Raw genomic sequence first — 57671 nt, forward strand, 5'->3', positions numbered from 1 at the left:
CGCGGTCAGGCCACCCCCATCGGGATACCGCATCACACAGAGATACACCCACCCACGAGATCACCGTCACCCTAGGCCGAAAACCTCAGTAGCTGGCGCTCGCGGCCGGTGAGCAGGTCCAGGGACCGCGGCGCCCGAGAATCCTCAGCCAACTCCGCGCGCACGTGAACGGCTTCCTGCTCAAGCCGCAGCGCCCCGCACGTACGGGCCACCGCCTCGGCCGCGTCCAGCCGGGCGACCGCGGTGTCCCAGCCGCGGGCCGCGTGGGCTGAGCGGCCCCGGTCACCAGACCAACACCTCCGCGCGCCGAAAGCCGTTCGCCGGACGTATGCGTCCTGGACGAGCAGTGCGAGCCGCTCGGCGTAGGTCTCTGCCCTCGGACATGACACCGCGAGCCGCGACGGCAACAGCACCGGCGGTGCCGGCGGCAGTCCGTCGCCGCCCGAGCCAATTGCCCCGGAACGCGCAGGGCTGACCTGTCGCGGGCGTCGGCGGGCTCGTCCTCGTCCTGGCGCCGGGTTTCTCGGCTGCCTTCCTGATCGGCATCGTCACCGCCGCACTGTGACAGAGGCGTCCGAAATGCCTGGTAAATGATAGTTGTGCAAAACGTTTTGCATGCCTAGTTTGTGCTCCATGAGCGCGAGAGCAGCCGCCCTGCCGGGTGGCCTTGTGGTGTCCGGGTGCGATGTGCTGCGCATTCCGGCGGAGGGCGAGTGCGAGATCCTCCGGTCGCACGACATCGTCGTGGCGGACGGCCGTATCCAGGAGGTACGGCCGACCGGCAGCCTGCATCCGAGCGACGCCGCCGAGGTGATCGACGGGCGCGGCCTGCTCGCGGTACCGGGCCTGGTCAACGCCCACACGCACAGCCCGATGGTGCTGATGCGGGGCGCCGCCGAGGACGTGACGGTGGAGGGCTGGTTCAACGACCGCGTCTGGCCGATGGAGAGCAACCTCACCCCCGACGACGTACACGCCGGCGCGCTGCTGGCCTGTGCCGAGATGATCCGCTCCGGTGTCACCACCTTCGCCGACCACTACTTCTTCCCCGAGCGGATCGCGGAGGCGGTCGCCGAGACCGGCCTGCGGGCCGACATCGCGCCCACCTACTTCAGCAGCCGCGGCCAGGCGGCCCTGGACGCCACCGTGCGGTTCGCGGAGACCTGGCACGGAGCTGCCGAGGGCCGGGTCACCGTCTCGCTCGGGCCGCACGCCCCGTACACCGTCGACGACACGGACCTGAAGGCCCTCGCCGGACACGCCCGCCGACTCGGACTACGTCTGCACATCCACGCCGCCGAACACCTGGAGCAGACCGAGTCCAGCCTCGCGCGGCGCGGCGCCACACCGATCCGGGTGCTGCACGAGACCGGGGTCCTGGAGGCGGGCGCCCTCATCGCCCACGGCTGCGGCATCGTCGAACAGGACCTGCCGCTGCTGGCCGAGCATGCCGATCGGACCGCCGTGGCCTGCTGTCCCAAGGTGTATCTCAAGCACGCGCTGTCCCCGCTCACCCCGGTCCGCGACCTGCTCGACGCCGGCGTCACGGTCGCGGTCGGCACCGACGGGGCCGCCGGACACAACACGCTGGACGTGTGGGAGGCGCTGCGGCTGCTGGCCCTGACCCAGAAGCAGGCGGTGCGGGACGCGACCTGGATGACGGTCTCCGACACCCTGCGCCTGGCGACACGCGGCGGGGCCCGTGCCCTCGGTCTGCAGGACCGGATCGGGGCGCTGGAGCCGGGCATGCGCGCCGACATCGTGCTCACAGATCTGTCGGGCTCGCACTGCCGTCCCCTGCACGACCCACGCGCCGCCCTCGTCTACAGCGCCCGCGCCAGCGACGTACGCACGGTCGTGGTCGACGGCCGGGTGCTGATGCGTGACGGACGCCTGCTGACCGTGGACGAGCCCGCACTGCTGGCGGAGGCCGATTCCCGGGTGGCGCGGATCCTCGACACCTCCCACGGAAGGGCGGTGCAGCACTATGACCCATGAGTCGTACGGGCAGCACAGATCCGACGACCGCCCGGCGGTGCGCAGGCCCGCCTCCATCAAGGACGTGGCCGCCGCCGCGGGGGTCAGCCCCACCACCGTCTCCCATGTCCTCAGCGGCAACCGGCCGGTCAACGAACAGACCGCCGCCCGCGTCCGCAGCGTCGTCAACCGGCTCGGCTACGTCCCGGCCTCGCTGGCCCGCAGCCTTCAGGCCGGCTCCACCTCCGTCATCGGCCTGCTGATCCCCGACATCAGCAACGCCTTCTTCGCCGAGCTGGCCAAGGGCGCCGAGGACGCCGCCCACGACCTGGGGTACGGGCTGATCCTGTGCAACACCGAGTTCGACGCGGAGCGCGAGGACCGCTACCTCGGCATGATCCGCAGCCGGTTCGTCGACGGCATGGTGTACGCCTCGGGATCCGCGCCCTCGCGCCGGCGGCTGGAGTCCCTGATGGGGAAGTTCCCCATCGCGCTCGCCGACGAGGAGGTCGACGGCCTCGAGCGTGCCCTCATCGCCACCGCCGACCATGAGGGGGGCGGGCGGCTGGTCGGTGAGCATCTGCGGGAGCTCGGTCACCGCCGGGTGCTGATGCTGACCGGTCCGCGCGGGCTGCGCAGCGGCGTCGCACGCGCCGCCGGCTTCGTGCGGGCCTTTGGTGGTCATGTCGTCGAACGCGTCGGCGACTTCAAGGAGGCTTCCGGCTACCGCCTGGTGGCCAAACTGCTCGAGGAGGGCGGCCTGGACTGCACGGCCGTCTTCGCGGCCAACGACCTCATGGCCTTCGGCGCTCTCACCGCCCTCACCGAGGCCGGACTTTCGGTCCCCGGGGACATCTCCGTGGTCGGCTTCGACGACATCCGGGCCGCCTCCCAGATCAGCCCGCCCCTGACCACCGTCCATCAGCCGGCCTACGACGTGGGCCGCACCGCCACCGCGCAGCTCCTCCAGTACGTCTCCCGGGGCGAGGTCCCGCCCGCCTCCCGTCACACCCTCCCCGTCACCCTCAAGGTGCGCGGCAGCACGGCGCCCGCCGCCCGCTGATCCCTCCCGCCCGTCCCGCAGGACGCGGTGTCGTACCACCCCTGTGCCCAAATCCCCCTTCTGAAAGGCGGTTTCACCATGCCCAGAGTCCTCGTCGTCGGCGAGTCCTGGTTCACGTACACGGTCCATCAGAAAGGCTTCGACGCCTTCCACACCGCGGAGTACACCGAGGGCGGCGGCGTCTTCCTCGAGGCGCTGCGCTCGCGCGGGCACGAGGTGACGTATGTCCCCGCGCACGAGATAGCCACCCGGGTCCCGGACTCCGCGGACGGCTTCGACGCGTACGACGTCGTGGTCATCAGCGACGTCGGCGCCAACAGCTTCCAGTTGCCGCCGCAGACCTTCGGACACTCCATCCCCTGCCCCGACCGTTCCGAGCTGGTCCGGGCCTTCGTGGAGCGGGGCGGCGGGGTGCTGATGATCGGCGGCTATCTGACCTTCAGCGGCATCGACGCCCGCGCACGCTGGGGGCGTACACCACTGGCCGACGCGCTGCCGGTGGTGATGGTCGACCGGGACGACCGGGTGGAGCTCCCGGCCGGGGCTGTGGCCGAAGTGGTGGCCGATCACGCTGTCGTACGAGGGCTGGAGCGGCTCTGGCCGGCGCTGCTCGGACTCAACGAGGTCACCGTACGGCCGGAGGCATCCTTGCTGGCCGAGTGCGCCGGACATCCGCTGCTCGTCGTCGGCGGGCACGGCGCAGGCCGTTCGGCGGCGTTCACCTCCGATGTCGCACCGCACTGGGCCCCGCCGCCGTTCCTTCAATGGGAGGGCTATGCCGAGCTGTGGGACCGGCTGGTGCGCTGGCTGGCCGGGGCGGAGCTGTGATGCCCGCGCACGGCACACCGCACATCGCCGCCGCGCCCGGCGACTTCGCCCCCTCGTGCTGATGCCGGGCGACCCGCGCCGAGCGCGCCGGATCGCCGAGACGTTCCTGGAGGGCGCCCGGCTCGTCACCGAGGTGCGCGGGATCCTCGGCTACACCGGCACCCACCGGGGCGAGCCCATGTCGGTCCTCGCCTCCGGCATGGGCATCCCGTCGGTGTCGATCTACGCGACCGAACTGCTGCGGCACTACGGGGTACGCAGGATCGTCCGGGTCGGTACGGCGGGAGCGATCCCGGCGTCGGTGGCGCTGCGGGACGTGGTGATCGCCTCCGCCGCGCACACCGACTCGCAGGTCGGCCGGCTGCCGGACAGCGGCGTCACCCTCTCCCTGACCCCGTCCCATCGGCTGCTGGGCGCTGCCGTCCGGGCCGCGGAACAGCAGCAGCCGGGCGGCGGGGGAGCGGTGCGCATCGGACCGGTGTTCAGCACCGACCACTTCTACCTGGACAGGCCCGCCGTCTTCGACACGCTGGAGCGCAGGGGCACCCTCGCTGTGGAGATGGAGGCCGCGGGGCTCTATGCCGTCGCCGCCGCCGAGGGCGGGGAGGCACTCGCCGTGCTGACCGCGAGCGACCACCTGCGCACCGGCGAGCAGCTCACCGCCGCCGAACGGGAGACGTGCTTCGCACGCGCCGTGCGCATCGCGGCCGACGCCCTGCTCGCCGACTGAATTTCGCGGTTCAGAAATCAAACCGAAACCGGGCACCGTAGCCAAAACGTTTTGCACTTCTTAGTGTTCAACGCAATCACTCCCCCCGAACCGGCTCACACATGATCAGGAGAAAGCAGATGAGGAATAGAAAGAGCGCCGCCGCGGCGCTGGTGGCGGGAATGCTCGTACTCGTCGCATGCGGTGGGGCGGACGGGGATTCCGGCTCGACGGGAGCCTCCGGCAAGCCCCGCGTCAAGCTGGTGATCAACGGCGGGCTGGGCGACAAGTCGTTCTTCGACTCCGCCCACGAGGGCCTGGAGCGCGCCGCGAAGGACCTCGGCTACGAGCTCAAGGTCGTGGAACTGGGCTCGGACCGCACCAAGTGGGAGCCGGGTTTCGAGGACGCGGCCGCGGCCGACGACTACGACATCCTCGCAGCCGGCACGTTCGACGTCACCGACTACATCGGCGATCTCGCCCCGCAGTATCCGGACAAGAAGTTCTGGGTCTTCGATGCGCCTGTCGACTACAGCGGCAAGAACGGCACCTGTTCCAACAAGTGCGAGAACGTGTACTCCGTGACCTTCAAGCAGAACGAGGGTGGATATCTCGCCGGATTCCTCGCCGAGAAGCTCATCGCCGCGAAATCCCTGAAGGGAGCCGAATCCCTGACGAAGGCCGGCGTCATGGGCGGTGTGAAGATCCCCCTCATCGAGGACTTCGTCGTCGGATTCAAGGCCGGATTCACGGCGGCCGGAGGCAAGGACTCAAACGTCCTCACGCAGTACGTCGGCGGCGACAAGCCCTTCGGCGACCCGGCCAAGGGCAAGGAGATCTCCAACGCCATGTACGGCCAGGGCGCCGCGCTGGTGTGGCCGGTCGCCGGGCTCTCCGGGCTCGGCACCTTCGAGTCCGCGGTCTCGGCGAAGCGCTACGCCTTCGGAGTCGATTCCGACCAGTACCAGACCCTCACCGACCCGGCGCAGAAGAACTCCGTCGTCACTTCCATCCTCAAGAACGTCGGCAACGCCCTGTACAAGGCGGCGCAGGACGACCAGAAGGGTTCCCTGAAGTACGGCGCCGTCGAGACCGTCGGCCTCGCCGAGGACGCCGTCGGTTACGTGAACGACGACCACTTCAAGGAGCTGGTGCCGGAGAAGATCCGTACCGAGCTGGAGGCGGCCGCCGACCAGGTGAAGTCCGGCTCCGTCAAGGTCCCCAGCGCCCTCTAGCCGCCCGAATTCGAAACGGTCCCGACGATGAACGAGTCATGGCACGCCGCAGGTCCGGCCGTCGCCGCCCGAGCGGTGACGAAGACCTACGGCAACGGGGTGCGCGCGGTCCGCGGCGTGGACCTGACGGTCCCACCCGGTGAGATCCGGGCGGTGGTCGGTGAGAACGGCGCGGGCAAGTCCACGCTGATGAAGATGTTCTACGGCCTGGAGCAGCCCTCGTCCGGCGAGATCCTGATCGGCGGACGGCCGCGCACCCTGCGCGGCCCGGCCGCCGCGATCGCGCTCGGCGTGGGCATGGTGCACCAGAACCTCATGCTGGTGCCCTCCTTCACCGTCGCCCAGAACGTCGTCCTCGGCGTCGAGCCCGGCCGCCGCGGCCTGGTGGACGCGAGGGCGGCGGTCGAGATCACCGCCCAACTCGCCGAGGAGGCCGGACTCGCCGTCGACCCCAAGGCGCGCATCGACGAGGTGTCCGTCGGAATGCGCCAGCGCACCGAGATCCTCAAGGCCCTGCACCGCCGGGCGAAGGTGCTGATCCTGGACGAGCCGACCGCCGTCCTGACCCCGCAGGAGACCGAGGACCTGTTCGCCGCCGTACGACGGCTGCGCGACGGCGGGATGACGGTGCTGTTCATCTCGCACAAGCTGCGCGAGGTACGGGAGATCAGCGACCAGGTGAGCGTGATGCGCGCCGGCTCCCTGGTGGGCACCGTCCCCACCGCCGACGCCACCGAGCGCTCCCTGGCCGCGATGATGGTCGGCCGCGACCTGTCCCTGGACGTCGACCGGGTCCCGGCCCGCCGGGGCGAAGTCACCCTGCGCGTACGGAGATTGGGATACGAGGCGCCCACGGGCCAGTCGCTGCACCGCCTCTCCTTCGACGTCGCGGCCGGGGAGATCGTCGGCGTGGCCGGCATCGAGGGCAACGGGCAGAGTGAACTCGCCGAGATCCTGGCCGGGTTGCGCAGCCCCACCTCCGGCACGATCCACGTCGGCGGAACCGACACCGCCGGACTCGGCGTCGCGGGCCACCGCAGGGCGGGCGTCGGCTACGTCCCGGAGGACCGGTTGCACAACGGCGCCGCTCTGGACGAGTCGATCGCCGACAACCTCGTCGTCGACCGCCACGACCGTCCACCCCTCGCCCGCCGCGGCGTCCTGCGTCCCAAGGCCGTGCGCGCCCACGCCGAGCGGCTCATCAGCCAGTACGCGATCCGCACCCCCGACCCGTCCGTGCCCCTGCGCGCACTGTCCGGCGGCAACATGCAGAAGGTCATCGTCGCCCGCGAACTCTCCGCCGGACCCCGGCTGTTGATCGCCTCCCAGGTCACCCGCGGGGTCGATATCGGCGCCATGCGCTTCATGTACGAGCGTCTCGTCGCCGCGCGGGACGACGGCGCCGCCGTCCTGCTCATCTCCGCCGACCTGACCGAACTGCTCGCGCTCTCCGACCGGTTGCTGGTCCTCAAGGACGGTCTGCTCGTCGGCCGGTTCGACGACACACGCGGCCTGACCGAGAAGCATGTCGGCCTCTACATGCTCGGCGTCGAACACCACGACGACAAGCACCTGACGGCAGGCCTCGCCGCCGGTGAGGAGCCCACCCCATGACCAGCACCCTCGTCGAGAGCGAGGACCGCCGGGAGTACCGGGCCACCCGGCGCCGCGGCCTGGCCGTCGACCTCAGCATGACCCTGGCCACCGTCCTGGCCGCCCTCGCCGTCGGCTTCCTCGTCATCCTCGCCACCGGCAAGGATCCGATCGCGGCGTACGAGGCCCTGCTCACCGGGCCCCTGGAACGCTCCTTCCGGGTCGGCCGCTGGCTGGAGGACGCCACCACCCTCACCCTGCTCGGCCTGTCCGTCGCCATCCCCTTCCGCGCCCGGCAGATCAGCCTGGGCGCCGAAAGCCAGCTGTACGCCGGTGCCTTGGCGGCCGCCGTCGTCGCGATCTTCCTCCCGCTGCCGCCGGTCGCCGCCGTGATCGTCCCGCTCGTCGCCGCGGCCGCGGCAGGTGCGGGCATGGGCTTCGTACCCGGATCCATGAAGGCGCGCCTGGGCGCCAACGAGATTGTGGCGACACTCATGCTCAACGCCATCGTCGTCCGCGTCTACGACTACCTGGTCAACGGCCCGCTGAAGGAGCCAGGCAGCAGCGCCGTGCACTCCGAGCGCCTCCAGCAGGACTCCGTACTCACCCCGCTGACCGACTGGTTCGGCATACCGCTCGGCCGGTCCAACGTCGGCCTCGTCCTGATGCTGTTCACCGCCGCCGCGCTGTGGCTGCTCATCACCCGCACCCCGCTCGGCTATCGCATCCGGATGACCGGCGCCAACTCCGACTTCGCCGAGTACGGCGGCATCCGGGTGCCCCGCGCCATCGAGTGGAGCTTCGTCATCGGCGGCGCCGTCGCGGGCCTCGCCGGAGCCCATCTCGTCCAGGGCGTCTACGGCCGCCTCGAACCCGGCATGGCCGGAAGCCTCGCCTTCGAGGGGATCGTGGTGGCCCTGCTGGCCAGGAACAACCCGCTGGTCGTCGTGATCGCCGGACTCTTCTACTCCTACCTGCGCGCCGGGGGAGACATTATGGAACAGCAGACCGACGTCGGCACCGAGATCGTCGTCGTCATCCAGGCGGTCATCGTGCTCCTGGTCACCGCACAGGCCCTGCCGGACCTGCTCAAGCGGCGGATCGCCCGTAAGCAGGCGGCACACAAGCAGGTGGACGCCCGATGAGTTCCGTACTCGACGTCGTCCTGAGCAGTGCCTTCCTGGCGGCCGCGCTGCGGGTCGCCACACCGTATCTGCTCGCCGCCTTCGGCGGACTGGTCGCCGAACGCGCCGGCATCAGCAACATCGCCCTGGAGGGCCAGATGCTGGCCGCCGCCTGCACGGGCGCGCTGGTCGCCGGCTACAGCCACTCCGTGGCCCTGGGAGCCCTCAGCGGGATCGCCGTGGCCACACTCCTCGGCCTGCTGCTCGCCGCGCTGCGCCTGGAACTCGGAGCCGACGCGATCATCGCGGGCATCGGCCTCAACCTCCTCGCCTCCGGTGCCAGCGCGTACGCCGTCTACACCCTCCTGGACGACAAGGGCGGCACCTCCGGCCTCGACAGCGGCACCCTGCCGACCGTCCCCCTGCCCGGCATCGAGAGCATCCCGGTACTCGGGGACGTGCTCAGCGGGCAGAACCTGATCACCTGGCTGGCCTTCCTGGCCGCCCCGTTCGTCGCCTGGCTGTTCTACCGCACGCACTTCGGCTTCCACCTGCGCGCGGTCGGGGAGATGCCGGACGCCGCAGCGTCGGTCGGCATCCCGGTGCGACGCGTCCAGTACGCCGGACTCGCCCTCAGCGGCGCGCTCGCCGGACTCGCCGGGGTCTTCCTCAGCATGGGCTATGTCTCCTTCTTCGTACGGGACATGACGGCCGGCCGCGGCTTCATCGCCCTGGCGGCGGTCTTTCTCGGCGGCCTGCGCCCCTGGGGCGTCTTCCTCGCCGCCCTCGGTTTCGGCGCGGCGGAGGCCCTGGCCGTACAGCTCGGCACGCTCGACGTGCCGCCCCAGCTGGTATCGACGATCCCGTACGCCATGACGCTCGTCGCCCTCGCGCTGTACGCATGGCGCCGCAAACGCCGGGGCGTGGGGCAGGCGGCTCCGGCCTCGCTCTGACACGCCTCCCGGCACACGTCGTAGGAGACCGGTGATCTGGTGGCTCGGGTGAGGACATCGTCGCCGAGGGGACCGTGAGGTGCTGGCCGCGACCATCTTCGTGGCCGCCTCGGGCTGCACCTGGAACCAACTGCCACCGGGCTTTGGACTGTCGGGAGTGACCGCCTTCCGCCGGTTCACCGAGTGGAGTAAGGCCTCCGGGTCCTCAAAGGGGACAGTTGACGGGACCGAATCGGACCGACCGTGGCAAGAAGGGTTCGAAAATCCACCTCATCGTGGACCGCAGTGGGCTGCCTCTGCCGGTCGGCATCTCGGCGGCGAACCTCCATGACAGCCAGGCCCTGATCCCGCTGGTCCGCGGTATCCCGCCCATCCGCTCACGCCGCGGCCCCCGGCGTCGGAAGCTCGGCAAACTGCACGGGGACAGGGGCTACGACTACCGACACCTGCGGCGTCGGCTGTCCTCCCGCGGCATCGACCCTCATATGCCACTGCCGACGCGCCAACTGACATGGCGTCTTACGCGGCGGGGGCGACGAAGCGGTAGCCGACGCCGCGTACGGTCTCGATCAGGGCCGGGTTGCGCAGTGTGGCGCGCAGGAACGCGATGTGCACTTCCAGGGTGCGTCCGGTCCCCTCCCAACTCGTGGGCCAGATCTCGCTGATGATCTGCTCCCGGGGGATGACCACGCCGGGACGCTGGGCCAGCAGGGCGAGCAGATCGAACTGCCTGCGGGTGAGCTCGATGTCCGAACCGTCCACGCTGACCTGCTGGGTGAGCAGGTCGATGTGCACGGGGCCCAGGCGCAGAACCGTCTCTTTGCTGGCGCTGTCCGGGGTGTGCGATTCCAGGATGCCGAGCACATTGCCCGCGTGCCCGTAGCCTGACCGGGACGAGGGAGAGTCGGGCGTGGCAGGGCTGCCCGCGGTTGATGGACCTGGTGTTCGGTAGAGGTAGCCGATGCCTCGGGCCGATACGATTGATGTGCTGCCGAGGGCGGTTGAGTCCAGTTTCCCGCGCAGGCGCGAGATGGTGAACTTGACCTTGTCGGTGTCCCGCCCGTTGGGGTCGTCCCAGGCTCGTGCGAGCAGTTTGCGAAAGGGCTGGACGACTCCCGTGTTGCGCACGAGCAGGTCGAGGACGCGGAACTCCGTGGGTGTCAGCTTCAGCGGCACGTCGGCCACGCTGGCCTCAAGGCTTTGGGAGTCGAGCCGTAGCAGGCCGTCGTCGTAGATGTTCTCCGCCCAATGCTCCGGTGATCTGCGGCGGTGCAGCACTCGCGCCATGCGGGCGAGGAGTTCCGCGGTCTCGTAGGGTTTGACGACGTAGTCGTCCGCCCCCAGGTTGAGTCCGTGCAGACGGGAGCGGCCATCGCTGCGTGCCGTCACGACGATGACGGGTACGTCACTGACGGCCCGAAGCCGGGTCAGGATCTCGTAGCCGTCTATGTCTGGGAGTCCGAGGTCCAGCAGTACCAGGTCGGGCCGTTGGGCATAGGCCGCGTGCAGGCCGGCAGATCCAGATCTCTCCTGGATGACGGCGTAGCGGTGCTGGACCAGGACCGCGGTCAGCGCCGCGGCGACGTGCGGATCATCTTCGATGAGGAGAATGCACGCCCGGCGGCCGACACCGGCTGGCGCCGGAGCGACCGCCATTGCCTCGTCGTCGGCCTTGCGCTCGTCCGCTTCGTGGGGCAGCGGGCGAACCTCAACTGAGGAGGCGGGCACCCCGCTGTTGATCAGGAACGACATGGTCATGTCGTAGCACTCGGCGCAGACTTGGCTTTCGGTGTCCTTCACCCTCACGGCATGCCGCGCGGTCCGGTCGCATCGGCGGCCGGCGATGTTCGTCGCGCACTGGCGCGAAGCGGCAGTATCAGCAGATTCCTTCTGTCGGTTACGGGACCGCCGAGCCGCCGATCTGCAGACGTCCGAGCAGTACTGGCGTGGCCGACCGGTGTCCGAAGCGGGTGGCAGCGGCTCACTGCACTCCCGGCACGCGCGGTCTGCCATCCCCATGACACGGCCTCCTCCTCGGATGGACCGCGAGCATGACACGAAACCCGTTTTCGTGACGCGCCATTAGGTGCAATTGGGAGAGCACCCCTTGGCTGGGGTCGGCGGTCCATGTTCTCCTGGATGTAGAGGGCCTGACCGCCTCTCGACGATCAGGCCCCTGGTTTCATGACCGCTCGTGCTTGCCGGCGTCGACGATCATGTCACCGACCGCGATGAGAGCCCTTGCCCATTGGGCAAGGGCCTCGTGCTGTTTCAGGGTCGCCACCGTGTCCACGACGAGCAGCACGGCTCGCAACCCCATCCACCACGAGCTCACATCCCGCGGATACCACCTCATGGGCGTTCCGGGACCGGCTGAGGGGGGTTCGTCGCCCTCCGCGGCCGTGCCAGGATCGTCCGGCTCTGAGGTTCGGCACATCGGTCACCTCCTCTCGACAGCGACCGCGACCATCGCGAGCTGTCGCGACGCGCACGCGGTGGATCCGCGAGTCGCCGGTTGATCGTGCGAGAGGAGCTGGAAGGTGTGTGGGCCCCCATTGCCTGAAGTGGTTCACTTACCGTCCCCCAGAACACGCCCACCGGCAATAACGCGCAATCAACGTAGCGCCAGGGCCAGTTGGAGAGAGCCGCAGTGCTCGCTCAACTGGAGGGCAGGAGCCGTGTCGGCTGGTTCGGGACGAGTAGGGGGCTCAACCCGCGGGCCCAGACGGCGAAGGCACAGACCGCATGGTAAGTGCGGGGGCTCTGAGTGAGGAGCCCGCCGAGACCTCCTGTGCCTCACCTGCCTCAAGATCACCAACGCGCCAAAGCCGGCATGCACCAAGCTGTACACGTGACCACGCTCGCGATTAGGCCGCGCCTGTCCGCTGCTGCGCCCTGCGCTCCTCCTCACCGCGTGGAACACGGTCTGAGACGGCTGCGGGGGAGCGGTGGGCATACCGAGTGGGTGGCTTGCGCCGCTAGCACAGTGTTCTGTTCTTTCATCGTGCGCAGCCGGTCAGCGCACGCAGCAATCCTGCGTCCGCGTGCGGTCGTCCCGGACTCGTAGAACGTCTCACAGCCACCGAATCATTGGCCGGGAACTAGGATCCTGGGTGATCTGTTGTGGGGTATGTCGAAGGGGCGCCCGTGGCCAAGCTCGTCCGGCAACAGCAGGTGGATGTCTTGGTGGGCTTCTACGCTTTCGGGCTGCAGGAGAGCGACGACGTCGATCTGCCGGTTCCCTTCCCTGACGATTTCGACTTCGATGCCTTTCTCAGCACGCATCCCGGGCGGCTGGACATCACCAGCGGCGGTCACACCCACACCGCCACGGTCAGTGTCGAAGTATGGGACGGGCCCCCGCCCGGGCAGGATCCGGCGGGCTGGGACGAGCAGGCCGAGGCCGACTTCGTTTCCACCAGCGGCGATGTCGCGGTGTGGTCGATGCATGTGGGCCGCAGCGACGATCTCATCACGCTGGCTGATGCGGGAGGATCCTGGCGGGTGCGGGTCAGCTGCGCGGGCCGTGCCGCTGCCGCGGCCCTGTCTGAGGGGGAGGGCACCGGACACGGCGTCGAGCGCTATCTGATCCAGTTCTGGCCGGCGCATTCGTGAGCGAACCGTGGTGGCGGGCCGAACCCTCGGTCCGCCACCACCGTGTGTGGGCGACCGGCCTTAGCCGACGATCTTCACGATGAAGCCGTCGTTGTATCCGTCGATCAAGCGGTTCTTGGCGTAGAAGCTTTTCAGATGAGGCCGCCGTTCCTGTTGTCGTCCTTCGGGATTGGTTTCGCGGAGAAGTTGAACTTCTTTGCTTCGTTGTCGTAGTCGTGCTCTGCGGCCCCTTCATAGGTGCTCGCGAAGGGTATTCGTCGCACTCCTTCGGCCCGTTGGCGGTGTAGTTGGCTCCCAAGTAGCGCTTGCACTGCTTGACCGCTGCTGCCCGGTTCTTCTCGTTACGGGCCGCGCTCACTGTCCGATGCAGCAGCGCTTCGGCCTCTTGGCCTGGCACGTTCTTCGCCGACATGTACGGCTTGGTGTCTTGCGGGACGAGGAACGCCTGCCTGATGTGTTGCGCTTCGGCACGTTCGTCGGCGCCCTCCTCGGCGTTCAAGGTGAGCGTGGGCACGTAGCTGAACGTGGCCGCGCCCTTGTTGTCCGGGTTGCCCGCGCTGGTGGAGTTGGCCAGGTACGTTGCGGTCTCCCAGCGCGGCGCGAGCATGAACAGCTTGCCGCCCTGGGCACCGCTCAGCGCCCACCCCGCGGGCGGGCCGTAGCTGATGCCGGCTCGTAGACCGCGGAAGAGCAGGTCTGTGGCACCCGCGCTGCCCTGCCCTGGGTTGGCGTGCATGGTCTCGTGGAAGGTGCGCAGCGCCTTCAGTTCCGTGAAGGTCTTCGTGCCCGGCTTGTTGCCGCCCCGGGTGCAGCGCGCTCCGGCCGGCCAGCTCTGCGGGATGTTGCCCTTGGTCGTGATGGGCATCGAGACCGCGCCGGTCGTGCCGGTGGTGACGAAGTCGGTAAGCAGTACTGGAAGTCGATCGTGCGGCTGTTCTCGGCGATCGTGTCGACCACCCGGACGTTGAACCCGCTCTCGCCGACCGGCTGATTGTTGCGCACCCAGGTCCGCAGGAACGGCGCCGCAACACCGCAAGCACGGAATGAACGTACAGGTCAGCGCGGCCCCGGACGGCACACCACTGTGGTTCTCACGCGCGGCACCGGGGCTTCCCATGACCTCACCGCGGCCCGCGCTCACGGCATCATCCAAGCTTGCCTCTCCGGCTCTGGTGGAAGGAGCTGTACGGGGGCTTCAAGGCCTTGAGCCATGGTCCGTCCGCTCCAAACGCCCGGCGGCGGACGTTGGACATGAACCGGCTGGCCGGGCCCCCGGGCGCACGTCCCTGATCCCTTGGCAGCGCCTGTGTCGGACGCGGAGGTACTTCTGCCGGTGCCAACTGCGGGCCGCAGCTGCAGCCTGGCATCGTAGGGCAGCCAGGCCTGCGCGCCGCGACTTGCTTCGGCGGGGACCGGCCCGTGCGATGGCCGCGTTGATTGGAAGGCCGCCCCTGCGACCATCGCCCAGGTGGTCGCAGCACCAGGCCGAGCGCCGACAGCGCGGGCAGGGGAAGCCCCATGGAAACCGCGAAAGAGCCTCCGGCGGAGAGGATGACCCCGGGCAGGGATGCTCCGGGGGTGTGGGTGAGGACGGCAGTGCCGGTGGCCACGATTGCTTCGGGCTCTGTCATGAGAGCCCGTCTGTCCTTCGTACCGGTCCGGCCGGCCCCCCGACTACCCCGGCAGCCTCGCATCACCGCACGTCACAGCACCCGTCGCCACGGCAGATGGGGCGCGGCCCGGACCAGGGCGGCCGCGATCAGCCCGATCAGTGCGCCTGCGGCCACGTCGGAGGGGTAATGCGCACCACTGTGTATCCGCTCCGCGGCCACCGCCGCGGCCGACACGCCGCAGGCGGCCCCGGCGGCCGGCCACACCGGCGCGACGGCGCCCGCGAAACCGAAGGCGGCGGCGGTGTGCCCGGAAGGGAAGGAGGAGCTGTCCGGGCGCTCATCGAGTTCCTCCTGGGGAACCCACTCCTCGGGCGGGCGGCGCCTGCGGTACAGGGGCTTGACGATCGCGTTCGACAGCACCTGCGCGGTCGTCATGGCGGCCACCCCCGCGGCGGCGGCCGTGCGGCCGCGCCAGCCGCCGAAGGCGGCCATTGCCGCGGCTGCGGCCCACCAGAGCTTGGTGCGCTCGGCCGCCTCCTGCACGGCGGGCGCTGCCCGTCTCACCCAGGGCGGCCCTGAGGCGATCGCCCGCCTGGCCAGCCGATGATCTCCTTCGTGCAGATCCGCCGTCGTCCCCATGATCAGCCGACTTCCCTTCCAGAGCCCTCGCACACCGGTGGTATGGATCGTCTTCGCCGTCACCGGGACCGGCGCGGCTCCCGGGGCGAAGCCCTGGACGGGCTCGCGCAGGTCCCGGCGCCTCAGTCGAGGCGGCGGTGGTCCTCCTCGTCCCATTTACGGGTGTCGCGCGGTTGCACGTACGGCTCCTGTGCGGCCGGGTGACCGCCGGCAACGGCGCGCTGGCGGTGCAGCTCGGCGTCGAATTCCAGACCGAGCAGGATCGCCAGGTTGGTGATCCACAGCCACACCAGAAAAATGATCACGCTGGCGAAGGTGCCGTAGGTCTTGTTGTAGGAGGCGAAGTTGGCCACGTACAGCGCGAACCCGGCCGAGGCGATCATCCAGATCAGCAGAGCCAGGAAGCTGCCCGGGGTGATCCAGCGAAAGCCACGCACCCGTACGTTCGGCGTTGCCCAGTACAGGATCGCGATCATGAATGTGACCAGGAGGATCAGCACCGGCCACTTCGCGATCGACCACACCGTCAGGAACGTGTCGCCGACTCCGAGCGCGGTGCCGACCTGGCGGGCCAGGCCGCCGGTGAACACCACGATCACCGCACTGATCACCGCCAGGACCATCAACACCACCGTCACGCCGACGCGCACGGGCAGCACCTTCCACACCGGGCGGCCCTCCGGGACGTCGTAGACGGCGTTCGCACTGCGGATGAACGCCGCCACATAGCCGGACGCCGACCACACCGCGAGCACCAGACCCACGATCGCCATGATCGAACCGATCCCGGCGTTGCCCTGCATCTGCTTGACCGCGCTGCTGAGGACGTCTCGCGCCGCGCCCGGGGCGAGCTTTTGGATGTTGTCCAGCACCTGCTGCGTCGCCGACTGCCCGACGATCCCCAGCAGCGAGACCAGCGCCAAAAGCGCCGGGAACAGCGCCAGGATCCCGTAGTAGGTCAGGGCCGCCGCCCGGTCGGTCAGCTCATCCTTCTTGAACTCCTTCACGGTGCCCTTCAGCACCGCCCTCCAGGAGTGCTTGGGCAGATCCGTCGGAGTGTCCGGCGCCCGCCGCTCCACCTGCTCATCCGGCCCGGCCTCAGGCTCACGCGCGGCCTCGGCCTCCTGGCCCGCCACCGTGTGCCCGCCGTGCCTTCCATGCCGCTTCACAGTCCGCACCATTGCGTACGGGTAGCCGGGTACGCATACCTCACACGCACACTCGTGACAAAACACAACATTCTAGGGTGTTGCACGACAAAGGCCGTGACGGAGAGCTGGCGCCGCCAGCAGCGATCCGGGCAAGCCGGGGCAGACCGGGGCGGGCTGGCGCCGCTGCCGCTCGCACCTTCTCCTGGCTGCGCAGGAGGAGGTCTCTGAGCCCGCTGGACACGATCACGCGGACGGGGGACAGCGGCAGGTGGCGGTGTGCAGCCGTGGCCGGTTTGTTGGTCGGGCCGGCCACGGCCGTGGTTGTACCCCGGACCACGGGCGCGACCACGGTCGTACGCACGTCGTCGGCTACCCCGACCACGCATCACCGTGATCATCAGGTTCGGCTTCCAGGTGCAGCTGGAAAGGCTCACCATCACCAACGGTGCTGGCGGCTTCGGCGGCGGCATCCTCAACCAAGGCGGCACAGTGACACTGACCCGCTCCCCAGTGCGCAACAACCGTCCGGACAACTGCGCTGGCACTCCTGTCCCCGGCTGCAGCTGATCCCCGCCCCAAAGCGGGGACCCCGTCCCCCCGCTGGTCTCCTAGTTCGGAGAAGAGACGAGCCCGAACGAGATCGCCCCGCTCCAGATGCTCGCGGGCACGGCGTACCTCCCTGCCCCGGGCACCTCCAGCCTAGGAGCGGGCACGCCGCTCGGCACGAGGGCGGGTGCCCCGCTGCGCGGCGGCTAGGGCGGGTGTCGAAAGTGCTTCCAGGTGTACGAGTTGGATGCGCAAGGACGAGCGCAACTCGGTGGCGTCTGGAGTGGAAGTCAGGAAGGCTCGCGCGCATGGTCTCGGTATTGCAGAACGTGGCGATTGACTGTGCGGATGCCTACGAGCTGGCCCGGTTCTGGAGCAGGGTGACCGGCCGTCCGCTGCATCCGGAGGACAAACCGGGTGATCCGGAGGCTCAGGTATTGCTGGCGGAGGGCCCGGTGCTGCACTTCAACCAGGTGCCCGAGTCCAAGACGATCAAGAACCGGCTCCATCTGTGTTTGCGCCCAGAGACCTCGCGTGAGCAGGAGGTGGAACGGCTGCTGAGCCTCGGCGCCACCTTCGTCACCGATCACCGGAATCCCGATGGCTCCGGCTGGGCGGTCCTCGCTGATCCCGAAGGCAACGAGTTCTGCGTTCTGCGCAGCGAGTCCGACCGAGCCGCCATGACTGCCTGACGCTTCTGCAGCCGTCCTGGCCGGTTTCGGATGAGTGCTGGGCACAGCCACTCGTTGTTGGCCGCGACGAGGACGGTCGCCACCCGACCGGGTGGCCGGGGCGTGTGGTCAGGCGCGGGTGCTGGGGTAGCGGACGCTCGGGCCCTACTTGTCCCGGACGGGTGCCATGCATCGCTGGCACAGGGGGGGAGCCGCCGCTGCCGTAGCGGTGGGTCTTGCGCTGGCAGCCGGCGAACTGGCCGACACGGTCGCCGGAGCAGAGCAGCGCGGACGGGTCCGGCTCGGAGACCGGCGGCGGGGGAGGGAGAGGCATGAGTGAGGGGGCCTGCTCCGGGTGATGGGGTGAATCACCGGGAACGCAGCATAACGAGCAGGTGGTACGGGTGTTCGATCAGCGCGCCGCGGGGAGGGGGGTGAAGCCGGGCGGGCGGATAAGTCGAGGATGTTCAGGCGGACATCGGGCTGGCAGTGGCTGCAGCCGGGCAGGCTGGCCGTGAGGAGGCTGCGGGCTTCGTCGCGGTCGACGGGACGGTGGCGCTCGCCGGTCATGTGGCAGTCGCCGGCGTGGACCTGGACGGGCGGGTGGCCGTCTCATGGGCAGCGTCAGCCGAACCCGATGAGCGAGGTGGCGACGCACACCGTCAGCCAGGTTCCGGCCGCTTGATCACCGACCGGCAAAGCCGGGAGCCCCTGCCTTCACAGCGCTTGTGACCTGCGGCTATCCTTTCGCCGCTGTCGTGCGGACGAACGTGAAGCCGTCCATTCGCCTTGGGGGAGGGGATCGGCAGCCATCCATTCGCCATGGGGGCACATTGAACCTGCGTACGCGCCGCAGATCCGCGGCGCTCACCACCGCCGCCGCACTCGCGGCGGGCCTCATCGCCGCGCTTCCCGGGCCGGCCGACGCCGTTCCCGGCAACTGGCCGGCCACCGACGGCAAGCTGCTCTACACGGACGTCGGCGATCAGATGGCGTTCGTCCGTCCCGACGGGTCATCGTGGTCCCAGTTCCACCCGACCGGACACCAGGGCGCCTGGTCCGCCGATGGCAGCCAGATCGCCTTCGTGAACCCTCACGACGACCATCTCCGCACGGCGTGGGCGGACTCCGAGGACACCGGTGTCGACATCGCCATGCCGTCGGGCAGCGGCTGGCATCCTGCCGATCCGACCTTCTGGTACGGCGGCGGCGACGTCGTCTTCACGGCCGGCGGCCGGCTGCGGTTGACCGCAGCCGACGGCACCCGCACACCGAAGGCCCTGTTCGGTACCGATGTCGACGGCTGCGACTCCGAGCCAAGCGGCGCGGTGAACGGCATGCTGGCCTTCGTGCGCACCGGCACGAGCTGCGGGACCGCGGGCGCCCCTGCCGTCTGGGTCTACAACGGCCGCTCCGGGGCGTTGACCAAGCTGGCCGACGACGCCAAGGACCCGAGTATCTCCCCGGATGGCCGGTCAGTGGCCTTCACCCGGTCGGTCGATGGGCACAGGCAACTGTTCAAGGTCAGCGCCGACGGCACCGGGCTCACCCAGCTCACCACGGACGCCGTTGACCATCATCGGCCCGCCTGGTCGCCGCAGGGCAACCGGATCGCGTACGACGTCTACATCTCGGGCGACCCCGACGTCGCTGACGGACCCCAGGTGCGCATCCACGACCTCGGCACGGGCACGCAGACGCGGGTACCCCAGGGCACCGGCACCGACGTGGCCTGGCAGCCGCTGAGGAACAACGCGATCTCCCGGGTCTACGGCTCCGACACCTACGACACCAACATCGCGTCGTCCAAGTGGACCTGGAACACGGTCGGCGCCGGCGCGGCCAGCCTGCCGAACGCGAACGCGGCCGTGCTCATCAGCAAGTCCGACGCGGCCTACGCCACCACCGCGACATCGCTGGCCGGCAAGAAGCGGGGGCCGGTGCTGATGACCTCCGGGACGGTCCTGGACTCCTCGGTGCAGACAGAGCTCAAGCGCATGCTGCCCAAGGGCAAGACGGTGTACCTGGTCGGCGGCACCAGGATCCTCAGCAGCGCGGTGGCGTCCAAGGTGACCTCGCTCGGGTACGTGGCCAAGCGGCTGTCCGACGTCTCGCGCTACTCGACCTCGGTGGCCGTGGCCAAGGCCATCACCAGCACACCGAAGTACGTCTTCCTGGCAACCGGCACCGAATACCACAACGCCCTCGCGGCGAGTTCCGCTGCCGGTTCGATGGGCTCAGCCGGTACCGCGACCGTCCTGCTGACCGAGGGTGGGACCATGACCGCGTCGGTCTACGGGTACCTCAACAAGTACAGTCCCGCCACGACGAAGATCATCACAGTGGGGACCGACACCGAGTCGGCGCTGACCAAGGCGTACAAGGCCGGGAAGATGCCGAACTGGCCCGGCTCGTTCAGCTACTACCGGGTCACCGGCGCCACGCCGCAGTCGAACGCCATGCTTCTCGCCGACATGTGGTGGTCGCTGCCGTCGAACGCCGCCGTCGCCTCCGCGGGGAGCTGGCGGGGCGGTGTCTCCGCGTCCTCGGCGATGACCACCCACGGTCCGCTGCTGTGGACCGACGTCACCGCACTGCCGTCCGACACCAAGCGGTACCTGATGCGCATGTCGTCGAGCATGTACCACGTGGCCGTCTTCGGCGGCTCGGGATCGGTCGACGGCTCCGTCATCCCCAAGATCGGCGCGGCCATCGGCGTGGGCACCCACTACGTGTACACGCCGTACTACAAGGGCGTGGCACCGCAGATCCCGACCACGCAACCACTGCCCGGCGCCATCGGGTCCACGCCGAGCCCGGACCTCGCGCCCCTGCGGGTGGCGACAACGCGGTAGCCCGCACGGCCGGCAGGGCCCCGACCGGTCAGCCGCTCGGGGCCTTCAGCGCAGCCGCATGTCCGATACTGACCGTTGACCGAAGGGTGCGGGCATGCCGGTGGTGAGGCGTCAAGAACTTGAGCCGTATGTCGAGTTCTACGCCCTGTGGGCCGAGGACGCCGATGAAGACGAGCCCGGAGAGAGCCCTGAGCCCGCTGAGGCTGAACTCCTCGAAGTGCGTGAGCGGCGTCTGTGCTTCAGGAGCGGCGGTCACACACATCATGCGTCCTTCACCGCGGAGGTGTGGGACCAGGAGCCGCCGGCGGACGAGCGGGAGATCTGGGAGTCGAGCGCGGATACCCAGTGGTATTGCCGCTCCGGGGAGATGGCGCTGTGGTCGTATGGCGGTCCGAGCGAGCCGGTCGTGGAACTGGGGAGGCCAGACACACTGTGGCGGGTGCGCGCTTACGTGAGCGGGCAGGAGCGAGTACGCGAGCTCGCCCAGCAGGAGGTGCCCGCCGGGGTGGAACGGGTCCTGGTCCAGTTCTGGCCGGTGTGCCGTGGTGGGGATCGTTGAGCGGCTGGTGCCAGACGAGTTGTGGGAGCTGTTCCAGCGAGTGGTAGCGGAGGCGCCGGTACGACCTCAGGGTGGTGGCCGTCGTCGGCATGGTGACCGGGAGGTGCTGGCCGCGATTGTGTTCGTGGCACGTCTGGTTGCACGTGGCAACAGTTGCCGTCGGCGTCGTTCGGGAACTCGCTCTCTCAACGCTGCATTTCGGCCTCTTGCTCATCCAGTTCGGCGTTGCGCGCCGCGGGCACGGGCACACCGGAGGTGACGCCGGCTTCGCCGAACGCGTCTACGGCAACCCAGTACTCCGCGCCCGAGTTCAGCGAGCGCAGGTCGAGTTGGGTGCGCTCGTACACCAGCCAGCTGTGGTACAGCTTCTGCGGGTCACGTCCGTAGCGGACGTTGTAGCCGATCGCTCCGGGGGCGGCGTCCCAGTCGATCCTGGCCGTGCGGTCGTCCACGCGGGCGGCCCGGGCACGCACGGAGGGCGGAGCCTCGCCCTCGCCTGTCCCGAAGACACGGATCCCGCTGACGGCGAAGGTGCCGTCGAACGGCATCCGGCCGCTGGTCACCCTGACGAATCGGGTCTCCTGTGGCGCGTCGAGGACGATGAAGGCGTGCGGAGCGTCGGTGTCCGTGTCGCGGGAGTCCCGGACGACGGTCCACTCCCTGCCGTCCTTCGACAACTCGACCAGGATCTCCGCCGGCTGATGGCCCGGAAAGACGCCCCGCCAGGAATGGCCCAGGTCCACTCCGTCCCGAGCGTGAGGGGCGGCGTCGGCCAGTTCATGGTCCGCCAGGTTGATCTGCACGGCGTGGACGGTCTTGTCCGTGCCGAGGTCGACGGTCAGGGATTCGCCCGGTTCGCGGCCTGCGGCCGCCCACCACGTGCGGACGTTCTCGTCAACGGCCGACGCGGGGTCGTGTCCGGTGGCCGAAGACGACGCGACTACGTTCGCCTTGTAGGAGAGCAGCATCCAGGCGGGGGGTGTCCACGGGTCGAACGGGCCGTCCGGGACCGTCATCGGGTAGTCGGCGAAGTTCTGGTTGCAGAACAGCACTCCGTCGTCGTCGAAGCCCGCGGGGAAGATTCCGACGCGGCGCTCGAACACGTCGTTCACCGAGATCCGCATCGTCGCCGCGTGCCACCAGTTTCCGTGCAGGTCCTGGAACGTGCTGCCGTGTCCCGCCCCGGTGATGAACCCGCCCGGCTTCGACGAGAACGGGCTGTCGAGGGAGTAGGTGAAGGGTCCCAGGGGCGCCGGGGCTGTGTAGTACCCGTCGGCGTAGGTGTTCAGCTGTGTGCCGGGTGCCGAGTACTGGAGGTAGTAGGTGCCGTCGCGCTCGGTCATCCAGGCGCCCTCGATGTAGGGGTCGGTGCCCATGGCCATCGCGGCGAGCCGCTCCCGCTCGGTCTTCGGCGGTACGACGACGTGGTCCTCGCCCAACTGCTCCCAGCCGTGGGCCAGGACGTCGGAGCTGATCAGCGGCGACGGCTCACCGACCGGACCGAACGTGTCCGAGAGACGGACTCCCTGGATCGGGGTCCTGCTGTCACAACCCCAGTAGAGGTACACGGAGTTGTCGGTGTCCTGGAACAGGTTCGGGTCCCAGAAGGGGAAGGTGCCCGGGGTGACCTCGACGAAGTCGTCGGACAGAGGGTCGACGCTCCGGAAGAAGGGGCAGTTGTCCTCCTTCCGGGACGCGCTGACATACAGGGCGCCGTTCACCTCGCGGACGTCCGGCGCGTAGTCGAGGGCCGGCAGCTTGGCCGTCGCGCGGTACTTCCACCGTACGAGGTCGGTCGAGTGCCAGAAGCCCGCCGACATCGAGACGAACATGTAGTAGCGGTCCCGGTACAGCACGATCGACGGATCGGCCGCCTCCCGGTGCACGCTCCGGTGCGGTTCAGCGATCTTCATGCCTCTGACCGTGCCGGTGAACCGGATGTCCTGGTAGCGGTAGGCAAGGTCGAGCGGGTTGCAGAAGATACGTTCGGTCGACGACAACGGACTTCCTTCCAAAGGGGGTTGTGCGTCTCAGCTATCGGCGGACGACGGCCTGCGGCCCACCAGTCCCAGCCGGCGGCTCCGCAGTCGCTGTGGAGCGGGGCTTCAGCATGAGGAGACCTTTCTGAACTCCTTGACTCGGCGGTGCGACGCGGTACGGCAAGCGGGTCACACGTGTTGCCGTGCCGCGCGCCGCCGGCGCTGTTCGGCCGGGTCCGCGACCGGTGCGGCGAGCAACAGCCGCTGTGTGTATGGGTGTTCGGGGGCCGTCGTGATGTCGCCCGCCGGTCCGGTCTCGACGATGTCGCCCCGGTGGATCACGCTCACCCGGTGGCTGATGTGCCGGATGACCGCGAGATCGTGCGAGATGAAGAGATAGGCGACACCGGTGCGCCGCTGGATGTCGACGAGCAGATCGAGAACGCGCGCCTGCGTGGTGAGGTCGAGCGCGGAGACCGGCTCGTCGCACACGATCAGCCGGGGAGCGGGCGCCAGCGCGCGGGCGATGGCGACACGCTGCCGCTGGCCGCCGCTGAACTCCCGGGGCAGCCGCTGCGCCGCGTCCTTCGGCAGCCCCACCTGGTCGAGGAGTTCCGCGACCCGCTGCCGGGCCTCACCCGGCGCGGTGCCCTGCACGACGAGCGGCTCGCTGAGGATGTCGCCGATGGTGAGAGCGGGGTTGAGAGAGGAGTACGGGTCCTGGAAGACGACCTGGATGTCCCGGGACAGCGCACGTCGTTCCTTCCGTCCGGCGTGGGTGATGTCGTGGCCCCCGAAGCGGACCGTGCCGGCGCTGGGCGCGGCCAGGCCGAGCACGGACCGGCCGATGGTCGTCTTGCCGGAGCCCGACTCGCCGACGACGCCCAGGGTCTCGCCCTGTCCCACGGTGAGCGACACACCGTGGAGTACCTCGTGCGGACGGGCTCTGAAGCCCCGCCCGGGGTAGGTGACGCGCAGCTCGCTCACCTCCAGCAGTGTGGTCATCGGGTCTCCTTCTCCAGGGCGCCCATGGAGGCGGCCGGTGGATCGGTGCGCAGGATGCTCTCGTCGAGGATCGAGTCCAGGAGGCCCCGCGTGTACGGGTGTTGGGGCGCGGCGAACAGCTCCTCCGTGCCGCCGGTCTCGACGACCGTGCCCTCGCGCATCACGGCCACGCGGCCACAGATGTCGGCGACCACACCGAAGTTGTGGGTCACCAGCAGTACGGCCATGTTCAGGTCCTTCTGCAGATCGCGCAGCAGGTCCAGGATCTCCGCCTGGACGGTGACGTCGAGGGCGGTGGTCGGCTCGTCGGCGATGAGCAGCAGGGGCCTGCTGGCGACGGCGCCGGCGATGAGGACGCGCTGTGCCATGCCGCCGGAGATCTGGTGCGGGTAGGAGCGGAAGGTGCGTTCGGGTTCGGGGATGCCGACCCTGGCGAGGAGCGCCAGGACCCGCTTTCGGGCCTCGTCCCTCGACATGGGCGTCGCGGCGCGCACTCCCTCCACGAGCTGGGCGCCCACCGTGACCGACGGGTCCAGGTTGGACATGGGTTCCTGGGGCACGTACGCGATGGACGTCCCCCGCACCGACCGCAGTTCGCGCTCGCTCAGGCCGAGCAGCTCACGCCCGTCGAGCCGGATCGAACCGCGCGTGACGACCGCCTCCGCGGGCAGTACCCCCAGCACGGCGAACGCGGTCTGCGTCTTGCCGGAGCCGGACTCGCCGACGAGGCCGAGGGTCTCCCCGGCCGCGACACTCAGGGTGATGCCGCTGACGACCTCCTTCAGCTCGCCGGTCGGCGTCGGATAGGCGATGGCCAGATCCTCCACCGTGAGCAGTCCGGAGACGGCGGCCGCCTGGGTGGCCGACGGCCGGTACCCGGTTGCGCTGACGATCCGGACCGGCTTGGGACGGCCGCCCTCCAGGGCGTCCCGCAGCGCGTTCCCGAGCAGCACCAGCGAGGCGGTGATGACGCCGAGCACGAGGCTGGGCCACAGGAACTGCAGTGGCTCCTCGTACAGGTTGGAGAACCCCTCGGAGATCATCGCGCCGAAGCTGGGCACCGTGTTCGAGCCCACGCCCAGGAAGGCCAGACCCGACTGGACGGCGATCGAGGAACCCGCGAGGAACGCCGTGGCGATGACCACCGGCCCGCGCACCACGGTGAACACATGCCGCCGCAGGATGCGCCTGTCGGGCAGCCCCGACACCCGGGCGGCATCTACGTACAGCTCGTTCTTCACACCGAGGACGAGGTTGCGTACGAGCCGGTAGACGCCCGGGGAGAGCAGCACCCCGAAGATCAGCATGGTGGCCTTGTAGTCGCCCTTGGTCACCGGCATCAGGACGATGAGCAGGAGCAGCCCGGGGAACGTCATGATCAGACTGAACACCCACTCGGTGACTCCGCGCACGCGCCGCCCGAAGTACCCCCCGATCAGCCCGGACGTGATCCCGATCGCCAGGGCGATGCTCGCGCCGATGAGCGCCGAGACCACGCTCGTGTTGATGGAGAACAGGAGCCTGGCGTAGATGTCGCGTCCGCTCTTGTCCCCGCCGAGCAGATAACCGTGGTCGCCGACTCCGGCGTTGACGGCGTCCAGGTTCGCCTCGTTGGCACCGTGGTCGGTGAGGATGGGGGCGAGCAGCCCGAGCAGGACGATGACGATCAGCAGGCTCGCGCTGGCGACGGCCTGGGGGTCGGAGAGCAGGCGCCGCAGGGTCGACCGGCGGCGTGCGTCAGCGTTCGGCGTTGTCAACTGGTCATCCTCGCCTTCGGGTTGAGCCAGCCGTTGAGGAGATCGACGACCAGGTTGACGGCCACGACGAGGAGTACACCGAAGAGGCTGATGCCCATGATGATCGGGACGTCGCCCTGGAGGGAGGCGTTGAACGCGTACTGGCCGAAGCCGGGCAGAGCGAAGATCTGTTCGATGATCAGTGCGCCGCCGAGCATCTGGATGAACTCGAGGGACAGCACCGTCAGGGCCGGTCCGGCGGCGTTGCGCAGGGCGTGCCGGAGCACGATGGAGCGGGTGGGGATGCCCCGGGTGCGCAGGGTGCGGACGTAGTCCTTGCGCAGTTCGCCGATCATGGCGCCGCGGATCTGCGAGGTCAGGCTGGCGACCCCGCCCATCATCAGGGCGACGACGGGGATGGCGATGCTGCTCGCCCAGCGGGCGGGGCTCTCGCTGAAGTCCGTGTATCCGGTGGCCGGGAACACATGCAGCTTGATGGCCAGTGCGTAGACCAGCGCGATGGCGACGAGGAGGCTCGGGACGAGGTAGCCGGTCATCGCGGTGGCCTGCGCGAACCGGTCGACGGCGCCACCGCGCGCGGCGGCGGCCACCCCGAGGGCGACGCTGATGACCGAGGTGGCCAGCAGTGCGACGACGACGATCGACAGGGTGACGCCGAGCCGGGCGGTGATCGCGGAGCGGACCGGTTCGCTGGTGTAGTAGGAGGTGCCGAGCTCACCGCGGACGGCGTGCGAGAGCCAGTCGACGTACTGGCCCGCCAGGGGCCGGTCCAGGCCCATCTGGGCCTTCTGGGCGACGACCTGCTGTGGCGTGGCGCCGTTGCCGAGGACGCTGCTCGCGACATCGTCGAAGGAGGTGCTGAGCAGCAGGAACGTGATCATGGTCACCAGGACCGCGAGCACCAGGCCCGCGGTCAGGCGACGCAGCACATAGAGCGTCATGGGTGGCGGCTCACCCTCCGGACTTGGACGAGCCGGCCACGCCGAACTGCCGGATCGTGGACATCGTGGAGGAGCCGTCGCCGAGGTAGGTGATGCCCTTCTTGGTGGCCCAGTCGCTGCCGAGGTAGAAGACGGGGGACAGCCAGGCGTTCTCGACGCCGAACTCGTTGATCTCCCGGTAGATTCCGGCGGCCTTCGCCGGGTCGAGCTCCTTGGATGCCTGGTCGAGCAGCTTGGTCAGCTTCGGGTCGGTGGAGTGGAAGACGTTGCGGAAGCCGGTCTCGGTGTAGAAGCTGCGGGTCATGATCGCGTCGGAGGCGAGGCCCTCCACGAGCAGGAACATCGGGTACTTGCCGGACGCGACGGCGGAGGTGGTCTGCTGGGCGGGCACCGGCTCCCAGGTCACCTTGATGCCGATGTCGCCGAGCGCCTGGGTGAAGAGCGGTTCGAAGCTCTTGGTGAAGACGAGGCTCGGCATGGTGACCGAGAAGCCCTTCGGGTAGCCGGCCTCGGCAAGCAGCTTCTTGGCTCCGGCGACGTCGTAGGGGTACTTGGCGTTGAGCGCCTCGTCGTAGGCCTTCCCCTTCGGGTTGAACACCTGGTCGGTGGCCTTGCCGGAGCCCTGCAGCACCTGGGTGACCATCTTCTGTCGGTCGAAGGCCATGTTGATGGCCTGGCGGACCCGCAGATCGCCCAGCGGCTTCAGCTTGGTTCCGGCGCGGTCGCCGAGGACGAGGTAGGCGCCCGCGGTCGCCTCCACATGGGTGATCTCGAAGCCGGCCGCCTTGAGCGCGGACAGCTGCGAGACATCGGCGGTGCCGGCGTTGGTCTGGCCCGCCTTGAGGGCGTTGGCCGACGCGGTCGGGTCGGTGATCACGCGGATCTTGACCGTCTTGAAGGGGTACGCCTTCTTGTTCCAGTAGTCGTCGCGCCGGTTGAGGACGTACACCGAGCCGTTGACGGTGGTCTTGGTGTCGAGGGTGTACGGACCCGAGCCGACCGGGTTCAGAGCGGTGCTCTTGTCGGCCATGGTCTTCGGGTCGCCGATGACCCCGGGTGCGGTCGACAGCGCGGCGAGCAGCGAGGCCTCGGGCCGGGAGAGCTTGAGGACGACCGTCGAGGCGTCGGGTGCCTCGACCGAGGAGACGGCGGCGAGTGACAGCTGGCTCTGCCCGGGCGTGGAGCGGATCCGGTCCAGGGTGGCCTTCACCGCGTTCGCGTCCACCGGGTCGCCCGAGCTGAACTTCATGCCCTGGCGGATCTTCAGGGTCAGGGTGCGGCCGTCCGCGGAGTACGACCAGCTCTGCGCGGCGCCGGGGTGCAGTTCGCCCTTGTTGTCCTGGAGGAGGAGCGTGTCGAAGATCGAGTCCCAGACGTAGGTCTGCTGGCCCTCGATGAGCTGGGCCGGGTCGAACGAGTTGGGCGTGCCGAGGATGGACAGCGCGAGCGTCGTGTCGGTGCCGGAGTTCGACGTGGCGGCCGGGGTGCTGTCGCACGCCGCCGTGGCCGTCGCCAGCAGGGCGATGGCCACGGCGGCGGCCAGGGTCTGCGAGCGTCGGCGCAGCCGCGGCCCGGGCCGGGAATGCGAAGAGTGGATGCGCATGGGTGGATTCCTTCGTCCTGGAACCTGAAGAGCCGAGACGTGTGTCGGTCTGTCGGTGCGGTCATGCACGGATGCATGCCTGGGCTGATGCACGCGTGGGGGTGTGCGGCGGAGCCGTGAGTGTGGCCGGAGGCGGCGAACAGGGCCGCTGCGGCGGTCGCGGATCCGCCGGCGCGTCCTGACGCGAACAGTTACCACGTGGTCGAATTTCATTCGGAAGGTAAGCCTCGGTGGCAGGCGCGGGAAGGGTGCGTACCGCGTTCGTAATCAGAGCGTTATCTGGCGGGAAATCGTCGGGCTCCGCCCCCTTGTGCTCGCGGCTGTCGCCGCCCACACTCCGAGCAGGTCATGAAAATCTAAGCCTTGGAAGGTTTTGGGGACGTGTCACGGGATTCAGGAAGAGGAAGCGCGCTGTGAGCCAGGCCAAGGCCCGCGGCCCGTACACCAAGACCCCGGCCAGGCGGGCGGAGATCGTCCGGGCGGCGCGCGAGAGCTTCGCGGAACACGGGTTCACGAAGGCCTCGCTGCGGGACATCGCCGAGCGGGCCGGCATCACCCACGCCGGGCTGCTGCACCACTTCCGCAACAAGGACGACCTGCTCGCCGCCGTGCTCGCCGAACGTGACACCGAGGAGCGGCGGTACGCCGAGTCGAAGGTCCCGGACATGGACCATCTGGCGCCGTACCTCGGCGACATGCTGCGCCACCACCAGAAGGCCCCCGAGCTGATGCGCCTGTGGATTGAGCTCGCGGTGGCCGCCTCACGTCCGGAGCATCCCGCGCACGGCTACTTCGTGCAGCGCTACGCCTGGGGAAGCGATCAGTTCGCGCGGGGCATGCGCGGCAAGGCCGACCGCGGAGAACTGCACGAGGCCCTTGCCCCCGAACACGCCGCCACCCTGCTTCAAGCCGTGCTGAACGGCCTGCAGTTGCAATGGCTGCTCGACCAGGATCTCGACATCGTCGGGCCGGTCCGGGCCTTCATGCGCATGACCTTCCCGCAGGCCGCAGAACGAGAGGACGAAGCATGAGACCCGGCACCCTCGCCGTCCAGCTGTACAGCGTGATCGATGCTCTGGCGGCCGATCGCCCCGGCACTCTCGCGCGTCTCGCCGCGCTCGGCTTCCGGTACGTCGAGCCGTTCGCGCTCGGCCTGTGGAACACGCCCCCGGACGAAGTGGCCGCCGCCGCACACGCGTTGCGCGCGGACCTGGACGAGGCCGGTCTCGCGGTCAGCTCCATGCACATCGCCGTCTCGGCCGACAGCCAGGCCTCCGCGATCGAGACCTGCCGCATCCTTGGTACCGACACCGCCTTCGTACCGATCCCCTGGCTTGTCGACGGTTTCGACGAGCGGTCCCTGGAGACCCACGACGGCGTACGCGCCTTCGCCGCCCGGCTCAACGAGGCGGCGCGCGAACTGGCCGGGGCGGGCATCCGGCTCGGCTACCACAACCACCACTTCGAGTGGGCCCGACTGCCCGGCGGAGCCCACGCCTTCGACGTCCTGTGGGACCTGCTCGACCCGGAGATCCTCGCCGAGGTCGACGTCTACTGGGCCGCCGTGGCCGGCCAGGACCCGGTCGACGTCATCAAACGCCTCGGGGAACGCGCCGTGACCGCCCACCTCAAAGACGGCCCCGCCGCACGCGACACCCCGCAGACACCCATCGGCACCGGGGACATCGACATCCCGGCGGCATTGCGCGCGGGCACCCATCTGCGCTGGCACATCACGGAGATCGACCAGACGGAGGCCGACCGCTTCGAACTCCTCGCGGCCAACCGACAGACCCTGCTGGAGGGCGGACTGACCCTGCCCTGACGAGGGGTGCGTCCGACCTCGCCCAAGATCACACCGATACCTCCGGGAGGGATCATGCGCGGTAGTACGCCGTTCCTTTGGGGAGCCTCCAGCTCCCCGCACCAGACCGAGGGCAACAACGTCAACAGCGACTGGTGGGTGATCGAAGGACGCACGCCGGGCCTGGAGAGGAGCGGCGACGCGCTCGACAGCTACCACCGCTTCGAGGAGGACATGCGCCCGCTCGCGGACGCCGGCCTCAACGCCTACCGCTTCGGCATCGAGTGGGCACGCGTCGAACCGGTGCCTGGACACTTCTCCCGGGCCGAACTCGCCCACTACCGGCGCATGATCGACACCGCCTTGTCGCTCGGCCTGACGCCCGTCATCACACTCCACCACTTCTCCAACCCGCGCTGGTTCGCCGAGGAGGGGGGTTGGCTCGGGGAAAAGGCGGTCCAGCGGTTCACGCGCTACGCCGAGGCCGTCACGGACATCCTGGGCGACGTCCCCTGGATCGCCACCATCAACGAACCCAACATGCTCGCGATGATGATCACCATCGAGCGCCAGGGCCCGGCCGGTCCGAGCAGCGGCCCCCAGGGTCTGGCCGCGGCCGACAACACCCGCCCGAAACTGCCCGCCCCCGACCCGGAGATCGGCGCCGCCCTGGTCGAGGCCCACCACGCTGCCCGGGAGGTCGTCCGCGCCAACACCGACGCCGCCGTGGGCTGGACCGTCGCGAACCGCGCATTCGCCGCACGGCCCGGCGGCGAGGACAAGCTCCGCGAGATCGAGTACGACTGGGAGAACCTGTACCTCGAAGCCTCGCGGGGTGACGGCTTCGTCGGAGTCCAGTCGTACTCCAGCGAGTGGGTCGGACCCGACGGCATCGAGCCGCATCCGCCGCACCCCGACAACACCATGGCGGGCAAGGCGTACCGGCCCGACGCTCTCGGCATGGCGGTCCGTCACACCTGGGACGTCACCGGCGGGGTACCGATGCCTCGTGACCGAGAACGGCATCGCCACCGCCGACGACAATCGACGGATCGCCTACACACAGGAGGCCCTCGACCACCTGTTCGCCGCGATCGACGACGGCATCGACGTGCGGGGCTACCTGCACTGGAGCGCCCTCGACAACTACCGCTGGGGCGACTGGAAGGCGACTCTCGGCCTGATCGCCGTAGACCGTGAGACCTTCGAGCGCCACCCGAAGCCGAGCCTCGCCTGGCTGGGCGCCACCGCCCGACGCGGGCGCCCCTGAGACCCGGCCCGTCGGACCGGGCCCCGGTTGGCCTCAACCCGCCTTCCCCACCCGCCGAGTGGCACTGAACCTGCCGCAGGGGAGCGGCTCTACGACGGTGCCGTCAGGGAAGACGACGCGTGCCGCGGTGGCCGGGGGGACGTCGACCGTGACGGTGAGTTCGGCGCCGGACATCCGCCACTCGACGACGATCGTGCCCTGCGGGGACTCGTGCGTGCCCCGGGCCCATGGCACGGACGGGTGCGGGACGGGCGCGACCTCGAAGGACTCCCAGGCGACCGACCCCGGCGTCTGCCGCAGCCCCAGGACGTGGGTGTGCAGGAAGCGGACCACCGCGCCCTTGCTGTAGTGGTTCAGGGAGTCGTGCGCGGCGCCGGACTCGTCGACGCCCTCCCAGTCCTCCCAGATGGTCGTCGCGCCGCGGTCGACCATGTACAGCCAGGACGGCGCGGTGCGCTGGAGGAGCAACTCGTAGGCGACGTCGGCGTGTCCGGTGTCGGCGAGGACGGGGAGCAGGTCGCCGGTCGCGAGAAAGCCGGTGCCCAGATGCGTGCCGGCCGCGCGGATCAGCTCGACCAGGCGCGCGGCGGCGGCCTCGCGCAGTGCACCAGGGACGAGGTCGAGCGACAGCGCGCGCACATAACCGGCCTGGGTGTCGCCTGCGGTGCGTCCGTCGGGGGACAGGAACTCGGTGCGCCACGCGTCACGGACCCGCTCGGCGATCTCGGCGTAGCGGTCCGTGTCCTCGATACGGTCCAGCACACGTGCCACGCGGGCCAGGGTCGCCGTCGAGCGGTACAGGAAGGCCGTACCGATCTCGCCCTTGTCAGCCATGAACCAGGCGACAGGATCGTCCTTGACCGGGTCGACACGGCTGCCGTCGGCCGCCCTCACCCGGGGCTCGGTCCACTCACCCCAGTGGAAGGAGCCGTCCCACAAGTACCGCTCGTGCGGCAGCGGTTCGGCCGAGCGCTCGGTCCGGGACGGGTGGCGGGTGGTGCGGGCGGTCATGAGCGCCCACTCCACCCAGCGGACCATCGCCTCCCAGTTCTCGGCCAGGACCTCCCGGTCGCCGTACGACTCGTACAGCTCCCACGGGACGGCGACGACGGCGTCTCCCCAGCCGGCCGAGCCGGTCATCATGGCGAACTGGTCGTCGAGGTGGTGTTTGATACGGCGTCCGTCGGGCGAGAAGTTGGCGATCCGGCCGTCGGGCAGCTGGTCGTCGCGGACGGAGCGCAGCCACTTGCGGCTGAACCCCAGGACGTCGTACAGGCGTGTCGCGGTGGGGGCGAAGACCTGGTAGTCGCCGGTCCAGGCGAGACGTTCGCGGGTCGGACAGTCGGTGGGCACGTCGACGGCGTTGCCCCGGAAGCTCCACTCGGCGATCTCGTGGAGGCGGTCGAGGTCACCGTGCCCGCAGGCGAACGTGCCGGTGCGGCGCAGGTCCGAGTGGATGACGCGCATGACGAGGCTCGCCGGGTCGAGGGGGGCGCCGTCGCGGTGGACGCGGACGTACCGGAAACCGTGCACGGTGTGGCGCGGCTCGAACGTCTCGCCACCGCCCGCGGACACGACCTCGTCGCGCTGGACGAACGGGATCGGGGCCTGGCCCGGGCGCGTGGCGTCGAGGTGGGCGGTCGTCAGGTCGCCGTCGGGGCCGAGGTGTTCGCCGTGGTCGACGACCGTGCGGGTGCCGGCCGGGCCGAGCTCGGCCAGCGCGATCCGGCCTGAGGCGTTCTGGCCGAAGTCGGCGATCCACACGCCGTCCTCGAGCTGTACGACGGCCTGTGCGGGGCGTGACTCGATCACGCGCACCGGCGGCGCGGGCGACCAGTCGATGGCGGGCGCCTCCACCTGGTCGACAAGGACCGGCCTGCCGGCCCCGGGCCGCAGACGGAAGTCGGTGGTCTGTCCGTCCATGAGGTCGGCCCGGGTGATGGCCGACTCCGCGCTCGTCCACGTCCCGTCGGTGCGGACGACCTGCCGTGCGCCGTCCTCGTAGACGATGTGCAGTTCGGCCCGTGCGCCGGGCACGGTGCCCCAGCCGGCCGGTTGGCGGAAGGCGCCGACCTGACCCCGGTACCAGCCGTCGGACAGCAGGATCTCGAACCGGTTGTCGCCCGCCTCGACGGCGGTCGTGACGTCGGACGCCTGGGCGTAGAGCGTGCGGTCGTAGGAGGTGGACCCCGGCGACAGTTCAGCGGTGCCGGCCCGCGAACCGTTGACATACGCCTCGTACACCCCGAGTGCCGTCGCGTACAGCCGTGCCGAGCGCACCCCGGCCCGCGCCTCGAACCGGGCCGACAGGACGTACGCGGGCCGTCTGCCGTAGCCGGCGTCGCCGGACTCGGCGGGGCTGATCCAGTGCGCCCGCCAGTCCGCGGCGAGGAGACCTGTCTCGAACGCGTGCCACTGTGACCACGGCGAGTCGCCGTCGCCGCCGAGCGCCCGGACCCGCCAGACCACCCGGCGACCGCTGTCCAGCGCCGCCCATGGCCACGGAACGAACCGGTGCCCGCCCACGGCGGTGGCCACAGCGGGTCGCCCCTCGCCGTCGACGGTGCACTCCACCTCGTACGCCACCGGGCGTGCCGCGTCCGACGGTGGCTTCCACGACAGCCGGGGCGTGGGGCCCGAGACGGGGAAGGTGTCACCGCCGCTGTCGATGCCCAGGTCGTACGGTGCGTTGTGCATGCTGTGCCTTCTTGGAACTCGGTGGAACGGGAAGCTTCTAGGGACGCCGGCCGGGAGGCGGCGCTACCGGACAGACCTGATCTTGAACTTGACGATGAGGCCACCGACCAGTGCCAGGACCGCGCCGATCAGGTAGAGCTGGGTGTAGTTCTTCTCGCCGCCGTCGCTGACGCCGAGGGTGATGACGAGCGGGGCGATCAGCGGGGCGACGGCGCTGGGGATCTTCTGTGCGAAGGCGACGACGGCGAGGTAGCGGCCGGCCTCGGCCCGGTCCGGGAGGACGGCGAACACGATCGCCTGGTCGACGGCGCTGAACACCGCGATGGCGAACTGCATCAGCACCGCGCCGACGACCAACTGGGGCAACGAGTGGGCGAACGCCTCGGTGACGGCCCCGGCGACGAACACCGCGGAGCCGATCAGGGCGAACAGCTTGCGCCGGCCGAGCTTGTCGGAGAGGAAGCCGCCACCGATGGCGCCGCCCGCCGCGGCCACCACGCCGACTGTCCCGATGACCGCCACGATCCCGGCGACCTCCTTGACCGGCAGGTCGAGCCGCTGCGCGTAGAAGAAGGTGCCGAAGGCCGTGTTGAAGTACAGGCCCATGAAGAAGACGAAGCGGCCGAGCCAGTTCCAGCCGAAGTCCGGGTACTTGCGCGGGTTGAAGCCGTAACTGGCGACCATGCTCCTCAGGGTCACGCCGCCGGTGCGCACCAGCGCGCGGGAGTCGCCCTCGGGCTTGAACACCGGGAACAGGATCACCAGAACGGCGCCCAGTACGCCCGGGACCAGGAACACCAGGAAGGTGCTGGAGGCCACGCCGTACGCGAGACCGATACCGATCACCGGGGCGATCTGGGTCATGACACTGGTCAGGGCGGAGACCCGGCCGCGCTGCTCCTCGGGCACCCGGTCCGCCTGGACGTTCTGTACGGCCTGTCCGGCGGTGGCCCAGCCGATCATGCCGACCGCCCACGCCACGCCCAGCAGCAGGACCGACGGCGCGAGGGCGACCCCGACGAGTGCGACGGTGCCGAGCAGGGCGCCGCCGACCATGAAGGGGGCGCGGCGGCCGAACCGGGAACGGGTCCGGTCGCTCCAGAGTCCGATGAGGGGGCTGAGGACCAGGTAGAGGAACTGGGCGGACCCGGTGACGTATCCGAGCCGCTCCTCGTGTCCCGGTGCCAGGTCGTCGATCCGCACCGCGAGCGAGTAGGAGAGGGGGACCATCAGGGCCAGGGAGCCGCCGAAGCTGGCGGTCATCAGCCAGAGGAGGTAGTCCCTGCCGACCTTCTGCAGCGGCGGTGCCTCGATCTCGGACGGGGCGGGCGGCTCGGTGGGGCGCCCGGCGGCGTTCTGAGGTGACGCCGGGGGAGGGGAAACCGCCACGCTGACGTCCCGGTCGTCGTGAGGCATGAGGACTCCTTTGTCACATGATCGCAAGGGGTGGCGGCAAGCCGGTGGGCGGCGGGACGGCCGTGGCCGGGCCGCTGGGCAGGGGAGGAGAAGCCGCGGCGAAGAACGGTTGTTCGGTCAGAGCCGGCAAGGCGCCGTGGGGTGGAGCGGTTCTGGCTGCCGGGATGTCGGCGGCACGGCATCGACCGTGCCGCCGACTGGACCCGCTGCGGTGCGGGTCCGGGGAATGCGGAGTGCGGTGGCGGCCAGTGCCGTCGGAGCCGGGATCCTGCGATGTGCGCCGCGGGCGACTCCGGGATGTCGGCTCAGGAGACGCCGGTGGGGCACGACCGGGGCTTCGCCTACGCACAGGAGGGGCCGTGGCATGGCGCCGCTGTGTGCGGTGCCTTGAGCGGACCGGTCGCCTGAGGGCGCCGGTGTGATTCGGCCCTGCGCTCTGTGGGGTGGCGGGCCGGGCCACGGGCCCGCCTTGTCGGTCGTTGCGGCAGGGCGGCATCGGGGTGTTGCGGAGGGTCGCCGTTCTCAGTCGGCCGCGGTCTGGCCGGGCTTGTGGCCGCCGAGGCCGTGCCAGCGCCGGCGCAGGGCGAACGCGGCGGACTTGGGTTTGCGGTCGCGGGTGAAGACGCCCTTCTTGTTGCCGTCGACGCGGTGGATGCCGGGCGAGGTCTGGAAGTCGGCGAAGTTCCACACGTGTTCGCCGACGAACTCGGGGATGCGGTCGAAGACCCGGTGGTACATGGCGAGGAAGTCGCTCTGGTACTCCTCGCTCCACGGGGTATCCCAGACGGAGTGCAGGCCGGGCTGGGTGTCGGCGCCGTACTCGGACATCATGACCGGCTTGCCGAAGCGCTGGACCCACCCCCGCAGGTCCTGCTCCAGGTACCCCTCGGCGGTCGCGAGGTCACCCGTGAACAGGTACCAGCCGTAGTAGCGGTTGATGCTGAGTACGTCGAACAGGTCGCCGATCTGGTCGTTCTGCGGCGTCGCGAACATGACGGCGGCGTAGGTGAGGGGCCGGGTCGGGTCGAGCTTGCGGGCCAGTTCGACCAGCGGTTCGAAGTATTCGCGCGCACCGTCCTCGTTGGAGGCCGGCTCGTTGGCGAGACACCACATCACCACGCTCGGGTGGTTCCTGTCCCGCTCGATCAACTCCCGCAGGTGCTGGGCGTGGACGTCCTGGGTCGTCCCGCCGAAGTTCTCCGGGGCGAAGGTGGGGGTCGGCGGAATGCCGGTGAGCCCGCCCTGGACGCCCAGGTTGAGGCCGACGGCGGCGGTCTCGTCGATGACGACGATGCCGTGCCGGTCGGCGAAGTCCAGGACCTCTTCGGCGTAGGGGTAGTGGGACGTGCGGAAGGAGTTGGCGCCGGTCCACTCCATCAGCTGGAAGTCGTGCACGAGGTAGGCGTCGTCGTGGCCCTTGCCGCGGACGGGGGTGTCCTCATGCTTGCCGAAGCCGGTGAAGTAGAACGGCTCGCCGTTGATGAGGAAGTCGGTGCCGCGCACCTCGACGGTACGGACGCCGAACGGTTGGGTGTAGCTGTCGACGGTCTCGCCGTCCACGGCCGGTTCCACGACGAGGTCGTAGAGGTAGGCCGCGCCCGGCTGCCAGAGCGTGACGTCCTCGATGCGCAGGACGCCCTCGGGGCCTTCGCCCTCCGCGACGGTCCGGCCCGCCTCGTCGGTCACGCGCACCCGCACGGTGGCCGTGTCGGCGTGTTCGCCGGCGGTCTCCACGCGGTAGCTGACGGTGCCGGCCGTGCCGTCCCGTCCGGTGACGACGGTGACGTCCTCGACGAAGGTCGTCGGCGTGCTGTACAGGCGGACCGGGCGTGCGATGCCGGCGTAGTTGTAGAAGTCGTGCAGGTACGACTGCCGTTCGCGGCCGTCGGGGCCGGTGGTGACGGTGCCCGGCGGGATGGTCACGTTGGTCAGGCGGTTGTCGACGCCGACCGTCAGCCTGAACTCGGTGCCGGGCTCGACGATGCCGGTCAGGTCCGCCTCGAACGGTGTGTAGCCGCCGGTGTGTTCGGCCACGAGCCGTTCGTCCACGTAGACCTGCGCGGTATGGGTGACGGACCCGAAGCGCAGGACCACGCGCTCGCCGGTCCAGCCGCGCGGCACGCGCACCTCGCGCTGGTACCAGACGACTCCGACATGGTCGCGGATCTCCGGGTCCACGAACAGGTCGTTGTAGCTGGCGGGTACCGGGACTTCGAGCGGCGGGGCGAGCCGTGACGTCCAGGGAGTGGAGCCGGCCCGGGTGTCGAGGGCGAACCGCCATAGGCCGTCGAGGCCGAAGACGTCTCGGGTGGGGGTGGTACGGGGCGAGAGCATGAGGTTCCTACCGGGTGCTGGGGCGGTCGGGGGTGGTGTGCGTCAGGCCGTTTCACCGGCGTCGGCGAGGAGTGTGCTGCCTGTCATGAACGCCGAGAGGTCGCTGGCGCAGAACAGCACCACCCTGGCCACGTCGTCGGGCACGCCGAGTCGGCCGAGCGGACCGGGCTGCATCACGGACATGATCGTCTCGGAGTCCACGCCGGCCGCCGCTGCCGCCGCCATGTTCCCCTCGGTCGGTACGAACGTCGGGGCGACGCCCAGTACGCGGATGCCGAACGGGGCGAACTCCAGGGCGAGTTGCCGGGTGAGGCCGCGTGCCGCGTGCTTGGAGCCGACGTACGCGGCGAGCCCGGGGGCCGTCCCGCGGAACCCGGCCGTGGAGACGACGTTGACGATGACGCCCCCGCTGCCGGCCTCGCTCATCCGGCGCGCGGCCTCCCGGGAGCCGAGGAAGACCCCGCGGGTGTTCACGGCGAACACCTCGTCGAAGGCCTTGTCGGACATCTCCAGCGCGGGAACGCTGGGGAATATCCCGGCGTTGTTCACCCAGATGTCGACCCCGCCGAGCTCCCGGACCGCGAGGTCGGCGGCGGCCACGACGCTGTCGGGGTCGGTGACGTCCAGATGGGTGGCCAGGGCGCGGCCCGGGCCTCGGGCGCCGAGAGCCTCGGCGGCGGCGGTGGCGAGCTCGTCCTCGATGTCCGCGACGAGCACGTCCGCTCCCGCCTCGGCCAGCCGCTCGGCGACGGCCCGGCCGAGCCCGCGGCCTGCGCCGGTCACGACGGCGCGCCGCCCGGACAGCGAGACGAGTTCGGTCAGGGACTTGGACGAGACGTCGGGTATGGATACCTGCACGGTGTGTCCTCCGTGTGAGGGTGCGGTCAGATCCGGCCGCGGCGGGCTGTCTCGCCCAGCCACGCGAGAGAGGGCTTGGGGCGGCGTTCGAACGTCTCGCGGTCGACCGCGACCAGGCCGAACGTCGGCGCCCAGTGGCCCCACTCGTAGTTGTCGAGCAGGCTCCAGTGCAGATAGCCGCGGGCGTCCACCCCGTCGGCGATCGCCTTGCCGAGGTGCTCCAGGGCTTCGCCCGTGTAGGCGATGCGGCGGGTGTCGTCGCCGGTGGCGATGCCGTTCTCGGTGATCAGGATCGGCAGGCCGCCGGTGAACTCGGCGGTGTGCCGTACCGCGATGCCCAGGGCGTCGGGCCGGTAGGCGGTGCCCACGAGCGTGTTGTCCGGGTGCGGCGGGTAGGGCTCGATGCCGTCCGGGCCGACCCACTGGCTGGAGTACGACTGCACGCCCACGAAGTCGTCGCCGCGCGACCCCTCCAGGTAGAGGTCCTCCCAGACGTGCTCCAGTTCCCGCTTCTTCTCCTCGGCCCCGGGACGGGCCACGAAGGCGCGGTTGGCGACCGTCCATCCGACCTTGGCGTTGGTGCGCTCGCGCAGCACCTCCCGCGCGGCGTGGTGCACCTCGACGAGCCGTTCGCCGATGGCGGTGTCGGGGGCCGGCAGCGGTGGACGCGGGCCTTCGTTGTCGAGGGTCGGGCTCTGCCACTCCCCGTCGGCCTGCGCGTTCTGCATCGCCCGCGCCATGCCGGCCATGATGGCCAGCATGTTCGGCTCGTTCATGGTGACGACCCACTCGACGCCGTCAAGGATCGGCGCGACCGTCTCGACGTAGGTCCGGAACCGGTCCACGGCGCGCTCCCCGAGCCAGCCGCCCTCCTGGGTGAACCAGAGCGGGCTGGTGAAGTGGTGCAGGGTCACGACCGGGGTCAGGCCGAGCTCGAAGGCCGTGTCGATCATGCGCCGGTAGTGGGCGAGTTCGGCGCGCGAGACCAGGCCGGGTACGGGCTCGATGCGGGCCCATTCGATGCCGAAGCGGTAGGCGTTGAGTCCGGCGTCCGCGAGCAGCCGCATGTCCTCGTGGTACCGGTGGTAGCTGTCGCATGCGTCGCCGCTGCGCTCCATGCCCGGGATGCGCCCCTCGTTGGCCCAGAAGTCGCTGTTGAGGTTGTTGCCCTCGATCTGGTGCGGTGCGGTGGAGGCTCCCCAGAGGAACCCGGGCGGGAATTCGGTCATCGTCGACTGCTTTCCTGAGTGTCGGTGGTGCGGGCCTCGTGGCACTTGCGCCGTTCACCAGGCCGTTCGGGCGCGGTGGGCGGTGGCCTCAGTGCGGGGGCGTCGAGGGTGGAAGCGAGCTCTCCGGCCGGGCCGGTCGCCCGGACGTGGCGGGGGGAGTGGACGCTCACGCAGTGGCTGAGTACGAGGAGTGCGACGACCACCAACGCTTACCGTGTGGTTAGTTTTCGTTGGGACGGTAGACCGGGATCGCAAGGGCGGGAAGGATGCCGCTCGGCTTCGTGATCAGAACGTTATATGGGGGCGTCTTGGTCGCGGGGAACGCGTGCGCACGGTGAACACGGCAGGCACCGGCAGCCCGTATCCCGAGCCCGAGGGGTGGATGCCGGGGGAGCGTGACCTGGCGTCGGCCGTCGGCCGTCGGCCGTCGGCCGTCGGCGTCGGCCGCGGCGCGCTCGGCGCTGGAGGATCTGGGGCGGCGGATCGCTGCCTGCGGGGAGGGGGACGGGCCGCTGGTTCGGAGGAGTTCGAGCGCTGTGGCGGCGCGCTGCATCACGGCTTCGCCGTCAGGCGCCGCCGCTTGATCCAAGTCCCACGACCCGAGCGGGGGCGGATCGCCGCCGCCCGTGGGCGAGATCCTCGGACTGTCCGCGAGGTCGGCGTGATCACCTCAGGGCGCGCGGCGATACGTTCATTCCGCGGCGCGGTCGTGGTCGAAGAGCAGGCGTACGAAGTCGGTGACGGGCCCGGCGATGTCGAGGTCCTGGTCCAGCACCCACTGCAACTGGAGCCCGTTGAGCACGGCATGGAAGAGGATCGCCGCGCTCTCCGGGCTGACGCCCTCGCGGAGCCTGCCGCGTGCGGCCTCGTTGTCGAGCCCCTCGGCGAACTGTGTGCGCCCGCGTTCGTAGCGTTCGGCGAAGTAGGCGTGGGCGGGGTGATCCGGCCGCGAGGCCGCGGCGGCGAGCTCGATCCACAGGCGCATCAGCTCGGGCGCCTTCTGGTGGTGGCGGATGAGCTCGCCGAGGTAAGGGGCGAGGTGGTCCAGGCTGTCCACTGCTTCCAGGCCCTGCTGCCATTCCTCCGCATCGCGTTCGGCGAGCACCTCGGCGAGGAGTTCGTCCTTGCTCCGGAAGTGGTGCAGGAGGCCGGCGTGGGTGATGCCGGCTCGTTCTGCGATGTCGCGCAGCGAGGCTTTGGCGTAGCCGTTCTCGGCGAAACTGTCGCGTGCCGCTCGTACGATCTCCGTCTTGCGGGCCGGCGTCTTGGCGTACGGTCCACGCGCTTTGGCCTGACCCACTGTGCGCTCACTCTCCTTGATCAAGCAGGTCCGGGACGGTCCTACGCCGCAGTTGAGCCATTAAAGCTTCCCATATGGTCGGGATTCACGTTCCGTTCTGCGGCGACTGTAGACCGCTGAAAGGTAACGCTCTGGTCACGAAGGTCGATCGCACCCTTCCTGTGCCTGTCGCGCGGGTCTAGCGTCCGACCGGAAATCAACCGCATGGTAAGGGTTCGCGTGATCGCTCCTCCCGGGCCGCCAGAGGAGACGAGCGCGCTCATGGGCAACGGTGCTGACGCGCCGCCGGATCGATAAGCACGCACCCCGACATCTGTACAGCGCACACCGCTTCAGCTCCATCGCGTGAGTCCACCCCCGAACACGCCTATGCACAGCGGCTGTCGCTTGCGGCACCGGTCGCGGACCCGGTCGAGCCGCGGAATCAGCGCGCGGAGCGGCGGTCCGGCGGTCGCCCCCTCCGGTCGCCGGTCTCCGTCTCGACCCACCCATCGAACAGGGGAGCTGACGATGGCTCAACCGCCCCCGGGATCCTCTGACCTGCGGTCACGGCGGCGCACGGGGTGCAGGCGCCGTCCGGTGGCGCCGACCGTGCCCTTCAGTTGTCGGCAGGGGCGCCCTCGTAGTGCTGGAGGAACTGCTCCACGAACTCGAGGGCCTCCGTGTGCCGGGTGGTCATGCCCATCGTGTTCTCCATCATGAGGATCCGGCCGAGGGCGTTGGTCAGCATGAGGAGCACGGCTGGGGACACCTCCGGCGGCAGTTCGACGCCCGTCTCTGCGAGACGGCGGGTGAGCACCTCCAGTTGCGCCTCGCGGTAGCGCTCGGCACGGTCGGCGAGTTCGGCGCGGATCGTCTTGCGGTGATTGGCCAGCGCGGTGAACTCCGTGGTCAGCGCGTTTCCCGGGTGGCTGGCGATCTGCCACAGAGCGTGTATCGGCTGAGGGCCTTCCAGTCGACGGGCCACCCGCTCCAACTCCTCGTCGCCACGCCGTCGCAGCACGGCGAGGAAGAGGTCGTCGAGGGTGCGGAAGTAGTACAGCACCAGCGCCGGGGCGACCTCGGCCTCGCGGGCCACCCGACGGACGCCCACGGCGGCGTATCCCTCCTTGAGCATCAGCCGCTCGGTGACATCGAGCAGGACCTGGCGCGTCTTGGAGTTCTCGGTGCCCATGCGGCGAGGTGCGGTCATGCCGCTCATTGTCCTTGACGGCACCGGAGAGCGCTGTTAAACAGTTGTTCAACGCTCGTGTTAAACAACTGTTCAGCATGGACGGAGGGCCAGGCACATGGCTCGCTATACGGGCACCCGCACCCCGCGCGTCGAGGACGCCCGGCTCCTCACCGGCACAGGGACCTACGTCGACGACGTCGTACGGCCGGGGATGCTCCACGCCTGCTTCGTGCGCAGCCCCGTCGCACGGGCTCGTATCACGGGCATCGACGTGTCGGACGCCCGCCGACTGGACGGCGTACAAGCCGTGTTCGTCGCCGCCGACCTCAACCCCGGTGTCCGCGAGCAGTGGTACACGCTGAACGGACGCGACGACCCGGACACCCCCCGCCCGCCGCTCGCGGAGGGCGAGGTGCGGTTCGTCGGGGATCCGGTGGCGATGGTCGTCGCCCGGGACCGCTACACGGCCGAGGACGCCGCGGAATCGGTGGTCGTCGACTACGAAGAGCTGCCCCCGGTCGTCGACTACGCCACCGCGCTGGAGTCCCCGGAGTCGGTCCACGCGACCCACCCGGGCAACCTGGTGGGCGAACTCGCCGGACGCCCGATGGAGGAGCTGGCGCCCGTCTTCGAGGGCGCCTCGCGGGTGGTGAGCGTGACGGTCCATCAGCAGGCCTACGGACCGGTGCCGTTGGAGACGCGCGGCATCGTCGCCGAGTGGTCCGCGCCGGCCGGGGAGATGACGATCTGGGCGGCGACCCAGTCCCCGCACGAGGTCCGCTCCTTCTGCGCACGCCTGCTCGGCGTCGACGAGCACCGGGTGCGGGTGGTGATGCGGGACACGGGCGGCGGGTTCGGACAGAAGGTGCTGCCGCAGCGCGAGGACATGTGCGTGATGCTCGCGGCGGCCAAGCTGCCCGCCGCGCTGAAGTGGATCGAGGACCGGCAGGAGCACCTGCTGGCGGCCGGCCAGGCACGCCACGAGCACGGCGAGGCGAGGCTTGCCCTCGACGACGACGGCCGGATCCTCGCCGCCACCCTCGACCACGTCCAGGACGCCGGCGCCTACCCGACCCCGTCCCCGGTGCAGAGCGGCATCGCCGTCGGCCTGCTCTTCCCCGGCCCGTACCGCATCCCTCAGGGCACCTTCCGCTCCCGGTTCGTGTTCTCCAACACCAGCGGACGGGTGGCGTATCGAGGCCCCTGGCAGTTCGAGTCGATGGCCCGCGAGGTCCTCCTCGACACCGCCGCCCGCCGCCTCGGCATGGACCCGGTCGAGCTGCGCCGCCGGAACATGCTGCGCCGCGGGGACCTGCCGACGGCGAACTTCAACGGCATGCCCTACGACCACATCACCCCGTACGAGACCTTCGAGCAGGCCCTGGGGATGCTGGACTACCCGGCCTTCCGGCGTGAGCAGAAGGACGCCCGCGCCCAGGGGCGCCACCTCGGAGTCGGCACCTGCACCTACGTCGAACCGACCGCGGGCGCCACACCGTTCCACGGCACCGAGGGCGCGACCATCCGCATCGAGCCCTCCGGAAAGGTCAACGTCTATATGGCCGGCGGCTCGTGCGGGAACAGCCTGGAGACGACCGTCGTGCAGCTCACCGCCGACGCGCTCGGCGTGGCCATCGAAGACGTCAGCACCATCCAGGGGGACACGGCACTCACGCCGTACGGTGCCGGAACCGGTGGCAGTCGGTCGGGTCCCATGACCGCCGGTGCGATCGCCGAGACCGCGGCCGGATTACGGGCACGCATCCTCGCCATCGCCGGGCACCGGCTCGAAGTCGCCGTGGAGGATCTGGAGTTGACCGGCGGCCGGGCGTCCGTGAAGGGCGACTCGCAGCAGGCCGTCACCCTCGCCGAGATCGCCGACCTCGCCTACTTCCAGGTCCACGCCCTGCCGCCGGGCATCCCGGCCGGACTGGAGGCCAGCGGCCGCTACCGCACCCCGCACCTGATGATCTGGGCCAACGCCACCCATCTGTGCACCTGCGAGGTGGACGTGGTCACCGGCGCGGTGAAGCTGCTGCGGTACATCGTCAGCGAGGACTGCGGGCCCATGATCAACCCCAGTGTGGTGGAGGGGCAGATCTACGGCGGGACCGTCCAGGGCATCGGCGGCGCCCTGTACGAGCACCTCGCCTACGACGACGCCGGCAACCCGCTCGCCACCACCTTCATGGACTACCTGCTCCCCACGGCCACCGAGGTGCCCGTCATCGAGCTCGGGCACATCGAGACACTCAGCCCAGGTCCGGGCGGTCACAAGGGAGTTGGCGAGGGCGGCGCGATCGGATCCGCCCCGGCCGTGGTGAATGCGGTCGCCGACGCCCTCGCACCGCTGGGCGTGGAGATCAGCCGACTGCCGCTGACACCGGCCTCGATCGTCGAACTCGTCGATCGGGCAAGGGCGGTGAGCACATGAAGCCGGCCGCGTTCGACTACCACGCACCCTCCGACACCGAGGAAGCGACCGGGCTCCTGGCCGAGCTCGGCGACGAGGCCAAAGCGATCGCCGGAGGCCAGAGCCTGGTACCCATGCTGGCCCTGCGCCTCGCGTCCTTCGCCCATCTCGTGGACCTGCGGCGGGTGAGCGAACTGCGCGGTATCGAGCACCGCGGCGGGACGCTCCGCATCGGAGCCACCACCACCCAGGCCACCCTCCAACGCTCGGAAGAGGTACGTGCCGCGGTACCCCTGCTCGCCCGGGCCACCCCGCTGATCGGCCACTTCCAGATCCGCAGCCGAGGCACCATCGGCGGCTCGCTCGCCCACGCCGACGCCGCGGCCGAGTACCCGGCGGTGGCCCTGACGCTGGACGCCGAGCTCGAAGCGAGTTCGGTGCGCGGGCGTCGTACGATCCCGGCCGCGGGCTTCTTCACCGGCACCTGGACGACCGCCCTCGCCGACGACGAACTGCTGACGGGTGTCGCGTTCCCCGTCTGGCGGCGGCCCCGCGGGTTCGCCGTGGAGGAATTCGCCCACAGAAGTGGGGACTTCGCCCTCGCCGGTGCCACCGTCGCCGTGGGACTCGACTCCGAGAGCCGCGTCGACCGCTGCGCCATCGGCCTGTTCGGGCTCGGACCGGCTCCCTGCCGGGCCCGCACGGCGGAGACGGAACTCATCGGATCCGCACCGGACGAGGACCGGGCCGACGACATCGGGAACCTCGCCATGGCGGGTCTCGAAGCCGTGCCGTCCGACCTGCATGGCTCGGCCGGCTACCGCAAGTGCGTGGGTGCCGCCATGGTGGCCCGCGCCTGGCGCCGTGCCGTACGGGAGGCGCTCCATGACTGACATCGGCATCGAGATTCAGGTCAACGGCCTTCCGCGCCGCGACACCGTGCCGCCCCGGCTCACCCTCGCCGACTTCCTGCGCGTCAACTGCGGCCTCACCGGCACGCACTTGGGGTGTGAGCACGGTGTCTGCGGTGCCTGCACGGTGCTGCTGGACGGCGAGGCCGTGCGCGCCTGCCTGGTGTTCGCCGTACAGGCCGACGGAAGCGAGGTCACCACCGTCGAGGGGATCGCCTCACCGGACGGTGAACTGTCCGCCGTACAGGCCGCGTTCCGCCAACACCACGGGCTGCAGTGCGGGTTCTGCACCCCGGGCTTCGTCGTGTCGGTCACCGCCTTCCTCGCCGAGAACCCCAAGCCCACCGACGAGGAGATCCGCGAGGCGCTGTCCGGGAACCTGTGCCGCTGCACCGGCTACCAGGGGATCGTCAACGCCGTCCGGGCCGTCGCCGACAGCGAGGACTCCGTATGAAACTCCAGAACACGCTCACCGTCCCCGCGTCCGTCGAGGAGGCCTGGCGGGTCCTGCTCGACATCGAACGCGTCACTCCGTGCGTGCCCGGGGCGACGCTCACTTCCCGCGACGGCGACAGCTTCCAGGGCCTCATTAAGGTCAAGCTCGGCCCCGTCACCCTGACTTACCGCGGCACCGTCAAGTTCCTGTCGCGGAACGAGGCGGACCGGACGGTGGTACTGGAGGCCAGTGGACGGGAGACCCGCGGCAACGGCACGGCCAAGGCGCTGGTGAGGTGTCGTCTGGCCGGCTCCGGCGCCAACTCCACCGACGTGTTCGTGGACACCGACCTCGCTGTCACGGGCAAGCCCGCCCAGTTCGGGCGCGGTGCCCTCGCCGAGGTGGCGGGTGCCCTCATCGGGCGGTTCGCCGAGAACCTGGCCGCCGAACTCGCCGTAGCCGCTCCGGCCACCGCCGCCGAACCCGCCGCACCCATCCCGGCCCCCGTCGTCGCCGAACCCCTCGACCTCATCGACGCCGCCGGCGAGGGCGCTCTCAAGCGCATCGCGCAGCCGGCCACCGCGCTCGCCGCGCTGCTCCTCTTCGCGCTCCTCGTGCGCGGCCGCCGACGCACCGACCGGTGACCAGGCCTCTCCGCCACGGTCATCCCGCTCCAACCCAACACCCCGCCCCAGGAAACGAGGTCACTCATGCCCGGACGAGTCGAAGGCAAGGTCGCCTTCATCACCGGCGCCGCCCGCGGCCAGGGCCGCAGCCATGCCGTGCGGCTGGCAGAGGAGGGCGCCGACATCATCGCCGTCGACGTGTGCAAGCAGCTCGACGGCGTCACGTTCCCGATGTCGACCCCCGAAGATCTGGAGGAGACGGTCAACCAGGTCCAGAAGCTGGGCCGTCGTATCCACGCCGTACAGGCGGACGTCCGTGACCACGACGCCCTCAAGGCCGCCGTGGACGACGGCGTCGCCGAATTCGGCCGACTGGACATCGTCGCGGCCAACGCCGGCCTGGGCAGCGACGGCGCCACGCTCGATGCCATGGAGGAGAAGACCTGGCGCGACATGATCGACGTCAACCTGACCGGCGTCTGGCTGTCCGCCAAGGTCTCCATCCCGCACATCGTCGCGGGCGGGCGGGGCGGCTCCATCATCCTGACCAGCTCCGTGGGCGGGCTGAAGGGCTACGCGAACATCGGCCACTACATCGCCGCCAAGCACGGCGTCGTGGGCCTGATGCGCACGCTGGCGGGGGAGTTGGGGCAGCACAGCATCCGTGTCAACACGGTGCACCCCACCCAGGTCAACACACCGATGGTGATGCACGAGGGCACCTACCGTATGTTCCGCCCCGACCTGGAGAACCCCACCGCCGACGACTTCGCGGCCGTCTCCCAGGGCATGCACATGCTCCCCACCCCGTGGGTGGAGCCGCTGGACATCAGCAACGCCGTCCTCTTCCTCGCCTCCGACGAGGCCCGCTTCGTCACCGGCGTGACCCTGCCCATCGACGCCGGCGCCCTGCTCAAGTGAGCCGCACAGCAAGGGAGTTGTGCCCATGACCACCGCCGACACCATCTACTGGGACCCTTACGACCCCGCCCTCGCCCGTGACCCCTATCCCCTCTACGCACGACTGCGCGAGGAAGCCCCGCTCTACTACAACGACCAGCACAAGTTCTACGCCGTCAGCCGGCACGCCGACGTCCAGCGGGGTCTGGCGGACTGGCAGACCTATTCCTCGGCCCGGGGCGACATCCTGGAGATCGTCCAGGCGGACATCGAACTCCCGCCCGGCACCCTCATCTTCGAGGATCCGCCCGTCCACGACATCCACCGCCGCCTCCTCGCCCGGGTGTTCACACCCCGCCGGATCTCCACCCTCGAGCCGCGCGTACGGGCCTACTGCCGACGTGCGCTCGAACCCGTCACCGGAGCCGAGCGGTTCGACCTCGTCGAAGCCGTCGGCGCCGAGATGCCGATGCGGGTGATCGGCATGCTCCTGGGCATCCCGGAGGCCGACCAGCCCGCCATCCGCGACTACACCGACGACACGCTGGGCACCGCGGACGGCGGGAAGATCAACCACGAGGACATCCTCAGCACGGACGCCTTCAGGGACTACATCGAGTGGCGCAAGAAGCACCCCTCCGACGACCTCATGACCGAGCTGATGACGGCCGAGTTCGAGGACGAGAACGGTGTCACCCGCACCCTCACCGATGAGGAGGTGCTGACGTACTGCACGGTGGTCGCCGGTGCCGGCAATGAGACCACCGGCCGCCTCATCGGCTGGTTCGGCGCCCTCATGGCCCGCTACCCCGAAGCGCGCCGGGAGTTGGCGGCCGATGCCGGCCTCATCCCGAACGCCATCGAGGAGATCCTGCGCTTCGAGCCGACCGGTCCGTTCACCGCGCGCTACGTCACCAAGGACGTGGAGCTCTACGACCGTACGGTGCCGGCCGGCAGCGCCATCCTGTTCATCCAGGCCGCCGCCAACCGCGACCCCCGGCGCTTCGACGACCCGGACCGCTTCGACATCCACCGGGTCACCCAGCACATGAGCTTCGGTGTCGGCGCCCACTACTGCCTGGGCGCGGCCCTGGCCCGGCTGGAGGGCCGGATCGCGGCGGAGGAGATCCTCAAGCGGTTCCCCGGCTGGGACGTGGACTGGGACCACGCCGAGCTGGCGCAGACCTCGACCGTCCGCGGCTGGAAGACGCTGCCGCTGGTCATCGAAGGAGCCTGATGACGACCGAGCGGTGGAGCATCACCGTCGACAAACGGATGTGCGTCCGCACCGGGCTGTGCGCCGCCTCCGCGCCCGAGCGGTTCGAGCTCGACGAGAACGGCCAGGGGCACGCGAGGTCCGCCACCCTGCCCGCGTCCGAGGAGGTGCTGGAGGTGGCGGAGTCGTGCCCGATCGAGGCCATCGGCATCAGGGACGCGGACACCGGTGAGCGGGTCTTCCCGCCGCCCGGCGCCTGAAATTTCCTTCAACTGACTGACTGCTGAGGCAGTTGACTTCACACCACTCCATAACTAGATTCCTGTCATACGGAAATGATGTTCTCGAATCTGCGTAACACTGCTCTCCAAGGGGTCTGGTGTCGTGGTTCAACCGTCCGTGAAGGAACAGATCGTCCTGGCCGCCGAGCGGCTCTTCGCCGAGCACGGCCTCGATGGGGTGTCTCTGCGCCAGATCAGCGCGGCGGCCGGGAACGGCAACAACACGGCGGTGCAGTACCACTTCGGCACGAAGGAGCACCTCGTCCAGGAGATCTTCGAGTACCGCCTGCCGGAGCTGAACGAACGCCGCAGGCTGCTGGTCGCACGCCAGTGCCCGGACGATCTCAGGTCATGGGTGGAGTGCCACCTCCTGCCCGTCCTGGAACAGGGCGAGCAGGAGGGCAGTCACTACCTGAGCTTCGTCGCGATGCTCCAGCAGCACGGCCGCCGGGATGTCTTCGAACGCCTTTCAACCGAACTCGCCAAGCCCACCACCGACTTCGTCGAGCGGATCGGCACCCTTCTGCCACACCTTCCCGAGCCGTTGCGCGGCCACCGCATCTCGCAGGCCCTGGCCTTCGGTGTGCATGCCGCCTCCGAACGCGAACGCACCCGGGCCCGCGGCGGGCACGTGCTGTCCTTCGCCGTCCACGTCGGGGACCTGCTGGACGGCCTGGTCGGCTTCCTCCAGGCCCCGGTCTCCTCGACGACCTCGTCCGTGCTCGGCGAGACCGGGACCGGGACCGAAACCGGAGCGAGTGAACCGGCCCTGCCGCTTCATCCCTGAACTGCCGCCCTCCCACCCGCGAGCGGAGGAACGACGTCGCGATGAGTATCGACCTGCACAACGCCGTGGCGGTGGTCACCGGCGCCGGCAGCGGGATCGGCCGCGCCGCAGCCCACGCCTTCGCCCGGCGCGGCGCGCGCGTCGTGGTCACCGACCTCGTCGCCGAACGGGCGCACACCGTCGCCGGTGAGCTCGGTGACCGGGGTGTGTCCGCGGGGTGCGACGTGACCAGCCTCGACGACCTGCGAGCGGTCCGGGACCTGGCCCTTGCCCGCTTCGGCCGCATCGACCTGGTCATGAACAACGTCGGCATCCTGGCCGTCGGGCCCGTCGAGGACATCCCCCTCGATGCCTGGCAACGCGTCGTGGACGTCAACCTGTTGGGCGTCGTCCGCAGCAACCTCGTCTTCTTGCCTCACCTGTTGGCGCAGGGCTCCGGTCACGTCGTCAACACCGCGTCCACGGCAGGCCTGTTGCCCTACGGATTCGACCGCCTGCCGTACACCGCGACCAAGCACGCAGTTGTCGGCCTGTCCGAGGCGCTCGCGCTCTACCTGCGCCCACGCGGCATCGGCGTCTCCTGCCTGTGCCCGGCCGGCGTCGCCACCAACATCGTCGAGCAGATCAGCTTCTACGGGGACCCGGCACCGCCCCGAGGCCCCGACTTCCCGGTCCTGGACGCCGATTCGGTCGGTGAACTCGTCGCCGAGGGAGTCACCCACGACCGCTTCCTCATCCTCACCGCACCGCAGGCCGCCGACGAACTGCGCGAGCACGGTGCCGATGTCGACGCCTACCTGTCCCGTCTGACGAAGGATGCCCCATGAGCAGCACACTCGACCGGCTCCGCCTGGACGGCAAGGTCGCCGTCGTCACCGGCGGTGCCGGCGCCATCGGCCAGGTCTACGGCCGTGCCCTGGCCCAGGCCGGCGCCTCCGTCGTCCTCGCGGACCTCAACGGCGAAGGCGCCGAGCAGGCCGCCAAGACACTGGCCGGCGACGGACTGCGTACGCTCGGCGTGCAGGTCGACATCACCGACCGCGCCTCCGCCGCCGACATGGCGGCGAAGACCACCGACGCCTTCGGCGGCATCGACATCCTGGTCAACAACGCCGCCCTCATGGCCGAGATCCCCCAGGTCGACATCCTCGACCTGCCCACGGACTGGTTCGACCGGGTCATGCGCGTCAACGTCCTCGGCGCCGTCATCTGCGCGGGCGCGGTCAAGGCCGCCATGGTCGAGCGCGGCGGCGGACGCATCATCAACCAGGTCTCCGCGGGCGCCTTCATGGGCGGCGGCATCTACGGCGTCAGCAAACTCGCCCTGGTCAACGTCACCGTCGGCCTCGCCCGCTCCCTCGGCCCGCTCGGCATCAACGTCAACGCCATCGCCCCCGGCCTGGTCGAGAACGAACCCGGCCTGCGCAGCCTGCCCGCCGACCACCCCGCACGCGCCGCCCTCACGGCCGCCATCCCGGGCAAGAAGTCCGCGCCCGCCGAGGATCTCCTCGGCACGCTGCTGCTGCTCGCCTCCCCGGCCGGCGAGTGGATCAATGGCCAGGCGATCAGCGTCGACGGCGGCTGGGTCACCCGGCTGTGACGCGCGCCGGGACACCCAGGACACGGGTCGGCTTCATCGGACTGGGCAGCCAGGGCGCACCCATGGCCCGCCGCATCGCCGAGGAGTCGTTCCCCCTGACGCTGTGGGCGCGCCGAAGCACGTCGACGGACGCGTTCGCCGACACGGCCGCCACCGTGGCCGCCACACCGGCCGACCTGGGAGCGGCCAGCGACGTCGTGTGCCTGTGCGTCGTGGCGGACGCGGACGTCGAGGACGTACTCCTGCGACCCGACGGCGTACTGACCGGCATGGCTCCCGGCGGGCTCGTCGTCCTCCACTCCACCATCCATCCCGACACCTGCCGACGCGTCGCCGACGAGGCCGCCAAGCGGGAGATCGCCGTGGTGGACGCCCCGGTCAGCGGCGGAGGCGGAGCAGCCGCGGAACGCAGGCTCCTGGTCATGACCGGGGGACAGGAGGCGGACGTCGCCCGTTGCCGCCCGGTGTTCGACACCTTCGCCGACCCGGTCATCCACCTCGGACCGCTGGGCAGCGGCCAACTCGCCAAGCTCCTCAACAACTTCGTGTTCACCGCCCAGGTCGGCCTGGCGCTGGACACCTTCTCCCTCGCCGACGGACTCGGCATGGACCGCACCGCGGTCGCACAGGTGCTCGCGCACGGCACCGGCGGCAGCCGCGCCGCAGCCATCCTCGCCGCTTCCGGCTTCAACACGAACGGACTGCGCCAGGCCCTGCCGCTGCTGCGCAAGGACGTCGGCCTCCTGCTCGACGTCGCCGCCACGGCCCGGGCGCCCCGGCCGCCGACGCTCGCGGGCCTCACCGCACACACCCTGTCGACGCTGGGCGAGTTTCCAGCGCCCTGACCACCGCCCCACCCGGACGACCCCAAGGCGGCACCGACATGACCACGTCCCTGTCCCACGACCTCGGCACCACCGGCCCCCTCGTCGACGGCACCTGGCTCGACACCACCTCCGCCGGCCGGCAAGACCACATCAACCCCGCGACCGCCCGCGCCAACGGCACCGTCCTGCTCGCCGGACCGCAGGAGGTCGACACGGCCGTCGCGGCGGCGAGGAACGCCTTCCCGGAGTGGCGGGCGATGTCCCCGGACCAGCGCCGCCGCATCCTCCAGCGCGTGGAGGAGCTGATGCTGGAGCGCGTGCCCGAGCTCGGCCGGCTCAACACCCTCGAACTCGGCGTCCCCTTCCGCACGTCGGCGGCGCTGGCCCACCTGTCCGCGGGCTGGTTCGGCTACTACGCAGGCTGGGCCGACAAGCTGGAGGGCGCCACCATCCCGCCCAGCCCGCGCATGGTGCCGGGCCTCGACTACACCGTCCCCGAGCCGTACGGCGTCGTCGGCGTCATCCTGACCTGGAACGGCCCGATCATGTCCGTCGGCATGAAGCTCGCCCCCGCGCTCGCCGCCGGTAACTGCGTCGTCGTCAAGTCCCCCGACCTGGCCCCCTTCACCGTGGCCCGGTTCGCGGAGATCGCCCTGGAGGCCGGGCTGCCCCCGGGTGTGCTGCACGTCCTGCCCGGCGGCCCGGCGGCCGGCGAGCGGCTGGTCCGCCACCCCGACGTCGCGAAGATCTCCTTCACCGGCGGCATCCCGACCGCGAAGAAGATCCTTGACGCGGCACGGCACACCCTCAAGCCCGTCCTGCTCGAACTCGGCGGCAAGACAGCGAACATCGTCTTCCCCGACGCCGACCTCGGCGAGGCCGTCGCCGAGACCGTTCGCTCCTGCTTCACCCTCTCCGGCCAGGGCTGCAACCTCACCACCCGCATGCTGGTCCACCGCGAGGTGTACGACAGGGTGGTCGCCGCGACCGGCGAGGCGGCCGCCGCGCTGCGCGTCGGAGACCCCTTCGACCAGGCAACCGCCCTCGGCCCGGTCATCGGCAGGACGGCCCACGAACGCATCCTGGGGATCATCGAACGCGCCGCCAAGGACAGCCGGTTGGTCGTCGGCGGCCACGCGACCGACTCCTCGACGCTGCCCCCGGACAACCGCGACGGCTACTTCATCGACCCGACGGTCCTCGCCGACGTAGACCCGCACAGCGAGGTGGGCCGGCACGAGGTCTTCGGCCCGGTGCTGTCCCTGATCCCCTTCGCAAGCGAGGACGAGGCGGTCGAGCTGGCCAATTCCACCCCCTACGGCCTCGGCACCGCCGTACACACCCACGACGTGTCGCGGGTCCAGCGCCTCGTCCCGCAGCTTGAGTCGGGCACCGTGCTGGTCAACGGGGCCTCGGGCCAGCCGCCGGGCGCCCCCTTCGGCGGCTACAAGCAGAGCGGCTACGGCCGCGAAGGCGGCAAGGAGGGCCTCTACGAGTTCCTCCAGACCAAGAACGTCTTCATCCGCGCGTGAAGCCCCCAGGAGGTACCCCATGGCAGACGACCGCGTGGAACACACCATCACCGAGGTCATGGCCGGCGATCGACCACCCACCACGACGACCCCGTTCGGCCGCGCCGCACGTGACTTCCTCTACGGCGAGGTCTGGTCCCGCCCCGGACTGAGCCGCCGGGACCGCCGCTGGGTCACGCTGACGTGCGTGGCTGCCGCCGACTCCCCGCAGCCCATCGAGGACCACGTCCACGCGGCGCTCGAGAGCGGCGACATCGCCCTGGAGGCCATGCTGGAGCTCGTCCTGCACTTCGCGGTGTACTGCGGCTGGCCAAAGGCCTCCCATCTGGAGGGAGCCATCGCCCGCCAGTGGGACCGCATCCACCGCGAACGCGGCGAACAGACACCGCCCTGGCCGCAGTTGACCAACGACACGCTCGGTCCCGGCGCGTGGGACGAGCGACTCAAACGCGGCGTCGAGGAGTTCATCGACGTCAACCTCACGCCCGCACCGCCCGCGAACTCGCCGTACCGGCACGCCGGCATCCTGGGCTTCGTCTTCGGGCACGTCTGGCAGCGCCCCGGACTGACCCGCCGCGAACGCCGGATCATCACCGTCGCCAGCGTCGCCCTCGACGACTCGCCCGTCCCCTTGCAGACGCACGTCAGGGCCGCGCTCCACTCCGGCGACCTCACCAAGGAGGAGATGGACGAGATCGTGCTCCAGTTCGCCGCGTACTACGGCTTCGCCAAGGGGGAGGCGCTCGCGGACGCGGTGGAGACGGCGTGGGCGTCCAAGGCCGACTGACCGGAGTGCTGCGGCACGATGAGGCCCCCTCCACCAGGCTCCGCGCCGTGAGTCATTGCTTCAGACCATTGTGTTTCGGCCGAGTCTGTTCGTAAGCTTTCCACATGGAAGGTATTGAAACGATTCAATGCCTTGCGGGGGAGGGACACCCCTGCTCCAGCGCGGTGCGCTTACGAAGGGAATCTGAGCCGTGGCCGAGGAGAACAGAAGTGCGTTGAGCCGCCGACACATGCTCGGCATCATGACGGCCGCGGCGGCCGGGGCCTCGCTGCCGCTCGCCGCCACGCCGAACGCCGTGGCGGCAACAGCGGGCGGGCACGGTTCCGCACCTGCGAAACTGCAGGTCAACTCGCGGTTCGCGCCCCTGGGCGCGGAGACCGCGCCGGCGTTCAGCTGGGTGCCTCCGGTGGCCAGGCAGACCGCGTACGAGATCCACGTCGGCACCAGGCCGGGCAAGGCCGACATCTGGCGCAGCGGCAAGGTGGCGAGCTCGAACAGCGCCGAGGTGGCCTACGGGGGCGGCGCGTTGCGGTCCGAGCAGGCGTACTTCTGGCAGGTGCGGACCTGGGACGAGAAGGGCGCACCCGGCCCCTGGAGCGCCCCGGCGACATGGGAGACCGGCCTGCTCAAGGGCGAGAAGGACTGGTCGGACGCGCGGTGGATCGGCGGCCGTGAGACGCAGGACCACGACTGGAAGGACCTGACCGCGACCGTCGCCTTCCGCGGCGGGACCGACGCCGCAGGCGGACTGTCCCTGCTTCTGCGCGCCGAACCCATCGGCAAGAACTGGGGCGAGGGCCTCAACTGGACCGTCCGGCAGTCCGGCGACGACATGCAGCTGGTCATGAAGACCAGCCACTACGCCGGCAACACCTGGGTGGACGACGGCACCTCCCAGCCGAACTGGGGCGTCGACCACTACGACCCCCAGAGCGAGACCAACCCCACCACCGCGGGCACCCGCAGCGTCCCGGTCGGCACGGTCACCCTCCCCGCCGCCACCGGACTGACCAAGGACACCTGGGCCACCCGCGACCACACGGTGGTGGTGGCCGTCAGCGATCTCACCGTGACCACCACCGTCAACGGCGTCGAGGTCGACAGCCGCACCCTCACCGGGGACCAGATCCGCCGCCACGGCAGCTTCGGCTTCGGCGGCGGCACCTCCGCCACCGTCCGCAGCGTCAAGGTGACCGGCACCGGCGCCCGCGACTTCGCCGCCGACCTGACCACGGGCGCCAACCCGTTCGAGAACGGCATCGGCACTCTCGCAGGTCTGACCTTCCCGCCGAAGAACCCCTTCATCCCGTCCAAGAACAGCGTGCTGCCGATCGCCAACCCGGCCCCCGTCCTGCGCCGCGCGTTCACCCTGCCCCGAGGGCGCCGTATCGCGAAGGCCCGCCTGCACCTGAGCGCCGCCGGCAACGTCACCTTCACCGTCAACGGCGCCCCGATCACCGTCGACGGCAAGCAGCCGGCCCGGGACCGCACCAACGTGCCCCGCCTGCTGACCGACCAGAGCACCTACGACCGCACGGTCCTGTACGACACCTTCGACGTCAGCGCGCTGCTGGAGGCCGGCCGGCAGAACGTCGTCGCCGCCGAACTCGGCCGCGGCTGGTACGGCGTCACCACACCCCAGGAGTGGTACTGGCAGCTCGCCCCCTACGCCGGCCAGCCCCGACTGCGCGCGAAGCTCGTCGTCACCTACACCGACGGCTCCCACACCACACTCGTCACCGACCAGGACTGGCTCAGCGCGGACGGGCCCACGACGTTCGACTCCGTCTACTCGGGTGAGAAGTACGACGCCCGGCGTTCGGAGGAGCTGGGGGAGTGGCGCTCGGTCGGCTACCGCACCGGCCGCGAGTGGCGCCCGGCCACCGTGCTGATCCCGCCGGGCAGTTGCTCCGGCCCGTCACCGAAGTACCACGGCGCGCTGCCCGCCACGACGATTCCCGACGGCTTCAGGCCCGCCGTCATGAGGGCGCATGAGGCGGAGCCGGTGCTGGTCAACCAGACCCTGCGCCCGGTCTCCCTCACCGAGACGGCGCCCGGTTCGGGGATCTGGGTCCTGGACTACGGCCAGATCCTCACCGGCCTGGTCCGTCTGCAGCTCACGGGCATACGCCCGGACAAGGAGGGCCTCACCCTGCGGATCCGCGGCGGCAACCGGATCGTCGCCGGCGACGGCACGGCCGCCTCCCCGCTCTCCGTGGAGGAGGAGAACTTCCAGCACGACGCCAACCTCCAGACGCACTACTACACCCTCGGCAGGCGGTCGTCGCAGACCTGGGAACAGCAGTTCAGCCACTTCGGCTTCCGCTACCTGGAAGTGATGAACCTTGAGGCCGTCCTCGGGCGAGCCCCCGACCTGAAGCGGGACGCGGACCTGCTGACCGGCGGCGTCGCCCGCACCGGATTCGCTCGCACCGGCACCTTCACCACGGACAACGCCCTCATCAACCGCCTCCAGCGCAACCTGGAGTGGTCCGAGCAGAACAACCTCGTGCAGAAGCCCACCGACACCCCCTCCCGGGAGAAGAACGGCTGGACCGGCGACGCCATGGCCAGCTCCGAGTCGGAGTCCCTCACCTGGGACGTCAACGCCGTCTTCACCACCTGGCTGCGCCACTTCCCCGACGCCCAGATCTCCACCGGCCAGCTGCCCATGGTCGTCCCCCTCGGCAAGGGCGGATTCGGCTACGACCGCACCCCCGGCTGGAACGCCACGTGGAAGGCGGTGCCCGCCTGGGACTCGGCGTACTTCGTCATGCCGTGGGAGCTGTACACGTACTACGGCAACAGCAGCCTGTTCGCCGAACTGTACGACCACCAGGACACGCTCCTGACGTAC

44 protein-coding genes and 7 pseudogenes (1 of these 51 running past the window's edge) are annotated in these 57671 nt (G+C 70.0%); 33 read left to right on the forward strand and 18 right to left on the reverse strand.

Annotated elements, in window-relative coordinates; translation table 11 throughout:
• The first annotated feature begins 633 nt into the window (after positions 1-633).
• The 9 genes and pseudogenes from ACFY0U_RS42030 to ACFY0U_RS42070 form a co-directional block, all read left to right on the forward strand.
• On the forward strand, positions 634-1998 hold the full coding sequence (locus tag ACFY0U_RS42030; RefSeq protein WP_388645309.1) for an amidohydrolase: 1365 nt from the start codon (positions 634-636) through the stop codon (positions 1996-1998).
• The gene (locus ACFY0U_RS42035) at positions 1988-3040 is read left to right on the forward strand and encodes a LacI family DNA-binding transcriptional regulator (protein WP_388645310.1); all 1053 of its coding nucleotides are present in this window, start codon (positions 1988-1990) and stop codon (positions 3038-3040) included. Before ACFY0U_RS42030 ends, ACFY0U_RS42035 begins: the two co-directional genes overlap by 11 nt.
• Positions 3041-3118: 78 nt before the next feature.
• The gene (locus tag ACFY0U_RS42040) at positions 3119-3868 is read left to right on the forward strand and encodes a glutamine amidotransferase (protein ID WP_388645312.1); all 750 of its coding nucleotides are present in this window, start codon (positions 3119-3121) and stop codon (positions 3866-3868) included.
• Between the two features lie 61 nt (positions 3869-3929).
• A complete protein-coding gene (gene deoD, locus ACFY0U_RS42045) occupies positions 3930-4598 on the forward strand; it encodes a purine-nucleoside phosphorylase (RefSeq protein WP_388645314.1) in 669 nt (222 codons plus the stop codon).
• 119 nt (positions 4599-4717) lie between these two features.
• Positions 4718-5812 (forward strand): BMP family protein, encoded by a 1095-nt coding sequence (locus ACFY0U_RS42050; protein WP_388645316.1) that lies wholly within the window; start codon positions 4718-4720, stop codon positions 5810-5812.
• A gap of 27 nt (positions 5813-5839) precedes the next feature.
• Positions 5840-7426, forward strand: coding sequence for an ABC transporter ATP-binding protein (locus ACFY0U_RS42055; protein WP_388645318.1), 1587 nt, complete (start codon positions 5840-5842; stop codon positions 7424-7426).
• Positions 7423-8550, forward strand: a complete 1128-nt coding sequence (locus ACFY0U_RS42060; protein WP_388645319.1) for an ABC transporter permease — start codon at positions 7423-7425, stop codon at positions 8548-8550. The genes ACFY0U_RS42055 and ACFY0U_RS42060 overlap by 4 nt, the downstream gene beginning before the upstream one ends.
• Entirely contained in the window at positions 8547-9482 is a 936-nt protein-coding gene (locus ACFY0U_RS42065; RefSeq protein ID WP_388645321.1) for an ABC transporter permease, read from the forward strand. Before ACFY0U_RS42060 ends, ACFY0U_RS42065 begins: the two co-directional genes overlap by 4 nt.
• Before the next feature lie 52 nt (positions 9483-9534).
• Positions 9535-10090: pseudogene (locus ACFY0U_RS42070) on the forward strand (transposase); the annotation flags it as partial.
• On the opposite strand, the pseudogene ACFY0U_RS42075 reads toward ACFY0U_RS42070, so the two are convergent.
• The 3 genes and pseudogenes from ACFY0U_RS42075 to ACFY0U_RS42085 all read right to left on the reverse strand — a co-directional run.
• Positions 10002-10292 (reverse strand): annotated as a pseudogene (locus ACFY0U_RS42075) (winged helix-turn-helix domain-containing protein); the annotation flags it as partial. The pseudogenes ACFY0U_RS42070 and ACFY0U_RS42075 sit on opposite strands and share 89 nt — an antisense overlap.
• 153 nt (positions 10293-10445) lie before the next feature.
• Positions 10446-11501, reverse strand: a pseudogene (locus ACFY0U_RS42080) (response regulator transcription factor); the annotation flags it as partial.
• 163 nt (positions 11502-11664) lie between these two features.
• On the reverse strand, positions 11665-11802 hold the full coding sequence (locus ACFY0U_RS42085; RefSeq protein ID WP_388645322.1) for a hypothetical protein: 138 nt from the start codon (positions 11800-11802) through the stop codon (positions 11665-11667).
• Between the two features lie 827 nt (positions 11803-12629).
• Between ACFY0U_RS42085 and ACFY0U_RS42090 the strand changes: the two genes are divergently transcribed.
• Both ACFY0U_RS42090 and ACFY0U_RS42095 read left to right on the forward strand, forming a co-directional pair.
• Positions 12630-13097: a hypothetical protein gene (locus ACFY0U_RS42090; RefSeq protein ID WP_388645323.1), complete on the forward strand. Its 468-nt coding sequence runs from the start codon at positions 12630-12632 to the stop codon at positions 13095-13097.
• A 1025-nt stretch (positions 13098-14122) separates the two neighbouring features.
• Positions 14123-14262 (forward strand): annotated as a pseudogene (locus ACFY0U_RS42095) (transposase family protein); the annotation flags it as partial.
• 538 nt (positions 14263-14800) lie between these two features.
• On the opposite strand, the gene ACFY0U_RS42100 reads toward ACFY0U_RS42095, so the two are convergent.
• Both ACFY0U_RS42100 and ACFY0U_RS42105 read right to left on the reverse strand, forming a co-directional pair.
• Positions 14801-15349, reverse strand: a complete 549-nt coding sequence (locus tag ACFY0U_RS42100) for a phosphatase PAP2 family protein (RefSeq protein WP_388645324.1) — start codon at positions 15347-15349, stop codon at positions 14801-14803.
• Positions 15350-15471: 122 nt separating this feature from the next.
• A complete protein-coding gene (locus ACFY0U_RS42105) occupies positions 15472-16530 on the reverse strand; it encodes a YihY/virulence factor BrkB family protein (RefSeq protein WP_388645326.1) in 1059 nt (352 codons plus the stop codon).
• Between the two features lie 360 nt (positions 16531-16890).
• On the opposite strand from ACFY0U_RS42105, the gene ACFY0U_RS42110 reads away from it, so the two are divergent.
• Positions 16891-17067 carry a hypothetical protein gene (locus tag ACFY0U_RS42110; protein ID WP_388645327.1) on the forward strand — a complete coding sequence of 59 codons (177 nt, stop codon included), beginning with the start codon at positions 16891-16893 and terminating at the stop codon, positions 17065-17067.
• Between the two features lie 287 nt (positions 17068-17354).
• Positions 17355-17738, forward strand: coding sequence for a VOC family protein (locus ACFY0U_RS42115; RefSeq protein ID WP_388645329.1), 384 nt, complete (start codon positions 17355-17357; stop codon positions 17736-17738).
• A gap of 144 nt (positions 17739-17882) precedes the next feature.
• Here ACFY0U_RS42115 and ACFY0U_RS42120 read toward each other — a convergent pair.
• A pseudogene (locus tag ACFY0U_RS42120) lies at positions 17883-18314 on the reverse strand (DUF6233 domain-containing protein); the annotation flags it as partial.
• A 236-nt stretch (positions 18315-18550) separates the two neighbouring features.
• Between ACFY0U_RS42120 and ACFY0U_RS42125 the strand changes: the two are divergent.
• From ACFY0U_RS42125 to ACFY0U_RS42135, 3 genes and pseudogenes are all read left to right on the forward strand, one after another.
• Positions 18551-20572, forward strand: coding sequence for a cell wall-binding repeat-containing protein (locus tag ACFY0U_RS42125; protein ID WP_388645330.1), 2022 nt, complete (start codon positions 18551-18553; stop codon positions 20570-20572).
• A 94-nt stretch (positions 20573-20666) separates the two neighbouring features.
• Complete coding sequence (locus ACFY0U_RS42130) at positions 20667-21131, forward strand: hypothetical protein (protein WP_388645332.1); 465 nt, start codon at positions 20667-20669, stop codon at positions 21129-21131.
• Positions 21115-21290 (forward strand): annotated as a pseudogene (locus ACFY0U_RS42135) (transposase); the annotation flags it as partial. The gene ACFY0U_RS42130 and the pseudogene ACFY0U_RS42135, both read left to right, overlap by 17 nt.
• 26 nt (positions 21291-21316) lie before the next feature.
• Here the strand turns inward: ACFY0U_RS42135 and ACFY0U_RS42140 are convergent.
• From ACFY0U_RS42140 to ACFY0U_RS42160, 5 genes are all read right to left on the reverse strand, one after another.
• Positions 21317-23131: a family 43 glycosylhydrolase gene (locus ACFY0U_RS42140; RefSeq protein WP_388645333.1), complete on the reverse strand. Its 1815-nt coding sequence runs from the start codon at positions 23129-23131 to the stop codon at positions 21317-21319.
• Between the two features lie 168 nt (positions 23132-23299).
• Positions 23300-24115 carry an ATP-binding cassette domain-containing protein gene (locus ACFY0U_RS42145; RefSeq protein ID WP_388645335.1) on the reverse strand — a complete coding sequence of 272 codons (816 nt, stop codon included), beginning with the start codon at positions 24113-24115 and terminating at the stop codon, positions 23300-23302.
• Positions 24112-25872: a dipeptide/oligopeptide/nickel ABC transporter permease/ATP-binding protein gene (locus tag ACFY0U_RS42150; RefSeq protein ID WP_388645337.1), complete on the reverse strand. Its 1761-nt coding sequence runs from the start codon at positions 25870-25872 to the stop codon at positions 24112-24114. The genes ACFY0U_RS42145 and ACFY0U_RS42150 overlap by 4 nt, the downstream gene beginning before the upstream one ends.
• Positions 25869-26813 (reverse strand): ABC transporter permease, encoded by a 945-nt coding sequence (locus ACFY0U_RS42155; RefSeq protein WP_388645338.1) that lies wholly within the window; start codon positions 26811-26813, stop codon positions 25869-25871. Before ACFY0U_RS42155 ends, ACFY0U_RS42150 begins: the two co-directional genes overlap by 4 nt.
• Before the next feature lie 10 nt (positions 26814-26823).
• A complete protein-coding gene (locus ACFY0U_RS42160) occupies positions 26824-28416 on the reverse strand; it encodes an ABC transporter substrate-binding protein (protein ID WP_388645340.1) in 1593 nt (530 codons plus the stop codon).
• A gap of 413 nt (positions 28417-28829) precedes the next feature.
• On the opposite strand from ACFY0U_RS42160, the gene ACFY0U_RS42165 reads away from it, so the two are divergent.
• The 3 genes and pseudogenes from ACFY0U_RS42165 (at position 28830) to ACFY0U_RS42175 (ending at position 31490) form a co-directional block, all read left to right on the forward strand.
• A complete protein-coding gene (locus tag ACFY0U_RS42165; protein WP_388645341.1) occupies positions 28830-29447 on the forward strand; it encodes a TetR/AcrR family transcriptional regulator in 618 nt (205 codons plus the stop codon).
• The gene (locus ACFY0U_RS42170) at positions 29444-30241 is read left to right on the forward strand and encodes a sugar phosphate isomerase/epimerase family protein (RefSeq protein ID WP_388645343.1); all 798 of its coding nucleotides are present in this window, start codon (positions 29444-29446) and stop codon (positions 30239-30241) included. The genes ACFY0U_RS42165 and ACFY0U_RS42170 overlap by 4 nt, the downstream gene beginning before the upstream one ends.
• A 54-nt stretch (positions 30242-30295) precedes the next feature.
• Positions 30296-31490: pseudogene (locus tag ACFY0U_RS42175) on the forward strand (family 1 glycosylhydrolase).
• Positions 31491-31523: 33 nt separating this feature from the next.
• Here ACFY0U_RS42175 and ACFY0U_RS42180 read toward each other — a convergent pair.
• From ACFY0U_RS42180 to ACFY0U_RS42210, 7 genes are all read right to left on the reverse strand, one after another.
• Positions 31524-34187, reverse strand: a complete 2664-nt coding sequence (locus ACFY0U_RS42180) for a family 78 glycoside hydrolase catalytic domain (protein WP_388645344.1) — start codon at positions 34185-34187, stop codon at positions 31524-31526.
• Positions 34188-34250: 63 nt separating this feature from the next.
• On the reverse strand, positions 34251-35603 hold the full coding sequence (locus tag ACFY0U_RS42185) for an MFS transporter (protein ID WP_388645346.1): 1353 nt from the start codon (positions 35601-35603) through the stop codon (positions 34251-34253).
• Positions 35604-36125: 522 nt separating this feature from the next.
• Positions 36126-37937, reverse strand: coding sequence for a beta-glucuronidase (gene uidA, locus ACFY0U_RS42190; protein WP_388645348.1), 1812 nt, complete (start codon positions 37935-37937; stop codon positions 36126-36128).
• A 42-nt stretch (positions 37938-37979) separates the two neighbouring features.
• A complete protein-coding gene (locus tag ACFY0U_RS42195; protein WP_388645350.1) occupies positions 37980-38795 on the reverse strand; it encodes an SDR family NAD(P)-dependent oxidoreductase in 816 nt (271 codons plus the stop codon).
• Positions 38796-38821: 26 nt separating this feature from the next.
• Positions 38822-40024, reverse strand: a complete 1203-nt coding sequence (locus ACFY0U_RS42200) for a glycoside hydrolase family 1 protein (protein WP_388645352.1) — start codon at positions 40022-40024, stop codon at positions 38822-38824.
• A gap of 691 nt (positions 40025-40715) precedes the next feature.
• Entirely contained in the window at positions 40716-41324 is a 609-nt protein-coding gene (locus tag ACFY0U_RS42205; protein WP_388645354.1) for a TetR/AcrR family transcriptional regulator, read from the reverse strand.
• A 598-nt stretch (positions 41325-41922) separates the two neighbouring features.
• Positions 41923-42516: a TetR/AcrR family transcriptional regulator gene (locus ACFY0U_RS42210; RefSeq protein WP_388645356.1), complete on the reverse strand. Its 594-nt coding sequence runs from the start codon at positions 42514-42516 to the stop codon at positions 41923-41925.
• Positions 42517-42613: 97 nt separating this feature from the next.
• On the opposite strand from ACFY0U_RS42210, the gene ACFY0U_RS42215 reads away from it, so the two are divergent.
• The 14 genes from ACFY0U_RS42215 to ACFY0U_RS42280 form a co-directional block, all read left to right on the forward strand.
• Complete coding sequence (locus tag ACFY0U_RS42215; RefSeq protein ID WP_388645358.1) at positions 42614-44932, forward strand: xanthine dehydrogenase family protein molybdopterin-binding subunit; 2319 nt, start codon at positions 42614-42616, stop codon at positions 44930-44932.
• On the forward strand, positions 44929-45804 hold the full coding sequence (locus tag ACFY0U_RS42220; protein WP_388645359.1) for an FAD binding domain-containing protein: 876 nt from the start codon (positions 44929-44931) through the stop codon (positions 45802-45804). The genes ACFY0U_RS42215 and ACFY0U_RS42220 overlap by 4 nt, the downstream gene beginning before the upstream one ends.
• Positions 45797-46276 (forward strand): (2Fe-2S)-binding protein, encoded by a 480-nt coding sequence (locus tag ACFY0U_RS42225; RefSeq protein WP_388645361.1) that lies wholly within the window; start codon positions 45797-45799, stop codon positions 46274-46276. The genes ACFY0U_RS42220 and ACFY0U_RS42225 overlap by 8 nt, the downstream gene beginning before the upstream one ends.
• A complete protein-coding gene (locus ACFY0U_RS42230) occupies positions 46273-46902 on the forward strand; it encodes an SRPBCC family protein (RefSeq protein ID WP_388645363.1) in 630 nt (209 codons plus the stop codon). Before ACFY0U_RS42225 ends, ACFY0U_RS42230 begins: the two co-directional genes overlap by 4 nt.
• Before the next feature lie 66 nt (positions 46903-46968).
• On the forward strand, positions 46969-47805 hold the full coding sequence (locus ACFY0U_RS42235; RefSeq protein WP_388645364.1) for a mycofactocin-coupled SDR family oxidoreductase: 837 nt from the start codon (positions 46969-46971) through the stop codon (positions 47803-47805).
• A gap of 25 nt (positions 47806-47830) precedes the next feature.
• The gene (locus ACFY0U_RS42240; RefSeq protein ID WP_388645366.1) at positions 47831-49021 is read left to right on the forward strand and encodes a cytochrome P450; all 1191 of its coding nucleotides are present in this window, start codon (positions 47831-47833) and stop codon (positions 49019-49021) included.
• Entirely contained in the window at positions 49021-49260 is a 240-nt protein-coding gene (locus ACFY0U_RS42245) for a ferredoxin (protein WP_388645367.1), read from the forward strand. Before ACFY0U_RS42240 ends, ACFY0U_RS42245 begins: the two co-directional genes overlap by 1 nt.
• 124 nt (positions 49261-49384) lie before the next feature.
• A complete protein-coding gene (locus ACFY0U_RS42250; protein ID WP_388645369.1) occupies positions 49385-50068 on the forward strand; it encodes a TetR/AcrR family transcriptional regulator in 684 nt (227 codons plus the stop codon).
• A gap of 41 nt (positions 50069-50109) precedes the next feature.
• Positions 50110-50895, forward strand: a complete 786-nt coding sequence (locus ACFY0U_RS42255) for an SDR family oxidoreductase (RefSeq protein WP_388645371.1) — start codon at positions 50110-50112, stop codon at positions 50893-50895.
• Entirely contained in the window at positions 50892-51668 is a 777-nt protein-coding gene (locus ACFY0U_RS42260) for an SDR family oxidoreductase (RefSeq protein ID WP_388645373.1), read from the forward strand. Before ACFY0U_RS42255 ends, ACFY0U_RS42260 begins: the two co-directional genes overlap by 4 nt.
• Positions 51665-52513, forward strand: coding sequence for an NAD(P)-dependent oxidoreductase (locus ACFY0U_RS42265; protein WP_388645375.1), 849 nt, complete (start codon positions 51665-51667; stop codon positions 52511-52513). Before ACFY0U_RS42260 ends, ACFY0U_RS42265 begins: the two co-directional genes overlap by 4 nt.
• A 38-nt stretch (positions 52514-52551) precedes the next feature.
• Complete coding sequence (locus ACFY0U_RS42270; protein ID WP_388645377.1) at positions 52552-54027, forward strand: aldehyde dehydrogenase family protein; 1476 nt, start codon at positions 52552-52554, stop codon at positions 54025-54027.
• 19 nt (positions 54028-54046) lie between these two features.
• Complete coding sequence (locus ACFY0U_RS42275) at positions 54047-54814, forward strand: carboxymuconolactone decarboxylase family protein (protein WP_388645379.1); 768 nt, start codon at positions 54047-54049, stop codon at positions 54812-54814.
• Between the two features lie 214 nt (positions 54815-55028).
• Positions 55029-57671: the 5' portion of a family 78 glycoside hydrolase catalytic domain gene (locus ACFY0U_RS42280; protein ID WP_388645381.1), read on the forward strand. Its footprint extends 1020 nt past the window's final position; the window shows 2643 of its 3663 coding nt (coding positions 1-2643); its start codon is at positions 55029-55031; its stop codon lies beyond the right edge, outside the window.

This window comes from Streptomyces sp. NPDC001536, from assembly GCF_042894505.1.
GTDB lineage: Bacteria > Actinomycetota > Actinomycetes > Streptomycetales > Streptomycetaceae > Streptomyces.

Excerpts from the sequence above, each read along its gene's own strand:
- ACFY0U_RS42030 (WP_388645309.1), top strand. The coding sequence starts at position 634 with ATGAGCGCGAGAGCAGCCGCCCTGCCGGGTGGCCTTGTGGTGTCCGGG.
- ACFY0U_RS42035 (WP_388645310.1), top strand. The coding sequence starts at position 1,988 with ATGACCCATGAGTCGTACGGGCAGCACAGATCCGACGACCGCCCGGCG.
- ACFY0U_RS42040 (WP_388645312.1), top strand. The coding sequence starts at position 3,119 with ATGCCCAGAGTCCTCGTCGTCGGCGAGTCCTGGTTCACGTACACGGTC.
- deoD (WP_388645314.1), top strand. The coding sequence starts at position 3,930 with ATGCCGGGCGACCCGCGCCGAGCGCGCCGGATCGCCGAGACGTTCCTG.
- ACFY0U_RS42050 (WP_388645316.1), top strand. The coding sequence starts at position 4,718 with ATGAGGAATAGAAAGAGCGCCGCCGCGGCGCTGGTGGCGGGAATGCTC.
- ACFY0U_RS42055 (WP_388645318.1), top strand. The coding sequence starts at position 5,840 with ATGAACGAGTCATGGCACGCCGCAGGTCCGGCCGTCGCCGCCCGAGCG.
- ACFY0U_RS42060 (WP_388645319.1), top strand. The coding sequence starts at position 7,423 with ATGACCAGCACCCTCGTCGAGAGCGAGGACCGCCGGGAGTACCGGGCC.
- ACFY0U_RS42065 (WP_388645321.1), top strand. The coding sequence starts at position 8,547 with ATGAGTTCCGTACTCGACGTCGTCCTGAGCAGTGCCTTCCTGGCGGCC.
- ACFY0U_RS42085 (WP_388645322.1), bottom strand. The coding sequence starts at position 11,802 with ATGGGGTTGCGAGCCGTGCTGCTCGTCGTGGACACGGTGGCGACCCTG.
- ACFY0U_RS42100 (WP_388645324.1), bottom strand. The coding sequence starts at position 15,349 with ATGGGGACGACGGCGGATCTGCACGAAGGAGATCATCGGCTGGCCAGG.
- ACFY0U_RS42105 (WP_388645326.1), bottom strand. The coding sequence starts at position 16,530 with ATGGTGCGGACTGTGAAGCGGCATGGAAGGCACGGCGGGCACACGGTG.
- ACFY0U_RS42115 (WP_388645329.1), top strand. The coding sequence starts at position 17,355 with ATGGTCTCGGTATTGCAGAACGTGGCGATTGACTGTGCGGATGCCTAC.
- ACFY0U_RS42130 (WP_388645332.1), top strand. The coding sequence starts at position 20,667 with ATGCCGGTGGTGAGGCGTCAAGAACTTGAGCCGTATGTCGAGTTCTAC.
- ACFY0U_RS42145 (WP_388645335.1), bottom strand. The coding sequence starts at position 24,115 with ATGACCACACTGCTGGAGGTGAGCGAGCTGCGCGTCACCTACCCCGGG.
- ACFY0U_RS42155 (WP_388645338.1), bottom strand. The coding sequence starts at position 26,813 with ATGACGCTCTATGTGCTGCGTCGCCTGACCGCGGGCCTGGTGCTCGCG.
- ACFY0U_RS42160 (WP_388645340.1), bottom strand. The coding sequence starts at position 28,416 with ATGCGCATCCACTCTTCGCATTCCCGGCCCGGGCCGCGGCTGCGCCGA.
- ACFY0U_RS42170 (WP_388645343.1), top strand. The coding sequence starts at position 29,444 with ATGAGACCCGGCACCCTCGCCGTCCAGCTGTACAGCGTGATCGATGCT.
- ACFY0U_RS42180 (WP_388645344.1), bottom strand. The coding sequence starts at position 34,187 with ATGCACAACGCACCGTACGACCTGGGCATCGACAGCGGCGGTGACACC.
- ACFY0U_RS42185 (WP_388645346.1), bottom strand. The coding sequence starts at position 35,603 with ATGCCTCACGACGACCGGGACGTCAGCGTGGCGGTTTCCCCTCCCCCG.
- uidA (WP_388645348.1), bottom strand. The coding sequence starts at position 37,937 with ATGCTCTCGCCCCGTACCACCCCCACCCGAGACGTCTTCGGCCTCGAC.
- ACFY0U_RS42200 (WP_388645352.1), bottom strand. The coding sequence starts at position 40,024 with ATGACCGAATTCCCGCCCGGGTTCCTCTGGGGAGCCTCCACCGCACCG.
- ACFY0U_RS42210 (WP_388645356.1), bottom strand. The coding sequence starts at position 42,516 with ATGACCGCACCTCGCCGCATGGGCACCGAGAACTCCAAGACGCGCCAG.
- ACFY0U_RS42215 (WP_388645358.1), top strand. The coding sequence starts at position 42,614 with ATGGCTCGCTATACGGGCACCCGCACCCCGCGCGTCGAGGACGCCCGG.
- ACFY0U_RS42220 (WP_388645359.1), top strand. The coding sequence starts at position 44,929 with ATGAAGCCGGCCGCGTTCGACTACCACGCACCCTCCGACACCGAGGAA.
- ACFY0U_RS42225 (WP_388645361.1), top strand. The coding sequence starts at position 45,797 with ATGACTGACATCGGCATCGAGATTCAGGTCAACGGCCTTCCGCGCCGC.
- ACFY0U_RS42230 (WP_388645363.1), top strand. The coding sequence starts at position 46,273 with ATGAAACTCCAGAACACGCTCACCGTCCCCGCGTCCGTCGAGGAGGCC.
- ACFY0U_RS42235 (WP_388645364.1), top strand. The coding sequence starts at position 46,969 with ATGCCCGGACGAGTCGAAGGCAAGGTCGCCTTCATCACCGGCGCCGCC.
- ACFY0U_RS42240 (WP_388645366.1), top strand. The coding sequence starts at position 47,831 with ATGACCACCGCCGACACCATCTACTGGGACCCTTACGACCCCGCCCTC.
- ACFY0U_RS42245 (WP_388645367.1), top strand. The coding sequence starts at position 49,021 with ATGACGACCGAGCGGTGGAGCATCACCGTCGACAAACGGATGTGCGTC.
- ACFY0U_RS42255 (WP_388645371.1), top strand. The coding sequence starts at position 50,110 with ATGAGTATCGACCTGCACAACGCCGTGGCGGTGGTCACCGGCGCCGGC.
- ACFY0U_RS42260 (WP_388645373.1), top strand. The coding sequence starts at position 50,892 with ATGAGCAGCACACTCGACCGGCTCCGCCTGGACGGCAAGGTCGCCGTC.
- ACFY0U_RS42270 (WP_388645377.1), top strand. The coding sequence starts at position 52,552 with ATGACCACGTCCCTGTCCCACGACCTCGGCACCACCGGCCCCCTCGTC.
- ACFY0U_RS42275 (WP_388645379.1), top strand. The coding sequence starts at position 54,047 with ATGGCAGACGACCGCGTGGAACACACCATCACCGAGGTCATGGCCGGC.